54 protein-coding genes and 1 rRNA gene (1 of these 55 only partly in view) are annotated in these 56,427 nt (G+C 69.6%); 22 read left to right on the top strand and 33 right to left on the bottom strand.

All coding sequences use genetic code 11. From position 1 onward, the window contains the following. On the bottom strand, positions 1–1,017 hold the 5' portion of the coding sequence (locus BFN33_RS26495) for a sugar ABC transporter substrate-binding protein (RefSeq protein WP_069762678.1). It extends 300 nt beyond the left edge of the window; only the first 1,017 of its 1,317 coding nucleotides appear in the window; it begins with the start codon at positions 1,015–1,017; its stop codon lies off the left edge, out of view. 160 nt (positions 1,018–1,177) lie between these two features. Here BFN33_RS26495 and BFN33_RS26490 point away from each other — a divergent pair, with 160 nt between their 5' ends. Beyond that, positions 1,178–2,437: an ROK family transcriptional regulator gene (locus BFN33_RS26490; RefSeq protein ID WP_069762901.1), complete on the top strand. Its 1,260-nt coding sequence runs from the start codon at positions 1,178–1,180 to the stop codon at positions 2,435–2,437. Positions 2,438–2,636: 199 nt separating this feature from the next. On the opposite strand, the gene BFN33_RS26485 is transcribed toward BFN33_RS26490, so the two are convergent. Then, entirely contained in the window at positions 2,637–2,930 is a 294-nt protein-coding gene (locus BFN33_RS26485) for a putative quinol monooxygenase (protein ID WP_069762677.1), read from the bottom strand. Positions 2,931–3,224: 294 nt separating this feature from the next. Here BFN33_RS26485 and BFN33_RS26480 point away from each other — a divergent pair, with 294 nt between their 5' ends. The 4 genes from BFN33_RS26480 (at position 3,225) to BFN33_RS26465 (ending at position 7,415) form a co-directional block, all read left to right on the top strand. Then, the gene (locus BFN33_RS26480; RefSeq protein WP_069762676.1) at positions 3,225–4,241 is read left to right on the top strand and encodes a sugar ABC transporter substrate-binding protein; all 1,017 of its coding nucleotides are present in this window, start codon (positions 3,225–3,227) and stop codon (positions 4,239–4,241) included. Positions 4,242–4,460: 219 nt separating this feature from the next. After that, entirely contained in the window at positions 4,461–5,474 is a 1,014-nt protein-coding gene (locus BFN33_RS26475) for an ABC transporter permease (protein WP_059205048.1), read from the top strand. Further along, entirely contained in the window at positions 5,471–6,307 is an 837-nt protein-coding gene (locus tag BFN33_RS26470; protein WP_020120685.1) for an ATP-binding cassette domain-containing protein, read from the top strand. Before BFN33_RS26475 ends, BFN33_RS26470 begins: the two co-directional genes overlap by 4 nt. Before the next feature lie 76 nt (positions 6,308–6,383). Continuing rightward, a complete protein-coding gene (locus tag BFN33_RS26465; protein WP_069762675.1) occupies positions 6,384–7,415 on the top strand; it encodes a LacI family DNA-binding transcriptional regulator in 1,032 nt (343 codons plus the stop codon). A 4-nt stretch (positions 7,416–7,419) separates the two neighbouring features. Here the strand turns inward: BFN33_RS26465 and BFN33_RS26460 are convergent, their stop codons facing one another. Then, a complete protein-coding gene (locus BFN33_RS26460; RefSeq protein WP_069762674.1) occupies positions 7,420–8,466 on the bottom strand; it encodes a CU044_5270 family protein in 1,047 nt (348 codons plus the stop codon). Continuing rightward, positions 8,463–9,101 carry an RNA polymerase sigma factor gene (locus BFN33_RS26455; protein ID WP_069762673.1) on the bottom strand — a complete coding sequence of 213 codons (639 nt, stop codon included), beginning with the start codon at positions 9,099–9,101 and terminating at the stop codon, positions 8,463–8,465. Before BFN33_RS26455 ends, BFN33_RS26460 begins: the two co-directional genes overlap by 4 nt. Positions 9,102–9,238: 137 nt before the next feature. Here BFN33_RS26455 and BFN33_RS26450 point away from each other — a divergent pair, with 137 nt between their 5' ends. The 3 genes from BFN33_RS26450 to BFN33_RS26440 all read left to right on the top strand — a co-directional run bounded on the left by BFN33_RS26450 (position 9,239) and on the right by BFN33_RS26440 (position 12,869). Then, on the top strand, positions 9,239–10,579 hold the full coding sequence (locus BFN33_RS26450; protein ID WP_069762672.1) for an MFS transporter: 1,341 nt from the start codon (positions 9,239–9,241) through the stop codon (positions 10,577–10,579). After that, entirely contained in the window at positions 10,576–11,946 is a 1,371-nt protein-coding gene (locus tag BFN33_RS26445; protein WP_069762671.1) for a S9 family peptidase, read from the top strand. Before BFN33_RS26450 ends, BFN33_RS26445 begins: the two co-directional genes overlap by 4 nt. A gap of 62 nt (positions 11,947–12,008) precedes the next feature. Next, complete coding sequence (locus BFN33_RS26440) at positions 12,009–12,869, top strand: PaaX family transcriptional regulator C-terminal domain-containing protein (RefSeq protein ID WP_069762900.1); 861 nt, start codon at positions 12,009–12,011, stop codon at positions 12,867–12,869. A 448-nt stretch (positions 12,870–13,317) separates the two neighbouring features. Here BFN33_RS26440 and BFN33_RS26435 read toward each other — a convergent pair whose 3' ends face one another. The 4 genes from BFN33_RS26435 to BFN33_RS26420 all read right to left on the bottom strand — a co-directional run bounded on the left by BFN33_RS26435 (position 13,318) and on the right by BFN33_RS26420 (position 17,235). Continuing rightward, positions 13,318–14,742, bottom strand: a complete 1,425-nt coding sequence (locus BFN33_RS26435; RefSeq protein ID WP_069762670.1) for a HAMP domain-containing sensor histidine kinase — start codon at positions 14,740–14,742, stop codon at positions 13,318–13,320. Next, entirely contained in the window at positions 14,743–15,456 is a 714-nt protein-coding gene (locus tag BFN33_RS26430) for a response regulator transcription factor (RefSeq protein ID WP_069762669.1), read from the bottom strand. It abuts the gene before it with no gap. Between the two features lie 85 nt (positions 15,457–15,541). After that, positions 15,542–16,147 (bottom strand): FMN reductase, encoded by a 606-nt coding sequence (locus BFN33_RS26425; RefSeq protein ID WP_069762668.1) that lies wholly within the window; start codon positions 16,145–16,147, stop codon positions 15,542–15,544. Then, on the bottom strand, positions 16,144–17,235 hold the full coding sequence (locus tag BFN33_RS26420) for an LLM class flavin-dependent oxidoreductase (RefSeq protein WP_069762667.1): 1,092 nt from the start codon (positions 17,233–17,235) through the stop codon (positions 16,144–16,146). The genes BFN33_RS26425 and BFN33_RS26420 overlap by 4 nt, the downstream gene beginning before the upstream one ends. A 241-nt stretch (positions 17,236–17,476) precedes the next feature. Here BFN33_RS26420 and BFN33_RS26415 point away from each other — a divergent pair, with 241 nt between their 5' ends. The 3 genes from BFN33_RS26415 (at position 17,477) to BFN33_RS54575 (ending at position 18,821) form a co-directional block, all read left to right on the top strand. Then, on the top strand, positions 17,477–17,812 hold the full coding sequence (locus BFN33_RS26415) for a YnfA family protein (RefSeq protein WP_069762666.1): 336 nt from the start codon (positions 17,477–17,479) through the stop codon (positions 17,810–17,812). Positions 17,813–17,913: 101 nt separating this feature from the next. Further along, complete coding sequence (locus BFN33_RS26410; RefSeq protein ID WP_069762665.1) at positions 17,914–18,690, top strand: SDR family NAD(P)-dependent oxidoreductase; 777 nt, start codon at positions 17,914–17,916, stop codon at positions 18,688–18,690. Continuing rightward, complete coding sequence (locus BFN33_RS54575) at positions 18,687–18,821, top strand: hypothetical protein (protein ID WP_256122878.1); 135 nt, start codon at positions 18,687–18,689, stop codon at positions 18,819–18,821. The genes BFN33_RS26410 and BFN33_RS54575 overlap by 4 nt, the downstream gene beginning before the upstream one ends. 215 nt (positions 18,822–19,036) lie before the next feature. Here the strand turns inward: BFN33_RS54575 and BFN33_RS26405 are convergent, their stop codons facing one another. Next, positions 19,037–20,230 carry an RtcB family protein gene (locus tag BFN33_RS26405; RefSeq protein ID WP_069762664.1) on the bottom strand — a complete coding sequence of 398 codons (1,194 nt, stop codon included), beginning with the start codon at positions 20,228–20,230 and terminating at the stop codon, positions 19,037–19,039. Between the two features lie 204 nt (positions 20,231–20,434). Here BFN33_RS26405 and BFN33_RS26400 point away from each other — a divergent pair, with 204 nt between their 5' ends. The 3 genes from BFN33_RS26400 (at position 20,435) to BFN33_RS26390 (ending at position 23,710) form a co-directional block, all read left to right on the top strand. After that, positions 20,435–21,250, top strand: coding sequence for a hypothetical protein (locus tag BFN33_RS26400; RefSeq protein ID WP_069762663.1), 816 nt, complete (start codon positions 20,435–20,437; stop codon positions 21,248–21,250). A 133-nt stretch (positions 21,251–21,383) separates the two neighbouring features. Then, positions 21,384–22,328 (top strand): DUF3558 domain-containing protein, encoded by a 945-nt coding sequence (locus tag BFN33_RS26395; RefSeq protein ID WP_370743321.1) that lies wholly within the window; start codon positions 21,384–21,386, stop codon positions 22,326–22,328. 104 nt (positions 22,329–22,432) lie between these two features. Continuing rightward, positions 22,433–23,710 carry a DUF2637 domain-containing protein gene (locus BFN33_RS26390; RefSeq protein ID WP_256122877.1) on the top strand — a complete coding sequence of 426 codons (1,278 nt, stop codon included), beginning with the start codon at positions 22,433–22,435 and terminating at the stop codon, positions 23,708–23,710. A gap of 58 nt (positions 23,711–23,768) precedes the next feature. On the opposite strand, the gene lysS is transcribed toward BFN33_RS26390, so the two are convergent. Next, on the bottom strand, positions 23,769–25,514 hold the full coding sequence (lysS, locus tag BFN33_RS26385) for a lysine--tRNA ligase (RefSeq protein ID WP_069762660.1): 1,746 nt from the start codon (positions 25,512–25,514) through the stop codon (positions 23,769–23,771). Positions 25,515–25,662: 148 nt separating this feature from the next. Here lysS and argS point away from each other — a divergent pair, with 148 nt between their 5' ends. Continuing rightward, positions 25,663–27,420, top strand: a complete 1,758-nt coding sequence (gene argS, locus BFN33_RS26380) for an arginine--tRNA ligase (protein WP_069762659.1) — start codon at positions 25,663–25,665, stop codon at positions 27,418–27,420. A 1-nt stretch (position 27,421) separates the two neighbouring features. On the opposite strand, the gene BFN33_RS26375 is transcribed toward argS, so the two are convergent. From BFN33_RS26375 to BFN33_RS26365, 3 genes are read right to left on the bottom strand one after another with little or no spacing between them, the layout of a single operon-like run. Continuing rightward, positions 27,422–28,705: a serine/threonine-protein kinase gene (locus BFN33_RS26375; protein WP_079141026.1), complete on the bottom strand. Its 1,284-nt coding sequence runs from the start codon at positions 28,703–28,705 to the stop codon at positions 27,422–27,424. Between the two features lie 56 nt (positions 28,706–28,761). Then, positions 28,762–30,696 (bottom strand): P-loop ATPase, Sll1717 family, encoded by a 1,935-nt coding sequence (locus BFN33_RS26370; RefSeq protein WP_069762658.1) that lies wholly within the window; start codon positions 30,694–30,696, stop codon positions 28,762–28,764. 56 nt (positions 30,697–30,752) lie between these two features. Further along, the gene (locus BFN33_RS26365) at positions 30,753–31,154 is read right to left on the bottom strand and encodes an ATP-binding protein (protein ID WP_069762657.1); all 402 of its coding nucleotides are present in this window, start codon (positions 31,152–31,154) and stop codon (positions 30,753–30,755) included. A gap of 113 nt (positions 31,155–31,267) precedes the next feature. On the opposite strand from BFN33_RS26365, the gene BFN33_RS26360 reads away from it, so the two are divergent. Genes BFN33_RS26360 through BFN33_RS26350 form a run of 3 tightly spaced genes read left to right on the top strand, consistent with a single transcriptional unit; the run spans position 31,268 to position 33,134 of the window. Further along, positions 31,268–32,095, top strand: coding sequence for a helix-turn-helix transcriptional regulator (locus tag BFN33_RS26360; protein ID WP_069762656.1), 828 nt, complete (start codon positions 31,268–31,270; stop codon positions 32,093–32,095). Then, entirely contained in the window at positions 32,092–32,265 is a 174-nt protein-coding gene (locus BFN33_RS26355; protein WP_069762655.1) for a DUF397 domain-containing protein, read from the top strand. Before BFN33_RS26360 ends, BFN33_RS26355 begins: the two co-directional genes overlap by 4 nt. A 44-nt stretch (positions 32,266–32,309) precedes the next feature. Further along, a complete protein-coding gene (locus BFN33_RS26350; protein ID WP_069762654.1) occupies positions 32,310–33,134 on the top strand; it encodes a DUF4253 domain-containing protein in 825 nt (274 codons plus the stop codon). Positions 33,135–33,154: 20 nt separating this feature from the next. Here the strand turns inward: BFN33_RS26350 and BFN33_RS26345 are convergent, their stop codons facing one another. The 3 genes from BFN33_RS26345 to BFN33_RS26335 all read right to left on the bottom strand — a co-directional run bounded on the left by BFN33_RS26345 (position 33,155) and on the right by BFN33_RS26335 (position 36,323). Continuing rightward, complete coding sequence (locus BFN33_RS26345; RefSeq protein WP_069762653.1) at positions 33,155–33,994, bottom strand: arylamine N-acetyltransferase; 840 nt, start codon at positions 33,992–33,994, stop codon at positions 33,155–33,157. Positions 33,995–34,064: 70 nt separating this feature from the next. Beyond that, the gene (locus tag BFN33_RS26340) at positions 34,065–35,294 is read right to left on the bottom strand and encodes a PLP-dependent aminotransferase family protein (RefSeq protein ID WP_069762652.1); all 1,230 of its coding nucleotides are present in this window, start codon (positions 35,292–35,294) and stop codon (positions 34,065–34,067) included. A 126-nt stretch (positions 35,295–35,420) separates the two neighbouring features. After that, positions 35,421–36,323, bottom strand: a complete 903-nt coding sequence (locus tag BFN33_RS26335) for an SAM-dependent methyltransferase (protein WP_069762651.1) — start codon at positions 36,321–36,323, stop codon at positions 35,421–35,423. 224 nt (positions 36,324–36,547) lie between these two features. On the opposite strand from BFN33_RS26335, the gene BFN33_RS53255 reads away from it, so the two are divergent. Continuing rightward, complete coding sequence (locus tag BFN33_RS53255; protein WP_176742472.1) at positions 36,548–36,721, top strand: hypothetical protein; 174 nt, start codon at positions 36,548–36,550, stop codon at positions 36,719–36,721. A 29-nt stretch (positions 36,722–36,750) separates the two neighbouring features. Here the strand turns inward: BFN33_RS53255 and BFN33_RS26330 are convergent, their stop codons facing one another. The 7 genes from BFN33_RS26330 to BFN33_RS26300 form a co-directional block, all read right to left on the bottom strand. Then, complete coding sequence (locus BFN33_RS26330; protein WP_069762650.1) at positions 36,751–37,110, bottom strand: DUF805 domain-containing protein; 360 nt, start codon at positions 37,108–37,110, stop codon at positions 36,751–36,753. Between the two features lie 293 nt (positions 37,111–37,403). Further along, entirely contained in the window at positions 37,404–38,396 is a 993-nt protein-coding gene (hemB, locus tag BFN33_RS26325) for a porphobilinogen synthase (protein ID WP_069762649.1), read from the bottom strand. Positions 38,397–39,005: 609 nt separating this feature from the next. After that, a complete protein-coding gene (locus BFN33_RS26320) occupies positions 39,006–40,712 on the bottom strand; it encodes a bifunctional uroporphyrinogen-III C-methyltransferase/uroporphyrinogen-III synthase (protein WP_069762648.1) in 1,707 nt (568 codons plus the stop codon). Then, complete coding sequence (hemC, locus tag BFN33_RS26315; RefSeq protein WP_079141025.1) at positions 40,709–41,668, bottom strand: hydroxymethylbilane synthase; 960 nt, start codon at positions 41,666–41,668, stop codon at positions 40,709–40,711. The genes BFN33_RS26320 and hemC overlap by 4 nt, the downstream gene beginning before the upstream one ends. Further along, positions 41,665–43,374, bottom strand: coding sequence for a glutamyl-tRNA reductase (locus BFN33_RS26310; protein ID WP_069762646.1), 1,710 nt, complete (start codon positions 43,372–43,374; stop codon positions 41,665–41,667). The genes hemC and BFN33_RS26310 overlap by 4 nt, the downstream gene beginning before the upstream one ends. Then, the gene (locus BFN33_RS26305; protein ID WP_069762645.1) at positions 43,371–44,138 is read right to left on the bottom strand and encodes a redox-sensing transcriptional repressor Rex; all 768 of its coding nucleotides are present in this window, start codon (positions 44,136–44,138) and stop codon (positions 43,371–43,373) included. The genes BFN33_RS26310 and BFN33_RS26305 overlap by 4 nt, the downstream gene beginning before the upstream one ends. Positions 44,139–44,373: 235 nt before the next feature. After that, positions 44,374–44,652: a glutaredoxin family protein gene (locus tag BFN33_RS26300; RefSeq protein ID WP_069762644.1), complete on the bottom strand. Its 279-nt coding sequence runs from the start codon at positions 44,650–44,652 to the stop codon at positions 44,374–44,376. A 103-nt stretch (positions 44,653–44,755) separates the two neighbouring features. Between BFN33_RS26300 and BFN33_RS26295 the strand changes: the two genes are divergently transcribed. The 3 genes from BFN33_RS26295 to BFN33_RS26285 all read left to right on the top strand — a co-directional run bounded on the left by BFN33_RS26295 (position 44,756) and on the right by BFN33_RS26285 (position 48,216). Then, positions 44,756–45,682 carry an HAD family phosphatase gene (locus tag BFN33_RS26295; RefSeq protein WP_069762643.1) on the top strand — a complete coding sequence of 309 codons (927 nt, stop codon included), beginning with the start codon at positions 44,756–44,758 and terminating at the stop codon, positions 45,680–45,682. Between the two features lie 315 nt (positions 45,683–45,997). Continuing rightward, positions 45,998–46,771: an ECF subfamily RNA polymerase sigma factor, BldN family gene (locus BFN33_RS26290; protein WP_057608126.1), complete on the top strand. Its 774-nt coding sequence runs from the start codon at positions 45,998–46,000 to the stop codon at positions 46,769–46,771. A 233-nt stretch (positions 46,772–47,004) separates the two neighbouring features. Then, on the top strand, positions 47,005–48,216 hold the full coding sequence (locus tag BFN33_RS26285) for a DUF5667 domain-containing protein (RefSeq protein WP_069762642.1): 1,212 nt from the start codon (positions 47,005–47,007) through the stop codon (positions 48,214–48,216). Between the two features lie 235 nt (positions 48,217–48,451). Here the strand turns inward: BFN33_RS26285 and BFN33_RS26280 are convergent, their stop codons facing one another. The 10 genes from BFN33_RS26280 to rrf all read right to left on the bottom strand — a co-directional run bounded on the left by BFN33_RS26280 (position 48,452) and on the right by rrf (position 56,297). Beyond that, entirely contained in the window at positions 48,452–49,504 is a 1,053-nt protein-coding gene (locus tag BFN33_RS26280; protein ID WP_069762641.1) for a lysophospholipid acyltransferase family protein, read from the bottom strand. 14 nt (positions 49,505–49,518) lie between these two features. Then, positions 49,519–50,580 carry an NAD-dependent epimerase/dehydratase family protein gene (locus BFN33_RS26275; protein ID WP_069762640.1) on the bottom strand — a complete coding sequence of 354 codons (1,062 nt, stop codon included), beginning with the start codon at positions 50,578–50,580 and terminating at the stop codon, positions 49,519–49,521. A 206-nt stretch (positions 50,581–50,786) separates the two neighbouring features. After that, positions 50,787–50,885 (bottom strand): 30S ribosomal protein bS22, encoded by a 99-nt coding sequence (locus BFN33_RS50205; protein ID WP_003948845.1) that lies wholly within the window; start codon positions 50,883–50,885, stop codon positions 50,787–50,789. 176 nt (positions 50,886–51,061) lie between these two features. Beyond that, the gene (locus BFN33_RS26270; RefSeq protein WP_016437488.1) at positions 51,062–51,271 is read right to left on the bottom strand and encodes a helix-turn-helix domain-containing protein; all 210 of its coding nucleotides are present in this window, start codon (positions 51,269–51,271) and stop codon (positions 51,062–51,064) included. Between the two features lie 129 nt (positions 51,272–51,400). Further along, a complete protein-coding gene (locus BFN33_RS26265) occupies positions 51,401–52,216 on the bottom strand; it encodes a phosphatase (protein WP_069762639.1) in 816 nt (271 codons plus the stop codon). Between the two features lie 103 nt (positions 52,217–52,319). Further along, positions 52,320–53,492 (bottom strand): acetoin utilization protein AcuC, encoded by a 1,173-nt coding sequence (locus BFN33_RS26260; protein ID WP_069762638.1) that lies wholly within the window; start codon positions 53,490–53,492, stop codon positions 52,320–52,322. Beyond that, positions 53,443–54,654 (bottom strand): MFS transporter, encoded by a 1,212-nt coding sequence (locus BFN33_RS26255; RefSeq protein WP_069762637.1) that lies wholly within the window; start codon positions 54,652–54,654, stop codon positions 53,443–53,445. The genes BFN33_RS26260 and BFN33_RS26255 overlap by 50 nt, the downstream gene beginning before the upstream one ends. Positions 54,655–54,720: 66 nt before the next feature. Next, positions 54,721–55,404 (bottom strand): VC0807 family protein, encoded by a 684-nt coding sequence (locus BFN33_RS26250; protein WP_069762636.1) that lies wholly within the window; start codon positions 55,402–55,404, stop codon positions 54,721–54,723. A gap of 69 nt (positions 55,405–55,473) precedes the next feature. Next, positions 55,474–56,118, bottom strand: a complete 645-nt coding sequence (locus tag BFN33_RS26245; RefSeq protein ID WP_069762635.1) for an HAD family phosphatase — start codon at positions 56,116–56,118, stop codon at positions 55,474–55,476. Between the two features lie 62 nt (positions 56,119–56,180). Further along, positions 56,181–56,297 (bottom strand): 5S ribosomal RNA (gene rrf / locus BFN33_RS26240). Between the last annotated feature and the right edge of the window lie 130 nt (positions 56,298–56,427).

The following is a 56,427-nucleotide window of genomic DNA, read 5'->3' as shown; positions in this document are numbered from 1 at the left end:
CACGAACTTCTTGGCGCCGTCGATGTTGTCGGTGTTCTTGAAGACGGCCAGGTTGATGCCCATGACGGCCGAGTTGACCTGGGTTCCGCCGCCCGGGGTGCCGGACTGCACGGGCACCGGCGCGATGCCGTACTTGTCCTCGCTCATACCTTGCGACTTGAGGTTGGAGGACGCGGACTGCCACAGCAGCATGGCCTGGTTGCCCTTGGCGAAGTCGCTCACCGACTGGTTCTGGGCGTACTCGGCGTCGCCGGTCGGTATGACCTTGTCCTTGGCCATGAGGTCGACGTACTGCTTGACCGCCGCCACGACGTTGTCGTTGGTGAAGTCGGGCTTGCCGTCGGGGGTGAAGAAGTCGCCGCCGTGCTGCTTGGCGAAGACGAAGACGTGGTGGATGTTCTCCGACAGGTTCGCGCCCTCCGCGCCGAGCGCGGACTTGCCCTTGGCCTGGATCTTCTTGCCGTCGGCGATCAGTTCGGCCCAGGTGGCCGGGGGCTCGGTGATGCCGGCGTCGGCGAAGATCTCCTTGTTGTAGTAGAGGGCGTAGGCCATCGAGTAGAGCGGGACCGCGGCCGGGTCCTGGCCCTGGGCGCCCGTGGAGCCGAGCGCGGAGTCGACGAAGCGGTCCTTGCCGCCGATCGCGGCGAAGTTCTTGGCGTTCCAGGGCAGCAGCGCGCCGGTGGCCTGGAGGGAGGCGCTCCAGGTGTTGCCGATGTTGAGGACGTCGGGGCCCTGGCCGGAAGTGGTCGCGGTGAGGATCCGGTTGAGCAGGTCGGACCAGGGGACGACCTCGACCTTGACCTTGATCCCGGTCTGCTTCTCGAACTTGTCGAGTTCGGGCTGGAGGACCTTCTTGTCGACCTCGATGCTGGCGCCCTGGTTGGAGGCCCAGTAGGTCAGGGTCTTCGGCGAGTCGTTGGACCCGCCGCTCGTCGACGAGCCGCCGCCGCAGGCGGTCACGAGAGTCATGAGGGAAACGGTGACCGCACCGGCGGCCGCGGCTCGGGTTCTGCGCATGGCTCTGGTGTCCCTTCCAGGGGAGGCCTCCGGGTGCGTTCGCTTCTCGAACACCACCCCGGAGTTAATTTATGGCGTGATTTAAGACGCGAAGGAAAGTCGCGTCAAGGGTCGGCGCGGCGGTATCTTGCAGGTCTGGGCGGCGTCGGAAGGGATCCACATGGCAGGGCACAACGGGCGGACGGTGCGTGACCTGCGACGGGGCAACCGGGCCGCCGTACTGAGACGGCTGTATTTCGACGGGCCGATGAGCCGCTTCGAGTTGGGCCCGGCCACCGGCCTGAGCGGCGGCTCCATCAGCAACGTGGTCGCGGAACTGGTCGAGGACCACCTCGTCGAGGAGGCCGGCACCGTCGAGTCCGACGGCGGCCGCCCCCGCACCCTGCTGCGCGTGGCCCCCTCCGGCGGCCACATGATCGGCGTCGACGTCGGCGAGACCCGCGTCCGCGTCGAGCTCTTCGACCTCACCCTCACCGAACTCGCCCGCACCGAACGGCCGCTGGAGCATCACCGCTACGACGTCGAGGTCGTCGTCGGCCACATCCGGGACGGCATCGCCGAGGTGCTCGCCGACACGGACATCACCCCCGAACAGCTTCTGGGCGTCGGCATCGGAGTCCCCGGCATCGTGGCCCGCACCCCCGGGCAGGGCGCGGTGGTGCACGGCCAGACGATCGGCTGGGACGCCGTCCCGCTCGAGTCCCTGCTGCGTTCGACCTGTGAACTCCCCGACACCGTCCCGTACTTCATCGACAACGGGGCCCGCACGCTCGGCCAGGCCGAGCTGTGGTTCGGCGCCGGCCGGGGCTGCCACAACGCGGTGGTCGTCCTCTTCGGCTCGGGCATCGGCGCCTGTCTGGTCACCGACGAGGTGCAATACGGCCGCCCCCTGGAGTGGGGACATGTGACCGTGCAGGTCAGGGGGCGCCGCTGCCGCTGCGGTGCCCTGGGCTGCCTGGAGGCCTACGCGGGCGCGGGAGCACTCGTCGACCGCTGGCGCGAGGCGGGCGGCCGGCCGCCCCTGGGCGCCGACGAGGAGACCGCGCTGGCCGCGCTGCTCGCCGCCGCCCATCCGGCCCAGGGCGCCGAGGCCGACCCGGTGGCCCTCGCCGTCCTGGAGGAGACCGCCGAGTACGTCGGCGCGGGACTGTCCGACCTGGTCAACCTCTTCCAGCCCGAACGCATCCTGATCGGCGGCTGGGCGGGCCTCCAGCTCGGCACCCGCTTCCTGCCCGCCGTACGCCGGTACGCCGACGCGTACGCCCTGCGCCACCCGGCCGACCGCGTCTCCATCGACCTGGGCAAGCTCGGCCCGGACGCGGTCACGGTCGGCGCGGCGAGCCTGCCCCTCGCCGAGCTCTTCGCCCGGGGCGGCCGGCCTGCCACGCACGGGCGTGACCGCGAGAGCGCGACCGGCTGACCAACCTGACCAACCTGACCAATCTGACCAATCTGACCAACTGACCAGGACTGGATCGCGAGGACGCCACCGAACCGACCCGGTCCGACAACACCGACAACACCGGCGTCACCGGCGTCACCGGCGTCACCGGCGTCACCGGCGTCACCGGCGGATCAACGCCCCGTCCCCGGCGCTGCGGCCCCCCGTCAGGCCACCGTCAGGCCACCGGGTCGAGGAACGTCAGCACGGAGGCGGGCTCCTCGATCAGCGGAGTGAGCGCGGCGTTGAAGGGGCCGCCGTACGGGGCGTTCAGGTGCGCCTGGAAGGCGTCCTCGTCCCGGTACACCTCGAAGATCCAGAAGGCGCGTGGGTGCGCTGCCTTGGTGTAGACGTCGAAGGCGAGATTGCCCTCCTCCGCACGCACCTTGCCGGCGTACTCCACGATCATGCGGGCCACCTCGTCCCGCGCACCCTCACGGGCGGTGAACTCGGCGAGCAGGGTCTTCTTCACGGGTGCGTGTCCTTGTTCGTCGCGGTGACGCCGACCGGATGTCATCGCTGACTTGTGTCATCGATGACATCCGCCTGAATGATGTGCGCAGTGCGGCCGGCCCGTCAACGGTTCGGGCACGAAGCGGGCGGCCAACTCATCGTTGCGGACTTGTGACGAGCGCGGGGCATTGACGTTGCCGGGAGTCGGGGTCATCATCCTCGGCAGTGTCAACGATGACATAAGTCAACGATGACACCTAGGGACGGCATGCTCCGATGCCGCCGCTCGTCCGCAATCCCGCTGGAGTCGTTCATGTCTCGCACCCCTCGAGTGCCTTCCTCCCTGCTCAGAGTCGCCGCGTGCACCTCGGTCGCGGCCCTCGCCCTGACGGCCTGCGGTTCCGGCTCCGGATCGGGCTCCACGAGCTCCGGATCGGGCACGGTGAAGGTCGGGCTCATCACCAAGACCGACACCAACCCGTTCTTCGTGAAGATGAAGGAGGGCGCGGAGAAGGCCGCCAAGAAAGACGGCGTCCAGCTCATGACCGCGGCGGGCAAGTTCGACGGAGACAACGCCGGTCAGGTCACCGCCATCGAGAACATGGTCGCCGCCGGCGTGAAGGGCATCCTGATCACCCCGAGCGACTCCAAGGCGATCGTGCCCGCGATAGCGAAGGCCAAGGCCAAGGGCGTGCTGGTCATCGCCCTGGACACGCCGACCGAGCCGGAGAGCGCGGTCGACGCCCTCTTCGCCACCGACAACCTCAAGGCCGGCGAGCTGATCGGCGAGTACGCCAAGGCCGCGATGAAGGGCAAGACGGCGAAGATCGCCGCCCTCGACCTCGCGCCCGGCGTCTCCGTCGGCGTCCAGCGGCACAACGGGTTCCTCAAGGGCTTCGGCGCCACCGAGAAGGACGTGGCGTGCGCCCAGGACACGGGCGGCGACCAGGCCAAGGGCCAGACGGCGATGGAGAACTGCCTCCAGAAGGAACCCGGCATCAACCTCGTCTACACGATCAACGAGCCGGCCGCCCTGGGCGCGTACACCGCGCTGAAGGCCAAGGGCCGGGAGAAGGACGTACTGATCGTCTCCGTCGACGGCGGCTGCACCGGCACCCAGGCCGTCAAGGACGGCAAGATCGCGGCCACTTCGCAGCAGTACCCGCTGAAGATGGCCGCCGAGGGCGTCAACGCCGTCGTGACGTACGCCAAGGGCGGCAAGAAGGTGTCCGGTTACACCGACACCGGCGTCACCCTGATCACCGACAAGGCCCAGACGGGCGTCACGTCCAAGGACACCGCCTTCGGTCTGGAGAACTGCTGGGGCTGAGTCCGGCTCCAGCGGACGTACGACTTCGCCTCTCCCCCCAGGCCCTGTCGTCACATTCCCGCCTGCCGCGTGCCAGACGTCGTGCGGCCCGCCCTCCGGGCGGACGACGGGAATGTGACGACAGGGCCCAAGCGGGGCGGCCGCCCCCGTACCTCCCCGACCGGGGGACGGCCGCCCCCTTGTCCCACCAGGACTTCTGTCTTCCGACAAGGACTTCGCATGACCGCCACGTCCACGCCTCCGAGCACCTCCTCGCCGTACGCCGAGCTCAAAGCGCCGACCACGGCTCGCAGGCTGCTCACGGCACCGACCACCGGCCCGCTCGTCGCCCTCCTTCTCGCCTGTGTCTTCTTCGCCGTCTCCTCCGACCAGTTCCTCACCGGCGGGAACTTCTCGCTGATCGTGCAGCAGGTCATGGTCGTCGGCACCCTCGCCATCGGCCAGACCCTGATCATCCTCACCGCGGGCATCGACCTGTCGTGCGGCGCGGTGATGGCGTTCGGCAGCATCGTGATCGCCAAGATGGCCGCCGAGGGCTCACTGCCCCCACTGGTCGCCATCGCGCTGGGCCTGGTCGTCTGCGGCGGCTTCGGTCTGGTGAACGGGCTGCTGGTGCAGAAGATCCCGCTGCCGCCGTTCATCGTCACGCTCGGCATGCTCAACGTGGCGTTCGCGCTGACCCACATCTACTCCGAGGAGCAGACGGTCACCAACCTGCCCGGCCCGCTGACGGCTCTGGGGCAGACCTTCCCGATGGGCCACACCGACATCACCTACGGCTCCCTCGTCACCATCGCCCTGTTCCTCCTGCTGGCGTACGCGCTGAGCAGCACCGGCTGGGGCCGGCACGTCTACGCCCTGGGCAACAGCCCGGAAGCCGCGCGGCTGAACGGCATCCGCACCTCCCGGCTGACCATCGGCGTCTACACCGTCGCCGGTCTCCTCTACGGCGTCGCCGCCCTGCTCCTCATCTCCCGTACCGGAGTCGGCGACCCGCAGGCCGGACAGACCGACAACCTCGACAGCATCACCGCCGTGGTCCTCGGCGGCACCAGCCTCTTCGGAGGCCGCGGTTCGGTCCTCGGCACCTTCATCGGCGTCCTGATCGTCGGGGTCTTCCGCAACGGGCTCCAGCTGATGGGCGTCGCCTCGATCTACCAGACCCTGATCACCGGAGTCCTGGTCATCCTCGCGGTGACCGTCGACCAGATCTCCCGGAAGAAGGCCCGATGACCGCCCTCGACTCCCCCACCCCGATCCTTCAGGCCCGCGGTCTCGTCAAGCGCTACGGCCAGGTCACCGCCATCGACGGCGCCGACTTCGACCTGCTGCCCGGCGAGGTGCTCGCCGTGATCGGCGACAACGGCGCCGGAAAGACCAGCCTCATCAAGGCGCTCACCGGTGCGGTGACGCCCGACGCGGGCGAGATCCGTCTCAACGGCGAACCCATCCAGTTCTCCGGACCGCAAAGTGCCCGCGCCCACGGCATCGAGACCGTCTATCAGGACCTGGCCGTGGCCGCCTCGATGGACATCGCCTCGAACGTGTTCCTGGGCCGCGAGCTGCGCCGGCCCGGTGTCCTCGGCAGCGTCTTCCGCATGCTCGACAAGAAGCGGATGCGCCAGGAGGCCGCCGAGCACATGGCCGACCTGAAGATCGGACTGCGCTCGCTGACCCAGTCGGTCGAGACCCTCTCCGGGGGCCAGCGGCAGGCCGTGGCGGTCGCCCGTTCCGTCGCCTGGGCCCGCAGTGTCGTCGTCATGGACGAACCCACCGCCGCGCTCGGCGTCAAGGAGTCCGGACAGGTCCTGGACCTCATCCGGCGGGTCCGGGACAAGGGCATGCCGGTCGTCCTGATCAGCCACAACATGCCGCACGTCTTCGAGATCGCCGACCGGATCCATGTGCACCGGCTGGGCCGGCGGGCCGCCCTGATCAAGCCCTCCGACTACTCCATGGCGGAGGTCGTCGCCATCATGACCGGCGCGCTCACCGTGGACGAGGCCGGCGGTACTGTCGTAGCGGATTCCGAGGCCGCGAAGGCCGCGGGCGTCCAGGCCACCTGACCACAGCACTCGACACTCGACGGCATCCGGCCGAGGCCGCGGCCGGAACCGACGAGCACAGGAGACGGTTTCCTCCATGGCAGCGAACCGCCGCCCGACCCTGGCCGATGTCGCCCGCGAAGTGGGCGTCAGCGCCAAGACAGTCTCCCGCGTTCTCAACGAGGACGGACCCGCGTCGGCCGAGACCAGGGAACAGGTGCTCGCCGCCGTGGCCAAACTCGGCTTCCAGCCGAACCTCATGGCGCGCAACATCCGCGTCGGCGGGCCCGACACCACCATCGGTCTGGTCGTCCCCGACCTCGGCAACCCGTTCTTCGGAGCGGTGGCCCGCAGTATCGAGGACACGGTCCGCGACCGGGGACTGACCCTGCTCATGGGCTCCTCGGCGGACGACCCGGACCGGGAACGCGCCCTGACGGACAAGTTCCTGGCCCGCCGCGTCAGCATCCTGCTGGTCGTGCCGTCCGTCGGCGCCGACCACTCCCACCTCAAGACCCACCGCGCCACGGGGCTGCCCGTCGTGTTCATCGACCGTCCCGGAGCGGGCCTGGCCGCCGACAGCGTCGTCAGCTCCAACCGCACCGGCGCCCACGACGGTGTCGCCCACCTGATCGCCCACGGCCACCGCCGCATCGGCTTCGTCGGCGACCTGCCGGTCAAGCTCTACACCCGCCGTGAGCGCCTCACCGGGTACCGCGACGCCCTTGAGCGGGCCGGCCTTCCGTACGACCGTTCCCTGGTCACCAACGCCCATGACCAGCAAGGCGCTTCGGCCGCGACCTCCCGGCTCCTCGGCCTGGCCGGTCCCCCCACGGCCCTGTTCGCGGGCAACAACATCGTCGCCCTGGGGATAGTGGCCGAACTCGCCCGCAGCCGACGCAAGGACGTCGCCGTCGTCTCCTTCGACGACGTCCCGCTCGCCGAGGCGCTCGAACCGGCCCTGACCGTCGTGGCCCAGGCCCCCGAGGAGATCGGCAGAACGGCGGCGACCACGGCGCTGTCCCGCCTCGACGGCGACCGCAGCCGGGCCCGGACCATCACCGTGCCGACGCGGCTGATCGTGCGCGGCTCGGGTGAGCGGCCCGCCCCGGAGTTGCAGCGGGCCTGACCCGTCAGCCCGCCCGCCCCGGCACCTCCTTCATCTCGTTCACGACCGCCCGCTGCGTGATGGCGATGGTGAACGTCACGGTGCCCTTCTTGAACTCCTCGCTCGGCTCGACCTGCACACTGCGCTCACCGAGGAACGCGTACGTCTTCTTGTCGAAGATCCACTCCGTGCGCTGCCCGCTCTGCTCGTCGAGCCGCGCGATGGCGACTCCGTGGCGCCCCACCGCGTCGACCGCGTCGTCCACCGCGACGACGCCGGGGATCTCACCGGCGGCCTTGTAGAGCGCGGCGGTGAGGTTCGCGGGCGGGTAGCTCTCGGTCAGCAGGTCGCCGATGGCGACGAAGGCTGCCTGGTCGCGGGGGACTTCGGGGTCCCGGTTGGCGTCCGACTCCTGGTAGATCTTCCGCAGCAGGGCCTTGGGGTCGGTGGGCAGCTGGGCGAGCCGGTGGTAGGCCGAGCGGAGCGGGTTCGGTCCGGCCAGGGTGATGCCGTCCTCGCTCGTGTTGCCCGGCTCGATCAGCCAGCCGTTCCTGCCGTCGGGGGACTGCCAGACCTGGCGGGAGTGCAGCTTCTCGCTGACCACCGTGGTCTTGTCGTCGACCGTCTTCGGGTAGGTGCTGGCGACCTTGGACGCGATGTAGAGGAACTGGTCGTCGCGCACGGTGGTTTCGGAGGTGTCGGCGGCGGCCAGGGAGATGTGGTCGAGCAGCCGGTCGGCGCCCCGGGCGTCGGCGGCGCCGATCCGGGTCGTCAGGGCGGGCCCGGTGGCCAGGGAGGTCTTCGCGTCACCGCCGCCGCTCAGGGCGAGGCCGCCCACGACCGCGCCGGCCAGGGCGCAGGCCAGCGCGGGCAGCAGGACCGCCCGGCGCAGGAACGGGTTGCGGCGTACGGGGGCGACAGCGGTGGTACGGAGGTCTTCGCGGATCTGGACCATCATCTGCTCCTTGTGGAACTGGTGGCGGCCCGCCGGCAGATCCCGCTCCACGGAGGGCAGAAGACCCTGGGTCTCCGTCCACTCGGCCGGGTGCGGCTGGGAGGGGCTGGCGTTCATCGGTTTCCTTCCTGTGCGGACCGGATCACGTAGTCGCGATCACCTGTTATCTGCCGGTTCGATGGGATGAGTTCCCGTCTTTTTCGCGCCAGTTCGACCTCGGCGAGCTTGCGCAGCCTGCCGCGCGCCCGGGACAGCCGGGAGCGGACGGTGCCGACGGGGATGCCGAGGGCGCGGGCGGCGTCGGCGTACTCCAGCCCCTCCCACAGACACAGCACCAGGACCTCGCGTTCGGGGCGCTTCAGGGAGCCGAGCGCGGTCAGTGTGGCGGCGATGCGGCGCCGGTCGTCCACCCGCCCGGCGGTCTCCTCGGCATGGTCGGCGACCTCGTCCGCCCCCGCCGCGGCCGCCGCGCCGGCCGCGGCCCGGTAGCGGCGGTTGCTGCGGTAGTGGGACCGGGCGACGTTCGTGGCGATGCCGAGCAACCAGGGCCGCAGCGAGCCCCCTTCGGCCTCGATCGACGTCCGGCGCCGCCAGGCCTCCATGAACGTCGCCGCCATGACGTCCTCGGCGACGGACCAGTCGGCGGTCAGCCGGAAGGCGTGGTTGTACACCGAGCGGGCGCACTGGTCGTAGAGCTCCGCGAAGGTGTCCGGATCCCCGGCCCGTATCCGGGTTCGCATATCTGTGGTCACGCACTCAACTGCCCATACGGATCACCGAGTTCCAGTGATCCACGTCACACTCCATCTAATGTTGTGCACTTTATTGACGACAGTCACGAGACAGCCTAATTTCACGGTGTCCTTCCCCCGCTCCAAGGGAGCCCGCGATGCCCCCGTCCCCCACCGCATCAGAACGCACCCGCCAACTCCGCCGAGTCGCCCTCTCCGGACTCCTCGGCACCGCCGTCGAGTTCTACGACTTCCTCGTCTACGGCACCGTCGCCGCCCTGGTCTTCGGCGAACTGTTCTTCCCCGGCGCCGACCCCGCCGTGGGCACGATCGCCGCGTTCGGCACCTTCGCCGCCGGATATGTGGCCCGCCCGATCGGCGGCATCGTCTTCGGGCACTTCGGCGACCGCCTCGGCCGCAAGAACATGCTGCTGCTCACCATGGGCCTGATGGGCGGCGCGAGCTTCCTCATCGGCCTGCTGCCCACCTACGACACCATCGGCGTCTGGGCGCCGGTCCTGCTGATCACCCTGCGCGTGGTCCAGGGCATCGCCATCGGCGGCGAGTGGGGCGGCGCGACCCTGATGGTCGTGGAGCACGCGGGCGAGAGCCGCCGTGGCCTGTGGTCGAGCTTCACCCAGATGGGAGCCCCGCTCGGCTCCCTGATCTCCGCCGCCGTGGTCGCCCTGGTCTCCACCCTCCCCAAGGACCAGTTCGCCGCCTGGGGCTGGCGCGTGCCGTTCCTGCTGAGCGTGCTGCTGCTCGGCGTCGGCCTGTTCGTCCGCCTCCAGGTGGTCGAGAGCCCGCTGTTCGCCGACGTGAAGAAGGAGCGCGCCGAGTCGAGGCTCCCCATCCTCGACGTCCTGCGCCGCCCGCGTCCGGTGCTGCTGGCCTGCTGTGTCGGCATCGGCGCCTTCACCGCGCAGTCCCTGCTGACCAGTTACCTGATCTCGTACGCCACCGGCGTCGGCTATGCCCGCCCGCAGGTGCTCACCGCGCTCACCGTCTCCGCCGCGGTCGCCCTGGTCGTGCTGCCCTGCGCCTCCGCGCTCTCCGACCGGATCGGCCGCCGCCCGGTCGTCCTCACCGGCGCGCTCCTGTCCGCCGCCACCGCCTTCCCCGTCCTCGCGCTGGTCGACTCCAAGTCCTCGGGGGCCCTGATCCTGGCCGTGGTCATCGGCCACGGCATCTCCCAGTCGCTGATGTACGGCCCGCTGGGCGCCCTGTTCAGCGAGATGTTCGGCACCAAGGTCCGCTACACCGGCGCCTCGCTCGGCTACCAGGGCGCCACCCTGGTCGGTGCCGGCTTCTCCCCGATGATCGCCGGAAGCCTGGTCGCGAGCAGCGGCAACGGCACCCCGGTCGCGCTCCTGCTGTGCGGCGGCTCCCTCATCACCGCGCTGACCGTGTGGTTCGTCCGTGAGACGAGCCGCACGTCCCTGACCGACCCCGCTTCCGAACTCCCCACCCCCGCCCGCACGGAGGAGATCACCGCATGAGGCACGGCACCCGCATCGCCTGCGCGACGGCGCTTCTGCTCACCTTGACCGCCGCACCCGCGGCCACGGCGGCCGACGCCGACCCCACCCACGTGGACGGCCAACTCCCCTCCGGCGCCACGTACATGATGGACGTCCCCACCAACTGGAACGGCACTGTCCTCCTGTTCAGCCACGGCTACAACGCGGGCCCCGCCAACCCCGCCCAGGACGCTCCGGACGCCGCCACCAAGCCCCTTCTCCTCCAGCAGGGTTACGCCCTCATCGGCTCCTCGTACGCGTCCACCGGCTGGGCGGTCACCGACGCGGTCCCCGACCAACTGGCCACCCTCGACGTCTTCACCACCCGCTTCGGCCAGGCCTCCCGCACCCTCGCCTGGGGACGGTCGTACGGCGGACTCGTCACCACGGCGATCGCCGAACGCCACCCGGACCGCATCGACGGCTCGCTCTCCCTGTGCGGCCTGGTCCAAGGGGGAGTGGCCAACTGGAACAACACCCTCGACCCGGCGTTCGCCCTCAAGACCCTCCTGGGCTCCGACGTCCCCCTGGTGAACCTCCCGAGCCAGCAGGCGGCCACCGACGCGGCCAACACCCTCACCGCCAAGGTCGACTCCGCCCAGTCCACGGCCGAGGGCCGGGCCCGTATCGCCCTCGCCGCGGCCCTCCACAACATCCCGGTCTGGAACGCCCCCACCCAGACCCGCCCCACCACCAACGACTGGGACACCCAGCAGGCCAACCAGTACGACGCCGTCAAGGGCCTGCTGAAGATCGCCGCCTTCAACCGCCGCCAGGAGGCGGAGGTGCGCGCGGGCGGCAACATGTCCTGGAACACCGGCGTCGACTACACGCGGCTGCTCGCCCAGTCCTCCGTCAGCAAGGAGGTCACCGCCCTGTACAAGAAGGCGGGCCTCTCCCTTGGCAAGGACCTCGCCGCCCTCAACCACGCCCCGCGCATCAGCGCGGACCCGTCCGCCGTCGCCTGGATGAGCTCCACCAGCAGCTTCACCGGCAAGCTGGCCAAGCCCCAGCTCTCCGTCCACACGATCGGCGACCCCCTGGTCCCCGTCCAGACGGAAAGCGCCCTGCGCCGCGCGGTGACGGCCGCCGGCTCCGCCCCCCTCCTCCGCCAGGCATACGTCGACAACGCCGGCCACTGCACCTTCAGCCCCGCCGAACAACTGGCCGCCCTCCACACCCTGGAGGACCGCCTGACCACCGGCGGCTGGCAGGGCACCGACCCGGCGTCCCTCAACGCCCGCGCCACCGCGGCCGACCCCACCACCCCCACCCGCTACGTCTCGTACCGCCCCACCCCCTACCTCCGCCCGTACGACCTCGCGCACCCCGCCGACGGCCGGTGACCTCCTACGACCTTCCGCGACCGCCCGCCGTACCGTCGGCGGGCGGTCGTACCCTTGCCCCCGTGGACGACGACATCCTGGACACCGCGGAGGGACCGCAGCCGCGCCCGCAGTCGCTCATGCTCACCTTCTTCGGCAACCACGTCCTGGAGGAGGGGGACCTGGGCGTCTACTCGGGCAGCATCATCGACGTCCTGGGCCGCGTGGGCGTAGGTGAACAGGCCGTACGTTCCACCCTCACCCGCATGGTCAACCGGGGCCTGCTCCAACGTCAGCGCGAGGGCCGCAAGATGTTCTTCGGTCTGACCCCGCAGGCCACCCGTGTCCTGGTCGACGGCCGCACCCGCATCTGGAAGCAGGGCGCCGTCAACGACGACTGGGACGGCTCCTGGACCCTGCTCGGCTTCTCCCTGCCCGACTCCTGGAAACGCCAGCGCCACGACCTGCGCTCACGCCTCACCTGGTCCGGATTCGGCGCCCTGTACAGCGGCCTGTGGATCGCCCCCGGCCACGTGGACGTCTCCGCGGTGGTCACCGAGCTCGGCCTCACTGCCCACGTCAAGATCTTCCACGCCCAGGCCTCGGAAGTGACCGACATCGAGCGCATGATCCGCGAGACCTGGGACCTGGAGTCCATCGCCGCCCGCTATGTCACCTTCGACAAGCGCTGGAGCGCCCACCTGGTCAACGGCGCCGACGACGACCCGATCGGCACCCGCCTGCGCCTGGTCAGCGAGTGGCTCCGAACCATCCGCACAGACCCGAGACTCCCGGCCCGCCACCTCCCCCCGGCCTGGCCCGCCCGCCCCGCCCAGGAAACCTTCCACCGAGTCGCCCAACAGACCCACCCAGCACTGGAGGCGGCACGAGCAACTCTGGAAACGACACCACTGCGCGGCGCTGGGCTTGAGCAGGGCGCCTAAGGGGGTGCCGGGTCGGGTTGTCAGGCGGGTGCAGGCCGGTGGGGGCTGGTCGCGCAGTTCCCCGCGCCCCTGGGGAGTTGCAGTCACCCCCGCCACGACGGACCGATCCCCACCTCGCGCGCCACGACGGGCCGCTCACCGCTCCCCGTGCCACGACGGGCCGTTGGCCGCTTCTCGCGCCACTATGGGCCGGTAGCCGCGTACGGCGCGCAGGGGACGGGGTGGGGGGTGTCCGCCCGCAGCGGCCGGCGTCCGTTACCGAGCACCTCTCAAAGCAACAGCAACCGCCGGACCGAGGACGGACACCCCCCACCCCGGCCCCGACCCACCACACACCGCACGCGCTACACAAGCCCCCACCGGACCGAAACAGGCCGCCGCAGGCACCCAGGGGCGCGGGGAACTGCGCAAAACGCCCGCCCCCACCGACCCCGCAGACAAACACCGCTCAACCGCCGAACGCATCCCCACCCACAGTGAACCCGATCACCGTCCCACCCCCCTCCCGAGGAAACGCAAACGGCGCCCCCCCATGCGACAGCGCAACCTCCCGCACGATCGACAACCCCAACCCCGACCCCGGCAACGACCGCGCGTCCGCCGCCCGATAGAACCGGTCGAACACCCGCACAAGATCGGCGTCGGCGATCCCCGGCCCCCGGTCCAGCACCTCCACCCGCACCGGCCCGGCCACCGTGAACCCGGACACCGAGATCTCGATCGGAGCGGTCCCGTCCCGGTCGAACTTCGCCGCGTTCTCGACCAGGTTCGACACAGCCCGCTGCAGCATCCCCGGCCGCCCGTCCGTCACCGTCGACCCACTCGCGTGCACCACGACCTCCCGCCCGGTCCGCCGCCGGGCCAGCCCCGCCACATCCTCCGCGACATCGGCGAGGTCCACCCGCTGCGGCGGCTCGTTGTCCGCCTGCCCCGCCGCGAGGTCGACCAGCTCGTTGACCAGATCGGTCAACTCCCGTGCCTCCTGCGAGAGATCGGCGACCAGCTCGTCGCGCGTGGCGGGCGGCAGCTCATCGATCCGCCGCAGCAGCGAGATGTTCGTACGCAACGACGTGAGCGGCGTCCGAAGCTCGTGCCCCGCGTCCTGCACCAGCCGCCGCTGATCCTCCTCCGACTGCGCGAGCCGCCCCAGCATCCGGTCGAAGGCCCGCCCCAACCGCCCCACCTCGTCGTAACCGGTGACCGGCACCTCGATCCCCAGCCGCCGGGTCCGGGCCACATCCTCCGCGGCGGATGTGAGGATCACCAGCCGCCGGGTGATCCGCCGGGCCAGCCACCACCCGAACAGCCCGGCGCCCACCACGACCGCCACCATGAGCAGAAACGTCCGCTGCTGAAGCGCCCGCAACAGATCCTCGGTGTCACTGAACTCCTGGGCGACCTGCACGGCGCCCCGCCCGCCACCCAGCGAGACGGTGGCGACCCGGTACACGTCGCTGCCGACCGAGACCTCCTTGTGCAGGACCATCCGCCCGGCACCACCGGCGGCCGCGACCCGCCGGTCCCCGGAGATCACGGGCAGCCCGGGCCGCCCGGGGTCGGCGACCGCCCCGGTGGGCCCCAGCACCTGCACATCCGTACGGGCAGGACGCACCAGGTCGTGCCCGGGCGCCGAGGACGAGAAGTCGTCCGGTGTCATCCGGTGCTGGCTGACCTCGTCCCGCAGGTCCTGCACGACCTGGTCGAACACGGACTCCTGGTCCACCCGCACCAGCCGCGCGGCGGCGCTGTACGACAGCACACCGACCAGCACGGTCACCGCGGCCGTCACCGCGGCGAAGGACACCGCGAACGTGGTCCGCAGGGACAGCAGCCTGGGCCGCGGCCGGGCCCACAACCGAGCCAGCCGCCCCACTCAGTCCTCCCGGAGCACGTAACCCACGCCGCGCACCGTGTGGATCAGCTGCGGGGCACCGGGCTCGTCGAGCTTGCGGCGCAGATAGCCGACGTAGACGGCGAGGTTCTTGGAGCCGGGCCCGAAGTCGTAGCCCCAGATGCGATCGTAGATCGTCGAATGATCAAGCACGATGCCCGCGTTCCGCACGAGGAGTTCGAGCAGCTCGAACTCGGTACGGGTCAGCTCCAGCTCGCGCGGCCCCCGCCAGGCCCGCCGTGCCTGGATGTCCATGCGCAGTCCGGCCGCCTCGATCCGCCCCTCGGGCGGTTCGGGCGCCACGGCCCGGGGAGCGACGTCGACCGGAGCCATCCCGTCCGGGCTGGTCCGCCGCAGCAGGGCCCGCAGCCGGGCGAAGACCTCCTCGACGTCGAACGGCTTGACCACATAGTCGTCGGCGCCCGCGTCCAGGCCGGCGATCCGGTCCTGGGTCTCCACGAGCGCCGTCAGCATGAGGATCGGCGTCCGGTCGCCCTCGGCGCGCAGCACCCGGCAGACCTGGAGGCCGTCGATACCGGGCATCATCACGTCGAGGACGAGCACGTCCGGCGGCGTCCTGTGGGCCTGCGCCAGCGCCTCGACGCCGTCGGCGACCGCGGTGACCTGGTATCCCTCCAGGGTCAGGGCGCGCTCCAGGGCGTGACGGATGGCGCGGTCGTCTTCGGCGAGCAGCACATTTTGGGGCACACCCTCAGTGTGCCGTCCCACCGAGTCGTACGACGTGATGAGCTGCTCACCCCGTGCCCTTCTTACTGCCCTCTCACCCCGTGGGACGCAACGCGGCGAGCTGCTCCTCGAACGGCACCACGGCCGAGAACGAGTCGACGGTGGCGGCACGCGGCGCGCGCCCGACCGACAGTCCCGCCATCAGCGAGGCCAGTTCCCCGGCCGCCCGCTCGATGCGCCCGTCCAGCCCCTCGGCGCCCCAGTCCTCCGACGCGGCGTAGACCCCGGTCGGCACGACGACGGCCTTCAGGTAGGCGAAGAGCGGCCGCAGCGCATGCTCCAGCACCAGCGAATGCCGGGCCGAGCCACCGGTCGCCGCGATCAGCACCGGCTTACCGGCGAGCGCCTCCGGGTCGAGCACGTCGAAGAACGACTTGAACAGTCCGCTGTACGACGCTGAGAACACCGGAGTCACCACGACCAGCCCGTCGGCCCCGGCCACCGCCTCCTGCGCGGCGGCCAGCGCCCGTCCCGGAAAACCGTTCGTGAAGTTCTGCGCGATCTCCACGGCGAGTTCCCGCAGCTCCACGACCTGCACGTCGACCTCGGCCGCACGGCCCACGGCCGCGGCCAGCCGGTCTCCCAGCAGACGGGTGGACGACGGGACGCTCAGCCCCGCGGACACGACGACGAGCTTCATGCGACGACCTCCTTGTTCTGCCCGGCGGCCAGCAGGGACGCGTGGGTGGGAGCCTCCGGGACGTCCGCGGGCCGCCCCGCCGCGAACTCCTTGCGCAGCACCGGCACGACCTCCTCGCCGAGCAGGTCGAGCTGCTCCAGGACGGTCTTCAGGGGCAGTCCCGCGTGGTCGAGGAGGAACAGCTGGCGCTGGTAGTCCCCGGCGTACTCGCGGAACTTCAGCGTCTTCTCGATGACCTGCTCCGGGGACCCCACGGTCAGCGGGGTCTGCTCGGTGAAGTCCTCAAGCGAGGGCCCGTGCCCGTACACCGGCGCGACGTCGAAGTAGGGACGGAACTCCTTGACGGCGTCCTGGGAATTGCGCCGCATGAACACCTGACCACCGAGCCCGACGATCGCCTGCTCGGGGGTCCCGTGCCCGTAGTGGGCGTACCGGCTGCGGTACAGCTCGACCATCCTCTTGGTGTGGTCGGCGGGCCAGAAGATGTTGTTGTGGAAGAACCCGTCACCGTAGTAGGCGGCCTGCTCGGCGATCTCGGGAGACCGGATGGACCCGTGCCAGACGAACGGTGCCACCCCGTCCAGCGGCCGGGGCGTGGAGGTGAACCCCTGCAACGGCGTCCGGAACTTGCCCTCCCAGTTCACGACGTCCTCGCGCCACAGCCGGCGCAGCAGGGCGTAGTTCTCGATGGCGAGGTTGATGCCCTCGCGGATGTCCTTGCCGAACCAGGGGTAGACCGGCCCGGTGTTCCCGCGGCCCATCATGAGGTCGACCCGGCCGTCGGCCAGGTGCTGGAGCATCGCGAAGTCCTCGGCGATCTTCACCGGGTCGTTCGTGGTGATCAGCGTGGTCGAGGTGGAGAGGATCAGCCTCTCGGTCCGCGCGGCGATGTACCCGAGCATGGTGGTCGGCGACGACGGCACGAACGGCGGGTTGTGGTGCTCACCGGTCGCGAAGACATCGAGCCCGACCTCCTCGGCCTTCAGGGCGATCGCGACCATGGCCTTGATCCGCTCGCGCTCGCTCGGCGTACGGCCGGTCGTCGGGTCCGGCGTGACATCGCCGACGCTGAAGATCCCGAACTGCATGATCGCTCACCCTCCAGGTTGTTTACCGTTCAACTATAACTGCGTACCCGGAGAACGACACCCCACGCGGACCTATTCCCGAAGCGAACCTCACGGCCAAGTGCCACCCGACGCCCCCACCTCGGAGTCCCGCCAACCTGGTCCCTCCGACCCGCCGGCACCGCAACCAGCCGGCCCGCCATCTCGGCGCGACTGGCACTGACCTGACCCGTCAGAAGGAGTGCATGCGAGGCTGATCCCCATGCTCGTAGCCCGCTCCGCCGCCCTCTTCGTCATCGCCGCCCTATTCGAGATCGGCGGAGCCTGGCTGGTCTGGCAGGGCGTACGGGAGCACCGGGGCTGGATGTGGACCACGGGCGGCATCCTCGCCCTCGGCGCCTACGGTTTCGTCGCCACCTTCCAGCCCGACGCCCACTTCGGCCGCATCCTCGCCGCGTACGGCGGCATCTTCGTGGCCGGCTCGATCCTGTGGGGCATGGCGGCCGACGGCTACCGCCCGGACCGCTGGGACATCACGGGCGCCCTGATCTGCCTCGTGGGCATGGCGGTCATCATGTACGCCCCGCGGGGCGACTGACGTCCCGCCGACCGGCCCGCGATACGGACCGCCCGGAGCCTCCGACCACCACCGCCCTATCCTGGCGGGAGCCCGTACCCCCGCCCGCCCGAGGAGCAGCCATGGCATCCGCCGCCCCGTCCCCCGCGTCCCGGATCGCGATCGTCACCGGGGCGAGCAGCGGAATCGGCGCGGCGACCGCACGGCAGCTCGCCGCGGCCGGCTACCGCGTGGTCCTGACCGCCCGCCGCAAGGACCGTATCGAGGCGCTGGCGGAGGAGATCAACGCGGCGGGCCACCAGGCGACGGCCTACCCGCTGGACGTGACGGACCGGGCCGCGGTCGACGAGTTCGCCTCCGCCTTCAAGACGGTCGGCGTGCTCGTGAACAACGCCGGCGGAGCCCTCGGCGCCGACCCGGTCGCCACCGGCGATCCCGCCGACTGGCGCTCGATGTACGAGACGAACGTCATCGGCACCCTGAACCTCACCCAGGCCCTGCTCCCCAAGCTCGACGCGAGCGGCGACGGCACGGTGGTCGTCGTCTCCTCCACGGCGGGCCACGGCACCTACGAGGGCGGCGGCGGCTATGTGGCCGCCAAGCACGGCGCCCACGTCCTGGCGGAGACCCTCCGCCTGGAGATCGTCGGCCGTCCCATCCGCGTGATCGAGGTCGCGCCCGGCATGGTCAAGACCGACGAGTTCGCCCTGACCCGCTTCGGCGGCGACCAGGAGAAGGCGGAGAAGGTCTACCAGGGCGTCGCGGAACCACTGACCGCCGACGACGTGGCCGACACCATCACCTGGGCGGTCACCCGCCCCAGCCACGTCAACGTCGACCTCCTGGTCCTGCGCCCCCGCGCCCAGGCATCCAACACAAAGGTGCACAGAGACCTGTGACCCGGCCCGAGAAGGACAAGAAGGACCCGCACGACGAACGCCAGATGTGGTGGTGGCTCGCCTACTTCCTCTTCGGCATCCACATCGTCGCCTTCGTCATGATCTACGCGGTGATGCACGCCCCGAAGTAAGCGCGGTCACCGACAGGGATGAACCTCCCCGATCAACACGACGGCCCTCGTCCGGGCCGCAACCTGTCTCAACAAGCCCGGCAGCGGGGCGGTTGACCTTCGAGATCAACGCACGGGATGCCGATCTCCTGATCGCACCCGGTCTTTACGGCTGCACGTCGAAGACGATCGCCCCGTGCTGTGGGGCGAGGCGCGCACCTCGCCCCACAGACGCGCTAGCCCTTCACGCACACGACCTGCTTCAGCTTCGCCACGACCTCCACCAAGTCCCGCTGCTGGTCGATGACCTGGTCGATCGACTTGTAGGCACCCGGGATCTCGTCCACGACGCCGGAGTCCTTACGGCACTCCACGCCCCGCGTCTGCTCCTCCAGGTCCCTCGTCGAGAACCGCCGCTTGGCCGCGTTGCGGCTCATGCGCCGACCGGCGCCGTGAGAGGCCGAGTTGAAGGCCTTCTCGTTGCCGAGGCCCTTCACGATGTACGAACCCGTGCCCATGGAACCCGGGATGATGCCGTACTCACCGGAACCGGCCCGGATCGCGCCCTTGCGGGTCACGAGCAGCTCCACGCCGTCGTAACGCTCCTCGGCCACGTAGTTGTGGTGTGCGCTGATCTCCGGCTCGAAGACCGGCTTCGCCTTCTTGAACTCCTTGCGGACAACGTCCTTGAGGAGCGCCATCATGATCGTGCGGTTGTACTTGGCGTACTCCTGTGCCCAGAAGAGGTCGTTTCGGTACGCCTCCATCTGCGGCGTCTGCGCGATGAAGACGGCAAGGTCGCGGTCGACCAGCCCCTGGTTGTGCGGAAGCTTCTGGGCCACGCCGATGTGATGCTCAGCCAGCTCCTTGCCGATGTTCCGGGAACCGGAGTGCAGCATCAACCAAACAGAACCGGTCGTATCCGTGCACACTTCGACAAAATGATTCCCGGATCCGAGCGTTCCCATCTGCTTTCCGGCGCGTTCGTGACGGAACTTGACCGCTTCGGCAACCCCATCGAACCGCCCCCAGAAGTCGTCCCAACCCGCGGTAGCCAACCCATGGAACCGCCCGGGCTCAACGGGACTGTCATGCATCCCCCGCCCCACCGGAATGGCCTGCTCGATCTTCGACCGCAGCCGCGACAGGTCCCCCGGCAGATCGTTCGCCGTCAGCGACGTCTTCACCGCCGACATCCCGCACCCGATGTCCACGCCCACCGCCGCCGGGCACACCGCACCCTGCATCGCGATGACCGAACCGACCGTCGCACCCTTGCCGTAGTGCACGTCCGGCATCACGGCCAGCCCCTTGATCCACGGCAGCGTCGCGACGTTGCGCAGCTGCTGCAGGGCCACGTCCTCGACCGTCGCCGGGTCGGTCCACATACGGATCGGGACCTTGGCGCCCGGCATCTCCACGTACGACATATCGTCCTCATTCCCCCGGAAAGCAAACAGAAGTCTTGAAGCGCAAAACCGGCGCCAAGGTCGACGAATGGGATGACGGACCGGCGTTCACGGCAGTGCGTGCGATACACATTGTCTCCGGGGCGCACCCCCGTGCGGCAAGCGAATAACCTGCGGGGACACTGAGTTCCCCACGAGTCGGAGACATTCCGAGAGGAGCCCACCGTGCAGCGGAAGGCCTACGTACCCGGCGTCGCCGCCCTCCTCGCGGCGCTGTTGGCCGGCTGCACCGGCAGTTCCGGTGGCGACGGCACGACGGACGACACCAACCCCGACGTCGCCGGCACCGCCTCCCCCGCCGCGCAGCCCGGCAAGTACCGCACGCTGCCCGAGGCGTGTGGGGTCGTCGGCCAGAGCACCCTCGACGCGCTCCTGCCCGGTATCCAGCAGATCGCCGACGAGGATCAGCGCACCAAGGCCTACGAGGGCAAGGCCACGCTCACCTACGACACGGACCGTAAGGTGGGCTGCCGTTGGAAGGTGGAGGCCACGGACGCCACGGAGTACCTGTCGGTCGACTTCGAGCGTGTGGTGTCGTACGACAACGCGGTCAGCGACGACAGTCAGGCGGAGCAGCTGTTCGCGCAGACCGTGGAGAAGGCCGATCTGCCGGTGGCGGCGACGTCCAGCGCCGTGTCGGACGTGGAGGAGAGCGGCGCCGTCGATCCGACGGCCTCCGCCCCGGCAACTCCGAGTGGTTCGGCGAGTCCGAGCGGCTCGGCCTCGGCCACTCCGTCCGATCTCCAGCCGCGCGTTCTGGACGATCTGGGTGACGAGGCGTTCCTGGACGACGTGTTGGGCAACTCGGGTTCGACGGCTCAGCAGCGCAAGGTGACTGTGGCGTTCCGCACGTCCAACGTGATCGTGACCATCGAGTACGAGGAGCAGCCGACGACGATCGGCGTCACCCCGGACAGCAAGGAAATGCAGGACAACGCCCGGAAACTGGCCTCGCAGCTGGCCGGGTCGCTGTCCGGCTGAGGTCTCTTCACACGCCCCTCACCCGCGCGCACGAAGCATTCGAAGCTGGACTACACGGCATCCTCACCGCGTACCGTGGCCCCTCGGACCAGATCCGACGGCAGGAACCACAAGCGTCATGAGTGAAGGAACCATGCAGCGACGAGCAGAGCGTGACCAGGTTGCCCTGGGGGTCCCTCCCACGCCTTTCGGGCAGTGGGGGAGAGCGAAGCGTCTTCACCGCGTCCTTGTCTGCGCGGCCGCAGTCCCCGTGATGCTGATCGCCTCTGGCTGCTCCTCCGACTCCGGCTCCGGCGACTCCGGCTCCGGCAGCGGTGGTGACAAGGCCGCGGGCGCCGGTGCGACGGTGTCGGCGTCCGAGAGTGCGGCACCCACGGTGCAGGCGGCGGCGTACAAGTCGCTTCCCGAGGCGTGTGGGGTGTTGTCGGGGAAGACGTTGAAGTCGCTTGTCCCGGAGGCCGCGAAGTCGGGCAAGAAGGGCACGGCGGAGGCGGGTACGCGCGGTAGTTGCTCCTGGAGCAGCCTGGACAACAACGGTGTGAAGGGCTCGCAGTTCCGCTGGCTCAACGTCTCGCTCCTCCGCTTCGAGTCGGACGCCTCGCGGGGTACGGGCGAGGCGCAGGCGCAGAAGTACTACGAGGAGCAGATCCAGGACGCCCAGTCGGTGGCCGGTGCGAAGAACACCAAGTCGCAGACGGTTTCCGGTACGGGTGACGCGGCGACGCTGGTGCGTTATGACCTGAAGAAGAAGGAAGGCGCCTTCAAGCAGCAGACGGTCGTCACGCGCGTGGAGAACGTCGTGGTCACCGTCGACTACAACGGTGCGGGTCTCGCCGGTGACAAGGCGCCGAGTGCGGAGACGCTCGGGAAGCTCGCGGGGCAGGCCGCCAAGGAGACGGTGGGCGCGGTGTCGGCGGCGAACGGCGAGGGCGCTGCGGCTCCGGCGCCGTCGGAGTCCGCCTCGGGTTCGAAGGCCCCGTCGAAGGCCCCGTCGAAGTCCGCTTCGCCGTCTGCGACCCCGTCGAAGTCGGCCTCCAAGTCGGCGTCTCCGTCCAAGTCGGCCGCGAAGACGAGCTGAAGAAGGACTGACGGTACGTACCGGTCACCCGTGCGCAGCACACATGTGCCACTCTGTTGCGCGCAACAACACGCACAGGGAGGGGAGTACGGGTGTCCGCGCCCATGCAGCTGACTCGAATGCACCGCGTTCTCATAGGCGTGGTCGTGTTCGGTGCCGTGATCATCGCCGGCATCGGCTTCGCGGGGTCGTACGCGGCCGTCCGTGAGCTCGCCATCCAGAAGGGCTTCGGGAACTTCAGTTATGTCCTCCCGATCGGCATCGACGCGGGTATCTGTGTCCTGCTGGCCCTGGACCTGCTTCTGACGTGGATCCGGATCCCGTTCCCGCTGCTGCGTCAGACGGCGTGGCTGCTGACCATCGCGACGATCGCCTTCAACGGCGCGGCGGCCTGGCCGGATCCGCTGGGTGTGGGTATGCACGCGGTGATCCCGGTCCTGTTCGTGGTGTCGGTGGAGGCGGCCCGGCACGCGATCGGCCGGATCGCGGACATCACGGCGGACAAGCACATGGAGGGGGTCCGCCTCACTCGCTGGCTCCTCTCCCCCCTCCCCACGTTTCTCCTCTGGCGCCGTATGAAGCTGTGGGAGCTGCGTTCCTACGAGCAGGTCATCAAGCTCGAACAGGACCGGCTGGTCTACCAGGCCCGGCTCCACTCCCGCTTCGGCCGGGCCTGGCGCAGGAAGGCGCCGGTGGAGTCCCTGATGCCGTTGCGTCTGGCCCGTTACGGCGTGCCCCTGGCGGAGACGGCTCCGGCGGGCCTCGCGGCGGCGGGAATCGAACCGGCCCTGCTTCCGCCGGCGCCCCAGGCGGTCGCGGGCAGTGCCGCCGGGGCGGCTTCCGACCCGCAGCGGGCGGCGGCTCCGGGCGAGCAGCGCCTGCAGCTGAACGGCAACCCGCGGCCGCCGCAGGCCGAGACCGCGCCCGACCCCGAGTTGAGCCCCTGGTTCGAAGCCCCCCAGCAGATCGAGTACCAGGGCGGCTACAACCCGAACTACGACCCGGCGGAGCAGTACGAGCGCTGGTACGAGGAGCAGCTCGAGGCCGAGCAGTACGAGCTCCAGCAGATCCAGTACGAGGAGCCCCCCAGGGAACCCTCGATGGAGCCCTCGATGGAGGAGACCGGCAGCTTTCCGATCCCGGTGACCACTGGCCGCACCCGTGAACTGGGTGAGGGCGGCGGTCCTCCGGAGCCGACCGAAGAGGACTTCTACCAGGTCTTCAAGAAGTCGATCGACGGCAGCTACCCCTCCCCGGGCCAGCTCAGGGGGGACGTGGAGGCGACGTACGGTGTCGTGCTCCCGCAGCGCGAGGCCGAGCGCATGGTCAACCGCTTCACCAACCGCCACACGGCGGAACTGCAGGAAGACCACATCGCCTGAGACACGCACACGCGAAAGGGGCCCTCGTCCGAGAACGAGGGCCCCTTCGTCGTACCGCCTACTCCCCGAGCAGCGCCCGGACCCGCTCCTGCCCCACGGCCAGCAGCAGTGTGGGCAGCCGGGGCCCGGTGTCCCGGGAGACGAGCAGCTGGTAGAGCAGGGCGAAGAAGGCCCGCTGAGAGGTCTTGATCTCGGTCGGCAGTTCCTTGGGCGTGGCGTCGGCGGGGAACCCGGCCTGCACCTTGGGCACGCCGTACACGAGGTGCGTGAGCCCGTCGAGCGACCAGTGCGAGGCCAGCCCGTCCAGCAGCAGCCGTAGCGACTGCTGGGCGGCCTCGTCGAGGGACTTCAGCAGCTCGGCGTCGGGTTCGCCGCGCACGATGGTCCGCTGCTCGGCGGGGACCTGGGTGTTGATCCAGGCCTCGGCCTTGTCGTAGCGGGGCCTGGCCTCGTCCAGCGTCGAGAGCGGGTTCGCGGGGTCCAGCTCGCTGAGGATCCGCAGTGCCTGGTCCTCGTGGCCCGCGGTGATGTCGGCGACGGAGGCGAGCGTCCGGTACGGCAGCACGCGCGCCGTCCGGGGCAGCTCACCGCCGGCGGTGCCCACCGCACGCGAGTGCGCGGCGACGTCACCAGGCAGGGCTGCCCCTTCGCTGACCTTGGCGTCCAGCTTGTCCCACTCGTCGTAGAGCCGCTGGATCTCCTGGTCGAAGGCGATCTTGAAGGACTGGTTGGGCCTGCGGCGGGCGTAGAGCCATCGCAGGAGCTGCGGCTCCATGATCTTCAGCGCGTCGCCCGGCGTGGGCACCCCGCCCTTGGACGACGACATCTTCGCCATCCCGGAGATCCCGACGAACGCGTACATCGGCCCGATCGGCTGCTTCCCGCCGAAGATCCCGACGATCTGCCCGCCGACCTGGAACGAGGAGCCGGGCGACGAGTGGTCGACGCCGGAGGGCTCGAAGACGACGCCCTCGTACGCCCACCGCATCGGCCAGTCGACCTTCCAGACCAGCTTGCCGCGGTTGAACTCGTTCAGCCGGACGGTCTCGGAGAACCCGCAGGCGTTGCAGGTGTACGACAGCTCGGTCGTGGCGTCGTCGTAGGAGGTGACGGTGGTGAGGTCCTTCTCGCAGTTGCCGCAGTAGGGCTTGTACGGGAAGTACCCGGCGGATCCGGAGGACCCGTCGTCCTCGGCGGCCGCGCCGGACCCCTCGGCGGCCTCGACCTCGGCCTCGTCGAGAGGCTTCTGCTGCTTCTTCGCGGCGGCCGGGGCCTTCTTGGTCCGGTACTGGTCGAGGATCGCGTCGATGTCGCCGCGGTGCGCCATGGCGTGCAGGATCTGCTCGCGGTAGACGCCCGAGGTGTACTGCGCGGTCTGGCTGATCCCGTCGAACTCGACGCCGAGCTCGGCGAGCGCGTCGACCATGGCGGCCTTGAAGTGCTCGGCCCAGTTCGGGTGGACGGACCCCTTCGGCGCGGGCACGGAGGTCAGCGGCTTGCCGATGTGCTCGCCCCACGACTCGTCGACGCCCGGGACGCCCGCCGGCACCTTGCGGTACCGGTCGTAGTCGTCCCAGGAGATGAGGTGCCGCACCTGGTGTCCCCGGCGGCGGATCTCGTCGGCGACGAGGTGGGGGGTCATGACCTCGCGGAGGTTCCCCAGGTGGATGGGGCCGGACGGGGAGAGCCCAGAGGCGACGACCACGGGTTTGCCGGGGGCCCGACGCTCCGACTCCTCGATGACCTCATCCGCGAAACGGGAGACCCAGTCGGTGGTCTCGGTGCTCTGAGCCACGATCGGCACGTCCTCTTTTACTGAAGTACTGGAGTACTGAAGGCTTGATGGACACCCCATTCTCCCAGACCGTCCCGCGCCGGAGAAAACCGCTTTACCCCCCATGGGATACTGACGGTGTCTATCTGATCCCCCGAGGAGAACGGCACCCACTCCCATGGCCCCGGTCACGTCCCTCAGCGACTCCGTCAACCAGCAGCTCAGCTCCGCGATCTCCGCCACCCTGCCGGAGGCCTCCGCGGACCCACTGCTGCGACGTAGCGACCGGGCCGACTTCCAGGCGAACGGCATCCTGGCGCTCGCCAAGAAGGCGAAGGCGAACCCGAGGGAGCTGGCGACGCAGGTCGTGGCGAAGGTCGAGTCGGGCGACGTGATCAAGGACATCGAGGTCTCAGGGCCCGGCTTCCTGAACGTCACCATCACCGACCGGGCGATCACGGAGACCCTGGCCGCCCGTTACGCGGACACCGCGCGTCTCGGCGTGCCCCTCGCGGAGCACCCGGGCACCACGGTGATCGACTACGCCCAGCCGAACGTGGCCAAGGAGATGCACGTCGGCCACCTCCGCTCCGCGGTGATCGGCGATGCCCTGCGCGGCATGCTCGATTTCACCGGCGAGCGGACCATCGGCCGGCACCACATCGGCGACTGGGGCACCCAGTTCGGCATGCTCATCCAGTACCTGCTGGAGCATCCGGGTGAGCTGGCCCCGGCCTCCGAGGTCGACGGCGAGCAGGCCATGTCGAACCTGAACCGGGTGTACAAGGCGTCGCGCGTGCTCTTCGACGCGGACGAGGAGTTCAAGGAGCGGGCCCGGAAGAGGGTCGTCGCCCTGCAGTCCGGCGACAAGGAGACGCTCGAGCTCTGGCAGCAGTTCGTGGACGAGTCGAAGGTCTACTTCTACTCGGTCTTCGAGAAGCTGGACATGGAGATCCGCGACGACGAGATCGTCGGCGAGTCGGCGTACAACGACGGCATGCCCGAGACCGCCCGCCTCCTGGAGGAGATGGGCGTCGCGGAGCGTTCCGAGGGCGCGCTCGTCGTCTTCTTCGACGAGATCCGCGGCAAGGACGACCAGCCGGTCCCGCTGATCGTGCAGAAGGCCGACGGCGGCTTCGGCTACGCGGCGAGCGACCTGACGGCGATCAGGAACCGCGTCGTCGACCTCCGGGCGACCACGCTCCTCTACGTCGTTGACGTACGCCAGTCCCTGCACTTCAAGATGGTCTTCGAGGCGGCCCGCCGCGCGGGCTGGCTGACCGACGGGGTCACCGCGCACAACATGGGCTACGGCACGGTCCTGGGCGCGGACGGCAAGCCGTTCAAGACCCGTGAGGGCGAGACGGTGAAGCTGGAGGACCTGCTGGACGAGGCGGTGCAGCGGGCAGCGGAGGTCGTGCGCGAAAAGGCCAAGGACCTCACCGAGGACGAGATCCAGGAGCGGGCGGCACAGGTGGGGATCGGCGCGGTGAAGTACGCCGACCTGTCCACCTCTCCCAACCGGGACTACAAGTTCGACCTGGACCAGATGGTCTCGCTGAACGGCGACACGTCCGTGTACCTCCAGTACGCGTACGCCCGTATCCAGTCGATCCTGCGCAAGGCGGGAGAGGTACGGCCGGCCGCCCACCCGGAGCTCGAACTGGCGGACGCGGAGCGGGCGCTGGGCCTGCACCTGGACGCGTTCGGCGGCACGGTCTTCGAGGCGGCCGCGGAGTACGCCCCGCACAAGCTGGCGGCATACCTGTACCAGCTGGCCTCGCTGTACACGTCCTTCTACGACAAGTGCCCGGTGATCAAGCCGGCACCGCCGAAGGACGTCGCGGAGAACCGTCTGCTCCTGTGCGACCTCACGGCCCGCACCCTGCACCAGGGCATGGCGCTGCTGGGGATCAGGACGCCTGAGCGCCTCTGACCTAGGCGATGTGGTCCTCCTGTAGTTCAGCGGTGTGGCGGTTGGTGAAGCGGTTGATCATGCGCTCGGCCTCGCGCTGCGGGAGCGTGACGCCGTAGGTCGCCTCCACGTCTCCCCTGAGCTGGTCGGCGGAGGGGTAGCTGCCGTCGATCGACTTCTTGAAGACCTGGTAGAAGTCCTCCTCGGACATCGGCGCGGTGATCCTGTCGATCTCCGCGTCGATGTCCTCGGTGCGCCGAACGAGGGCCTTCAGCTCACGCCTGGCCGTCTCGACCATGAGCTTGGCCCGGCGGGTCGCCACGGCCTTGCATTCCTCTGCCTCCTCGACGATCCGCGCCGCCTCCGCCCGTGCCGCTGCCAGGAACCTTCCGGCGACGTCGAAGGTGGACCCGAGATCGGCTAGGTCCAGGACGTCCCTCCCGGGCGTCATCAGAACGTCTTCGACCAGGATGGTGAGCAGTCTGTCGCGGACAGCCGCGGCGTCGTCCGGCCGGTCTTCGGGGCGCTTGGCGAGGAGATGGAGGATGAGGTCGTTCAGGGCGGTCGGAATGCCGCCGCGCAGCTCGACAGGAGCGATCGGTGTGTCCTCGATCTGCATACGGAGTACGGCCCACGGCGTGGAGCTGGTGAACGGCGGCCTGCCCGTCACCGCGTGGTGGAGAAGACAGCCCAGCGAGTACAGATCGCTGCGGTGGTCGATCTCCCGGGCGCCCTGGGCCTGTTCGGGAGACATGTACATCGGTGAGCCGAGCGGTGTCCCGGTGACTGTGAGGTCGCGGGCCCCGAGGGTCTCGCCCATGAACTTCGCGACCCCGAAGTCGAGGACCTTCACCGTCCCCTCGTCGGTGAGGAGCACGTTCGCAGGTTTGATGTCCCGGTGGACGACCCCTTGGCGGTGCGCGGCGTCCAGTGCCTGGGCGATCTGCGCGGCCCATGCGACGGCGAGAGCCCAAGGCAGAACGCCGTCCTTGAGCCGCTTGCCGAGAGGCACGCCCCGCACGAGCTCCATGACGAGATACAGGGTGTCGCGTCCGCCGTCGACCTCGACCTCTCCCCAGTCATGAACGGTCACGATGTTCTGGTGGCACAGGCGCCCCGCCAGCTGCACCTCGCGCTGGAACCGGGCCTGCGTCTCGGCCTCGCCCATCCCGTGCTGTGGATGTACGACCTTCACGGCGACGTCGCGCCGCATTCGCACGTCCTCGGCGGCCCAGACCTGCCCCATGCCACCGGAGCCCAGCAGCCCGGTGATCCGAAACCGCCCGGCCACCACCTTGTTCAGCACAGATCCATTCCCCCGTCGGCGCCCCGTCCCGCAACTCCCCTACGAGTATGGCGCCTTCAGTACCCCGAAGAGTCCCCCGAGCTCCCGTACGACCCACCCGCCGACCGCCGCAACCGCCGTACCTCCTCCTCCACCCGGCGCGCCACGTCACCGACGCCCGTGCTCTCCTCCAGCCCGCTGGCGCGGAGTTGGGCGGCGAGGTTCGTGAAGTAGTGGGCGGTGGTGAGGAGATGGTCGTCCACGTCGAGACCGACGGACGCGGCGGCCCCCGGAGGGATGCGGTTGACCTCGGCCAGTACCCGGTTGATCTGGAGCGTGATCTCGTCGCGGACGTCCCGCGTCAGCGCCACCGCCCGTCCCACCTGCGCGAGGATCGAGTGGCAGGAGCGTGCGAGCTGCATCAGCAGCCGGTCATCGCGGTTGAGGGAGGACGAACCCGAAGCGCCGGGGCTGTAGTTGCCCGAGGAGATACGCGCGTCCGCGAACTGGGGCTCATAGCGCCGCAGGTCGAAGGCGGTCGTCGCGCCCAGCGCCGCCCGGAAACAGGGGTGGACCTGGAACTCCGTCTCGTGCGGCTGGACCGGCAGCCCGTCGTCACCGGCGTACACCACGTCGTTGCCGCGCCGCACCCCGAGGAACCCGACCCCGTGGAGCACATCGATGATCCCGGGCAGCGTCAACGCGTTGGCGTACGCCGGGAAGTCGTGGTGCAGCGTCTCGGCGGCCGCTTCGAAGCGGCGGGTGAGCGCGGCGCGCGTGACGACGTACCCGGTGTTCTGGAACAGCGGGAAGAGGTTCCTGAGAAAGGGGTGCGCGACCAGATACTCCGAGGTCAGATCCTTGAGCTTCCACTCCGAGAACTGCCGGCCCGCCTGCGCCACGTCCGCCTCGGTGATCCGGTCCCGCTCGTGGTCCAGCCAGGCCTTCTCCTGGCACAGGTTGAGGAACTGGATGGCGTCCCGGGGCCGGGGCAGACAGCGCCCGAAGAGGTGGCCGGTGATCTCCTCCCCGCCCACCGTCTCGGGGAACAGCTCCTTCCACAGCCGCTCCTCGGTCAGCTCCTCCCCGACGGAGGCCCGCGCCCTGGCCCACGCGAGGTCCTTCAGGGCCTGTTCCGTCCAGGTGATCCTGAGCTCGTCCCCGTGGAACTTGTCGCCCTCCGCGAAGGACAGCGAGTCGTAGATGTCGGCGCGCAGGAACAGCAGGAAGCGCACGGAACGGCCGTACAAACTCGCCGCGTGCTTGGCCGCCAGCAGCAGCCCGATCACCATGGAGTTGCTGTCCGGCTCGGCCGACCACACCTGTTCCAGCTGGTCGACCATGAGCAGCAGCGGTGGGTGTACGACCCCGTCGCACCCCAGGTCGGTGAATGCCCGCGCCACGCCCTGCTCGACAATCTCCAACTGCCGGGCCGCACGGGCCCCTTCGGACGGCGACTGGGCGAGATCCACGCTCGCCTTGATCCCGAAGGCCTCGAGGGACAGCGAGGTCTGCAGCCCCCGGGCCCCCTGCGCCAGCCGCTCCACCAGCCGGCCGCCGCCACCCGGCGCCTCACCGTTCTGCTTCAGAAACCGCCCGAGCGCCTTGACCGAGTCGATCTTGTGGCCGCCGTCATGCGCGCCCTTGGCATGGTCGACGAGATACCGAGCGGCGTGCACGGCGAACACATACCGCCAGATCAGCGCCTTCGCCGAGTCCCCCGGCAGCCCCTGAAGCTCGAACCGCCGGATCTCCTCCCCCGCGGCCTCGTCAGGGGTGACGAGCACCTTCCCGCCCCGGTGCCCGCCGTCGCCGTCGGACATCAGCTGCATGCAGATGGCGCTCTTCCCAGACCCCTTGCGTCCGATGATCAGCATCTTGCGCCCGCTGAGCGCTCCCCGGTACGCCGCGTTCGACAGAAAGCCGCCGCGCAGCAACAGCCCCTCGGTCACGTCCCGTTCGGCATCTTCACGCCCGAAGTGCAACTGTGCGAGCACCGGCTGGTCGGCCATCCCGTCCCCCTACGTCGGACTGATTCCCAAGGTATCGGGACCCACCGGCAACAGGGCTAGGGCCACGCGAACTCGCACCACACCGCCTTCCCCAACTCCCGTTCCCGCACACCCCACTTGTCACTGAGCGCGGCCACCAGCAACAGCCCCCGCCCGCCCTCGTCCCCGTCGTCGACGACGTGCGGCACCCCGCCCCCGCTGTCGTGCACCTCCACGACCAGAGCGCTCACGTCGTACCGCAGGAACAGTCTCAACTGGCGTCCGGGCGGTACGCCGTGCAGTAGCGCGTTGGTCACCAGTTCGCTCACGCAGAGCAGTACGTCGTCCGCCCGCGCGGTCCCCGCGAGGCCCCAGCCGGCCAGGGCCTCGGTCGTGAACCGGCGTGCGGCCTGGGCGGATCGGCGTTCGCGGCGGAAGAACCTCTCGCGCAGGAGCGGTGGTCGGGTCGTCTCGTTCACGGGACGAGAGTTGCGGAGAGTGACTACCGTGGATCACTCGGTGAGCCCGTACAGATTTTTTGTACGGGCTCGCACCGGGTGACGTACGCGTCCCGAGGGGGAGGGAGACCGTCATGAGCGCCAGGAAGACGCCGCGGCCGAAGAACCTCACGTCCATGAAGATGCTCGGCAAACAACTCGGCACCGCCCGCCGCGCCGCGGGCCACACCCAGACCGCCCTCGCGGACCTCGTCCTCGTCGACGAGGAGACCATCGCGTCGATCGAGCAGGGCAGACGGACCCTGAAACCGGACCTGGCCGCGTTGCTGGACGAAGTCCTGGAGACGAAAGGGATGTTGGCGGCGGGGGTGGCCAACCTGCCGGACATCGACCAGTTCCCGATGTGGGCCGAGCTGTACGTCGAGCACGAGCGCGAGGCCATCGCCCTGTCCTGGTACGACGCCCTGGTGGTACCGGGCCTGCTCCAGACCGAGCCGTACGCGCGCGCCTTGCTGAGCGGGCGCGTTCCGGCGTACGACTCGGACGAGTTGGAGACGAAGGTCGCGGCGCGCGTCGGCCGACGGGAGATCCTGCGCCGCAAGGTCCCGCCGACACTGAGCTTCGTGGTCTGGGAGCCCGCGCTCCTCATGCCCACAGGCGGCCGCGAGACGCACCTGGACCAGTTGCGCTTCCTGCGCGAGTGCGCCGAACTCCCTTGCCTGTCCTTGCAGATCCTGCCCCTGAGCCGCACCTCGCACGCGGGGKACGCAGGCCCCTTCAYACTTCTGGAGACCCCCGACCACCAACACCTCGCCTACACCGAGTCCCAGCGCGGCAGCCAGTGGGTATCCGACGCAAACGAGGTGTCCATCCTCGCGCGCAAATATGCGATGCTGCGAACTCAGGCCCTCACCATCGAGGACTCCAGACGCCTGTTGGACCGTCTGCTAGGAGAGCAATGAGCACGGCACTTCTGTGGTTCAAGTCGACCTACAGCAGCAGCGAGGGCGGCCAGTGTCTCGAAGTGGCCCTCTGCCCCCAGGCCATCCACATCCGCGACTCCAAGAACCCCGAGCCCACCCTCCGGGTAACGCCCGCCACTTGGACGGCCTTCACCACCGGTCTCAAGTAGCGGCCCGTCGGCCATTGTCAGTGGCGGCCCCTACAGTCACTGACATGGCGACTCTTCCCAACCCGCTGCCCACCCTGGCGGCAGACCCGAGCGGCCGTTCGCTCGGACTCGGGCTCCCCCTCGGGAGACTGATCGACGAGACGGACGACGGTCCGTGGCACGAACCGTTGCTGTGGCATGCCGAGTACACCGCGTCCTCCGGCGCCTGGACCGCGCTGGGCACTCGGGCCGCGCGAGCGGGTCTGCTGCCGGTGCTGATAGATGTCGGCGGCAGCGAGGGCGGTCCGGACGAGTGGGAGTTGATGCCCGGGGAGATGTCGTACCCCGGGGACCACGACCCGGAGGAACTGCTGGCGGAGTACTGGGCGTACGCGATCGAGGAGCCCGACGACCTCGACGAGACGATCGCCCCGTACGACGAGGCGTGGCCCGGCACCGTCCCGGCCCCCGCGTCCCTGAGCATCGACCCCGACCGCCGCGCCGCCGAGACGGCCGACGCGCTCCTCGACGAGGGCTCGTGGTTCAAGGACCCGCGCCTCGCCCTGGTCCCGGCCCGCCGCAGCGCCGACATCCCGGCAGCCATCGGCTGGGCGGGACCGATGAACTACGAGAACGACGTGGCCCGCCTCTGTGCGGTCCTCCGCTCCTGGGAGGACCGCTTCGGCATACGCGTGCTCGCGCTCACCTTCGACCAACTGGTGCTGTCCGTCGCGGCCCCGCCCACGACGAAGGGCGAGGCGGAGGCCGTCGCCGCCGAGCACTTCGCGTTCTGCCCGGACAACATCACCCAGGGGCACCACGAGACCCTGCGCGAGTACGCCGAACACGCGGTGCTGGGACAGCGGGTCTGGTCCTTCTGGTGGGACTGAGCTGGTGGGACTGACCGGAGTCAGCCGGGGAGCAGCCGTGCTCCCTCCGGCGCGCTGATCCCGAACTCCTCCTCCAGGAGCCGCCGAGCCTCCGCCTCGTCGGTCAGCTCCCGCTTCTTCACGGTCCCGTCGGCACGGGTCTCCGTGAGGAGGCTGCCGTGGAGGAGGAGATGGCGCTCGGCGGTGACGCTCTGGACGTAGATCTGCTGGGTGAAGGGTGAGCGCGGGTTGGTTCCGATGTGCCAGTTGATGACGTCGAAGTCGGGCTTCTCGAACGGCTCCAGGGTGAAGGCGTACTGATCCGCCCACCTGTCCTCCTGGTGGGCCTGGAGCACCCACAGCTCCAGCGGCCCCCGGTGCGGCACCCGCACCAGACGGTGAAGCCGTCCGGCGTCGAGGAACTCGGTGTCCGTGCGGAGCGGCACCGGTTCCAGCAGCGCGCCGATCGCCCCGAACCCGACGTCGGCGAGATAGGGCTGCGGGTCGCCGGGGATCTCCACGAGCAGCGCCATGTGGGTACGCGGCCGGCTATCGACGGTGTCCGCACCGAGGACGACCCGGGCCGCCAGCCGGGTCACCCGGAAACCGAGCTCCTCCAGGGCCAGCAGCAACAGCGTGTTCTGCTCGTAGCAGTACCCACCGCGCCGGCTCCGCACGAGCTTCGCCATCAGGTCACCGGGTTCGAGGGAGGGCGCGCTGCGGCTCAGGGCGTCGAGGTTCTCGAAAGGGATGCCCCGCGTGTGCGCCAGGTGTACCCCCGCGAGCGTCGTGAGGTCGGCCCGCCGCTCGCCCTCCCACCCGATCCGCGCCAGATACTCACCAAGATCGAAACCCGGGTCGCGCACAGTGTCATCGGCCATGCCTCCACCGTAAGCAACCGCCCGGCCCCCGTCCGCCGACCACAGCAGCACCGGCACTCCGACCTTCGCCCTAGGTCTGCGCCTGGGCCTGGACCTGCACCTGGGCCGCCCGGAAGGCCTCCCCCAGCCTCCCCAGCCCCTCCCCGATCTCCTGCGGCGTCTGCGTCACGAAGCACAGCCGCAGGGTCGAGCGGTCGGGCTCACCGGCATAGAAGGGCGCCCCGGGGACGTAGGCGACATTCCGTGCCACGACCTGCGGAAGCAGCGCGGTCGTGTCGTACGACGACGGGAGCCGCGCCCAGAGGAACATGCCGCCCTCGGGCCGGGTCCACGTCGATCCCTGGGGCAGGGCGTCGGCCAGCCCCGCCAGCATGGCGTCCCGCCGCTCCCCGTAGACCCCGGCGACGCGCCGCACCTGCGCGTCGAGGTCCCGGTCGGCCAGGTACCGGGCCGCGGCGAGCTGGTTGACGGTCGGGGTGTGCAGATCGGCGGCCTGCTTGGCGACCGCGCAGGCCCGCCGGAGCTCGCCGGGCGCCCGCAGCCAGCCGAGCCGCAGCCCGGGGGCCATGACCTTGGAGAAGGACCCGAGCAGCACGACCCGGTCGCGGACCTCCTCGTGGGAGGCGATCCACGGCACCCGCTCGCCCTCGAAGCGGAGTTCGCCGTACGGGTCGTCCTCGACGATCCACAGCCCGCACCGCGCGGCCACGGACGCGACGGCGGCCCGGCGCTCCGCGGACATGGTCCGTCCGGTCGGGTTCTGGAAGGTGGGCACGGTGTAGAGCAGCTTGGGCCGCTCCCGCACGACGAGTTCCTCCAGCGCCGCGGGATCGGGCCCCTCGTCGTCGCCCGGCACGGCCACCACGCGGGCGCCCGCGACCCCAAAGGCCTGCAGGGCGGCCAGATAACAGGGGCTCTCGACGAGCACCGTGTCCCCGGGCTCGATCAGGGCGGTGGCGAGCAGCGACAGGGCCTGCTGCGATCCGGTGGTGACGAGGACGTCGTCGGCGTCAGTGGCGAGCCCGCGGGCGGACATCCGCTCCGCGAGAGCCGTCCGCAGCACGGGCTCACCCTCGGTGGTCGAGTACTGGAGCGCGCGCTCGGGCACCTCCTCCAGGACCGCGCGGAAGGCGGCCGCGATCCCCTCGGCGTCGAACAGTTCGGGCGCCGGCAGCCCGCCCGCGAAGTTGATGACGTCGGGGCGGGCGGTGACGGCGAGGATGTCCCGTACGGGTGACCCACCGACCGACCGGGCCCGGGCGGCGAGCGGCGGCACGGAAGCGAACGTGGGCACCGTCATGGCACGGCTCCTTCGACTGCTGACTGCGGACTGCGACGACTGGGTCCAGCGCAGCCTAGGCAAATGAATGCCGCCTACAAGCACCTTTCCGCGATACGGACGTCGCGCACCCGCTCACGCCTGCGCTCACGCCTTGGTGCCGGTCGCTCCGTAGACGTTGATGTCGTCGTCCGTGACGTCGTTGATGTCCCGGTAGCGGATCTTCTCGATGTCGTCGAGGGATTCGAAGTCCTCGGCGTCGATGGCCGGCGGCGCGGGCGCGGGCCCGGGGTGCCACAGATGCGCGGGCACGACACCGGGCTCGTCCAGGGAGACACCCGGCACCTCGGTGAAGAACCGCTCCACCTCGCCCTTGGACCGGAACACGAAGGTGAACCCGCGTTCGGTGTAGGTCCGCTGGACCGCGCGGGTGGGCTCGGGATGCATCTCGTCGGTCAGATGACTGAGCACGATCCGGCTGCCCGCGGGCAGGGCCTCCGCGAGCTCCCGCACGATCGGATAGGCCTCGTCGTCCTCGACGAAGTGCAGGATCGCGACCAGGCACAGCGCGATCGGCTGGTCGAAGTCCAGGGTCTTGGCGGCCTGTTCGAGGATCTGCGCGGGGCTCTTGAAGTCGGCGTCGATGTAGTCCGTGCGCCCCTCGGGGCCGCTGGTGAGCAGCGCACGGGCGTGCGCCAGGACCACCGGATCGTTGTCGACGTAGACGACCCGCGCATCGGGGCGGATCCGCTGGGCGATCGTGTGGACGTTCTCCGCGGTCGGCAGCCCGGTGCCGATGTCGAGGAACTGCCGGATCCCGTCCCGCTCGGCCAGCCTGTCGACGGCCCGGCGCATGAAGTCACGGTTGTGGCGAACGTCGAGGTAGCCGCGGGGGTTGGCGGCGAGCGCGGCGGCGGCCGCCTCACGGTCGGCGGGGTAGTTGTCCTTGCCGCCGAGGAAGACGTCGTAGACGCGGGCCGGATGCGCCTTGGTGGTGTCGATCCTCTTGGCCAGTTCGGCCGGGTCCTGGCTCAGCGCGTCACCGGACATGGGCGTCTCCCCTGTGAATGTGTCGGACAACCACCGCGTTGGTCAAAAACCTAACTCCCAGGCCGACTTGATGGTGCCCGGTGTCCGAGTTGCCCCGTCCCGCATCCCACGAAGGGGATTCGGGAAGCCACATCTCCGCAGGTCAGCACAGCCTTCGACAGAAGTCCGTCCCGAATCCCCCACCAGGGCTGGCGATCGCGCCCGCTCCCCCGCAGCCTGATCCCATGCCCACCCGACCCCACACCCCCCACATGCTCACCGCGACCGCCCTCGTGCTCCTCGCCCTTGCCACGCTGACGGGATGCAAGGACGGCCAGGGAGTACGCGACGAGGGACCGGCCACGAACAAGGCGGCCGCGGTGAGCCCTTGGGAAAGCCAGAAGGCCGCCCGGCACTGACCGGGCGGCCTCGAAGCAGAACTACGTCATCACACATGCGCGGGGGCGAGGGCCTTCGGGTTCGGGCCGTACTTGTTGTCGCCCGGCTCACCGTCGAGGCAGGTGAAGACGAGGAGGGTGATGCCACCGACGAGCGGAACCAGACCGAACAGGACCCACCAGCCGCTGCGGCCGGTGTCGTGCAGGCGGCGCACGAGGACGGCGAGGCTGGGGAGCAGGATGGCGACGTAGAAGACGATCGGGATCCACGTCTGCTTGGCCACGACGCCGATGACGGCCAGCACGATGTAGATGATCGTGACGAACAGGGTGTACATCCAGTATTCCTTGCGGCGCGCGCGGCCGCTGAACACGGCGTACTTCTTCAGCACATCGAGGAAGTAGTTCATGGTGGTGTCCCCCAGGGATCGACGTTCGGAACTGTTCCGAATGGATCAGGCCAGGCGCAGAAGATATGGAGGATGTCGGGAACTCGTCAATTCGACGGATGTAAGCGGTGCATCAGGTCGTGCACCTGACGGACCCTGACAAATCCACCACGCCAGGGGACGGATACCGGACAGATCACCAGAAGATCACCGTCCGAACTGGGGGCTGTTGTCCGGACGTTGGCCGGAACGAGCTCCGCCCGTATCCGGACCGAGCTCGAACCGTTGCCGCGACACGCCGTCCGGCGGCTTCGTCAGCGAAGCTTCTGAGCCACCTCGGTCGCCCAGTAGGTGAGGATGTTCTGCGCCCCGGCCCGCTTGATCCCGGTCAGCGTCTCCAGGATCGCCCGGTCCCGGTCGATCCAGCCCTTCTCGGCGGCGGCCTCGATCATCGAGTACTCACCGGAGATCTGATACGCGGCGACGGGCACGTCGACCGCGTCCGCGACCCGCGCGAGGATGTCGAGGTAGGGCCCGGCCGGCTTGACCATCACCATGTCGGCACCCTCCTCAAGATCGAGGGCGAGCTCGCGCAGCGACTCCCGCGCGTTGGCGGGGTCCTGCTGATACGTCTTGCGGTCACCCTGCAGCGACGACGCGACGGCCTCCCGGAACGGCCCATAAAAAGCAGACGCGTACTTCGCGGTGTACGCCAGGATGGCCACGTCCTCCCGCCCGATCTGGTCGAGCGCGTCCCGGATGACCCCGACCTGCCCGTCCATCATCCCGCTGGGTCCCACGACATGGGCGCCCGCGTTGGCCTGGACCTGGGCCATCTCGGCGTACCGCTCGAGGGTGGCGTCGTTGTCGACACGCCCCTGCTCGTCGAGCACCCCGCAGTGCCCGTGGTCGATGGTCTCGTCGAGACACAGATCGGACATCACGAGCAGGTCGTCCCCGACCTCGGCCCGCACGTCCCGGATGGCGACCTGCAGAATCCCGTCGGGATCGGTGCCCGGCGTCCCAAGAGCGTCCTTCTTGGACTCCTCCGGCACCCCGAAGAGCATGATCCCGGACACCCCGGCCGCCACGGCCTCCGCGGCCGCCTTCTTCAGACTGTCCCGCGTGTGCTGCACGACCCCGGGCATCGCCGAGATCGGCACCGGCTCACTGGCCCCTTCCAGCACGAACGCCGGGAGGATGAAGTCAGCGGGGTGCAGCCGGGTCTCAGCAACCATGCGGCGCATGACGGGGTTGGTCCGCAGCCGCCGGGGCCGCGTGCCGGGAAAGGATCCGTACATCGTCATACCCCTAAGCTACGCCCGCCTCGTACCCCCCTTTGCCGACGCCTCGTCGGAAGCGACGCGCCCATTGGGGGTGCCGGTTCGGGTCCGTGCGCGGCTGCGGGCCGGTGGGGGCTGGTCGCGCAGTTCCCCGCGCCCCTGGGGCGTTGCGGTCACCCGCGCCACGACGGACCGTTCGCCGTACCGCGCGCCACGATGGACCGTTGGCCGCACCGCGCGCCACGACGGGCCGTTGGCCGCGTACGGCGCGAAGGGGCCGGGGTGGGGGGTGTCCGCCCGCAGCGGCCGGCGTCCGTTACCGAGCACCACTCAAGGAACCGAGCCGCCGGACCGAGGACGGACACCCCCCGCCCCGGCCCCSACCCACCCACCGAACCCCACGCGCTACACCCGCCCCCACCGAAGCCGAAACAGGCCGCCGCAGGCATCCAGGGGCGCGGGGAACTGCGCAAAAAACGCCCGCCCCCACCGAACCCGCACCCGCACAGCCCGCCTCAGGCACCCAGGGGCGCGGGGAACTGCGCAAAACGCCCGCCCCCACCCAGCCGCATGGCCACACGGTGGCTCCGTCAGCCTGAACCAGGCCACCGCAGCCACCACGCCCCACAACACTCAGGTCGTCGACCGCCGCCGCCGAGCCCCCGGCCGCCGCTCACTCGGCCGTGTCACCGGATCCCCGGCCTCGGCCGCCGCCGCCCGCCGCTTCAGCCCGAAGTCGGCGAGGGCCTCGGCCAGCTTGTGCACGGACGGCTCGGGAGCCATCACATCCACCCGCAGCCCGTGCTCCTCGGCGGTCTTGGCCGTAGCGGGCCCGATGCACGCGATCACGGTCACGTTGTGCGGCTTCCCGGCGATACCCACCAGGTTCCGCACGGTCGACGACGACGTGAAGAGAACGGCGTCGAACCCGCCCCCCTTGATCGCCTCCCGCGTCTCCGCCGGCGGCGGCGAGGCCCGCACGGTCCGATAGGCGGTGACGTCGTCGACCTCCCACCCGAGCTCGATAAGGCCCGCCACCAGCGTCTCGGTGGCGATGTCGGCACGCGGCAGGAACACCCGGTCGATCGGATCGAAAACAGGGTCGTACGGCGGCCAGTCCTCGAGAAGACCCGCAGCCGACTGCTCCCCGCTCGGCACCAGATCCGGCTTCACACCGAACGCGATCAGCGCCTTCGCCGTCTGCTCGCCCACCGCGGCGACCTTGATCCCCGCGAAGGCACGCGCGTCGAGCCCGTACTCCTCGAACTTCTCGCGTACGGCCTTGACGGCGTTGACCGAGGTGAAGGCGATCCACTCGTAGCGCCCGGTCACCAGACCCTTGACCGCCCGCTCCATCTGCTGGGGCGTTCTCGGCGGCTCCACGGCGATCGTCGGCACCTCGTGCGGCACGGCCCCGTAGGACCGCAGTTGGTCGGAGAGCGAGGCCGACTGCTCCTTCGTACGCGGTACGAGAACCTTCCAGCCGAACAGCGGCTTGTTCTCGAACCACGACAGCTGGTCGCGCTGCGCGGCGGCCGAACGCTCACCGACCACGACTATCACCGGCCGCCCGCCCTCGGGCGAGGGCAGCACCTTGGCCTGCTTGAGCGTCTGGGCGATGGTGCCCAGGGTGGCCGTCCAGGTCCGCTGACGGGTGGTCGTACCGGCGACCGTCACCGTCATCGGGGTGTCGGGCTTGCGCCCTGCCGCGACCAGCTCGCCCGCGGCGGCACCGACGGAGTCCAGGGTCGTCGACACGACCACGGTCCCGTCCGACGCCCCCACCTCCGTCCAGCACCGGTCGGAGGCCGTCCGCGCGTCCACGAACCGCACGTCCGCGCCCTGGGCGTCGCGCAGCGGAACACCGGCGTACGCGGGTACGCCGACGGCTGCGGCGACACCGGGCACGACCTCGAAGGGCACGCCCGCGCGGGCGCAGGCCAGCATCTCCTCGGCGGCGTACGCGTCGAGCCCGGGGTCCCCGGACACCGCACGTACGACCCGCCTGCCGCCCCGCGCGGCCTCCATGACAAGATGTGCGGCATCCCGTACAGCGGGGACAGCTGCGGTTGTTGACGAGCCGTCAACGATCGTTAGTTGGGGCGCGCCCGTGCCCGGAACCGGAGTCGAAGGGGACTCCGTGTCCGTGTTCACGACGGCGACGCCCGAGCGAGCGTGGACGCGTACGACGTCGAGCACTTCGTGCCCGGCGACGAGAACGTCCGCGTTCGTGAGCGCCTCGACGGCGCGCAGAGTCAGCAGTCCCGGATCTCCGGGTCCGGCACCGAGGAAGGTGACGTGCCCGTGTTCAGGACCGGCGGGAAGAGTGGTGGGGCTCACTGTGCTCGCTCCCCCATCAGACCGGCCGCGCCCTGGGCAAGCATCTCGGCCGCGAGTTCACGGCCGAGCGCCATTGCTTGGTCGTATGTCTCGGGCACGGGACCGGTGGTGGACAACTGCACCGTGCGAGAGCCGTCGGTCGTGCCGACGACGGCCCGCAGGCGCATTTCCTTGACAATCTGCCCGTCGGCCAGCAGGTCGGCCAGCGCGCCCACAGGGGCGGAGCAGCCGGCCTCCAGGGCGGCGAGCAGTGACCGTTCGGCGATCACGGCGACCCGCGTGAACGGGTCGTCGAGCTCGCCGAGCGCTGCGATCAGGTCCGCGTTGTCCGCGGTGCACTCGATCGCGAGTGCTCCCTGGCCGGGAGCGGGCAAAACTGTGTCGACCGAGAGGAAATCGGTCACTTCGTCGATACGGCCGATGCGGCTGAGTCCTGCCGCGGCCAGCACGACCGCATCCAGCTCACCATCGCGCACGAACCGCACCCGGGTGTCGATGTTCCCCCGGATCGCAACCGTCTCGATATCAAGTCCGTGTGCGCGGGCGTACGCGTTCAGCTGCGCCATGCGCCGGGACGAACCGGTACCGATGCGGGCACCGCGGGGCAGGTCGGTGAACTTCAGGGCGTCCCGGGCGACGATGACGTCCCGCGGGTCCTCGCGCTCGGGTATCGCGGCCAGCGCCAGCTCGTCCGGCTGCCCGGTCGGCAGGTCCTTGAGCGAGTGCACCGCGAAGTCGACCTCACCCTTGAGCAGGGCCTCGCGCAGCGCGGTCACGAAGACACCGGTGCCGCCGATCTGCGCGAGCGCCTCCTTGGACACATCGCCGTATGTGGTGATCTCCACGAGCTCGACGGGCCGCCCGGTCACCTGGCTCACGGCGTCCGCCACCTGCCGCGACTGGGCCATGGCGAGTTTGCTCCGCCTGGTCCCGAGCCGTAGCGCCTTGGTACTCATGACGAGCCTCGGTCTTTCTCATCGGTGGTGCTTTCCTCGGCGCGGGAGACGGCGGCCACCGTCTCGGGGTCGAGGTCGAACAGAGTCCGCAACGCGTCCGCGTACCCGGCTCCGCCGGGCTCAGCCGCGAGTTGCTTGACCCGTACGGTCGGCGCGTGCAGCAGCTTGTCGACCACGCGCCGCACGGTCTGCGTGATCTCACCGCGCTGCTTGTCGTCCAGCCCCGGCAGCCGCCCGTCGAGCCGGGCGATCTCACCGGCGACGACCTCGGCGGCCATGGACCGCAGGGCCACGACGGTGGGCGTGATGTGCGCGGCCCTGAGCGCGGCCCCGAAGGCGGCGACCTCGTCGGCCACGATACGACGGACCTGGTCGACGTCGGCCGCCATGGGAGCGTCCGCCGAAGCCTCGGCGAGCGACTCGATGTCCACGAGCCGCACCCCGCCCAGCCGGTGCACGGCGGCGTCGATGTCCCGGGGCATGGCGAGGTCGAGCAGGAAGAGCGAGGGGGTGGGCCGCGGAATCTCGGCGACGGGCTCGGGCCTGCGCCGCTCGGGAACGCGCCCGATGACGGCGGCGGTGGCCGCGAGCGCCGCGATGGTGTCGGCTTCCGCGACGGGATCGAGCACGGTGGCGACCGACCCGGAGCTCTGCGGCCGCGGCGCGTTGTCCACCCAGGCCGCGTGCTGCTCCAGCTCGGAGGCGGCCATCCCGGCGACAGCGGCCTCGCCGAGCACGGAGAAACCGGGGGTGGCGGGCATGGGGGCCAGGTCGAGCGGACAGTTCTCGTCGGTCGCGGAGCCTGCGGGCCGTGCCGCCGGGGCGGCTCCCGGCCCACGGGAGGGCGGCACCTCGTCGGCGCCGGGCTGCGCGACCGACCCCCGCGCCGCGGCAACGGCCTCGGCATTGAGCACAAGGCCGGTGGCGCCCGTACAGGACACCACGACATCTGCACGTGTCAGCTCGTCCGACACCGAATCCATCGGTACCGCGCGGGCGGACACGTCCCCACCTTCGTTCAGGATCTCCGCAAGCCGCTCGGCCCGGTCAGCCGTCCGGTTGGCGACGACGATCTCCGCGATCCCGACCCGCGCCAGTGTCGCCGCGGCCAGGGAGGACATCGACCCGGCCCCGATGACCAGCGCCTTCTTCCCCCGAGCCCAGTCCGACACCTCCGCACCGAGAGCGAGCTGCTCCAGCCCGAACGTGACCAGCGACTGCCCGGCCCGATCGATCCCCGTCTCGGAGTGGGCCCGCTTCCCGACCCGCAGCGCCTGCTGGAACAGGTCGTTGAGCAGCCGTCCGGCCGTGTGCAGTTCCTGCGCCCGCGCCAGCGAGTCCTTGATCTGCCCGAGGATCTGCCCCTCCCCCACGACCATGGAGTCCAGCCCGCAGGCCACGGAGAAGAGGTGATGAACGGCCCGGTCCTCGTAGTGCACGTAGAGATACGGAGTGAGCTCGTCGAGCCCCACCCCACTGTGCTGCGCGAGCAGCGTGGACAGCTCGGCCACCCCGGCGTGGAACTTGTCCACGTCGGCGTACAGCTCGATCCGGTTGCAGGTCGCGAGGACGGCGGCCTCGGCGGCCGGTTCGGCGGCGACCGTGTCCTGCAGCAGCTTGATCTGGGCGTCCGCGGACAGCGTGGCCCGCTCCAGCACGCTGACCGGCGCGCTGCGGTGGCTCAGCCCGACGACGAGGAGACTCATGCCGGCATCACGGCGGGTACGTCCCCGTCGGGCCCTTTGTCGGCGGAGTCCCTGCGGGCGGCGACGACCGGACCGGCGCCGTCGGCCGCGGCGGCGGCCTCCTCACCGGCCTTGCGCTGCTCGTGGAAGGCGAGGATCTGCAGCTCGATGGAGAGGTCGACCTTGCGCACGTCGACGCCGTCCGGCACGGACAGCACGGTCGGCGCGAAGTTCAGGATGGAGGTGACCCCGGCGGCCACGAGCCGGTCGCAGACCGGCTGGGCGGCACCGGCGGGGGTCGCGATGACACCGATCGACACGCCGTTGTCCTCGATGATTTTTTCCAGGTCGTCCGAGTGCTGCACCGGAATGCCCGCGACGGGCTTGCCGGCCATCGCCGGATCGGCGTCGATCAGCGCCGCGACACGGAATCCACGGGACGCGAACCCGCCGTAGTTGGCGAGAGCGGCGCCGAGATTTCCGATACCGACGATCACAACCGGCCAGTCCTGGGTCAGGCCGAGTTCGCGGGAGATCTGGTAGACGAGATACTCGACGTCGTAGCCGACACCGCGTGTTCCGTAGGAACCCAGGTAGGAGAAGTCCTTGCGCAGCTTCGCGGAATTGACCCCCGCGGCGGCCGCGAGTTCCTCGGAGGAAACTGTGGGTACCGAGCGCTCCGACAGTGCGGTCAGCGCTCGTAGGTACAGCGGAAGCCGGGCGACGGTGGCCTCGGGAATCCCTCGGCTACGGGTCGCCGGTCGGTGAGTTCGGCCAGTTGCCACGGTGCTCCTGCGGGTAGAGCGGGGCTGTAGGCGGTCATGCGTCCCCAGACCGCCCCGTCGAATGCAGGCTATGTCTTTGTGAACGCGTGCACAAAGATGGTGTCCGATTTGCCCGGCCAACGTGACCGGGGTCACGCGCGTCTCTCTCGGAGGCAAAACCGCACACTTCCCTCATCAATCCCGCCCCCAAGACCAAGTCGCCATCGATCCTAAGCGACCGGCCGGACCAGTTGGACTAGTCGGTCAGGGCCTTGCGGAGGCGATCTTCGTTCACGCGCCAGAAGGTGTGCTGTTCACCGTCGACGAGTACCACCGGGATCTGCTCCCAGTACTGATCGTGGAGTTGAGGATCCTGGTCGATGTCCTTGTACTCCCAGGGAACCCCGAGATCTCCACACACTTTCTCGATCACGGCCTGAGCGTCGTCACACAGATGGCACCCCGGCTTGCGGATGAGGGTGACGAGCCGTTCCTCGGGAAGCCTGGCCGCCGCGCGGCGGAAGATGGGACTCATGTCAGCCATTCTCGCTCCTGCTTAACGGCGCGGTCGCGGAGAGTTCACACCCTTCAAACCTCTCGACTCCGGAACCACCGAACAGAATGGCTATGCTCACGCCATGGCCGCTCTAGGATGGCTCACTCCCCGTAGGCGCTCCGCCACGGCGCGGAGCGTGTTGGCAGGCGAGGCCTCGGCCGAGGCTGCGCGCAAGTCCTCCCAGGAGGTCGAGGAGACCCCTGGCACGGAACCGGAGTCCCAGTTCCCGGTCCTGGGCGACGACAAGGCCGCCGCCTTCTTCGACCTGGACAACACGGTGATGCAGGGCGCCGCCCTCTTCCACTTCGGCCGTGGCCTGTACAAACGGAAGTTCTTCGAGACCCGCGACCTCGCGAAGTTCGCCTGGCAGCAGGCGTGGTTCCGCCTCGCCGGCGTCGAGGACCCGGAGCACATGCAGGAGGCCCGCGACTCGGCACTGTCGATCGTGAAGGGCCACCGCGTCGCCGAGCTCCAGTCGATCGGCGAGGAGATCTACGACGAGTACATGGCCGAGCGCATCTGGCCGGGCACGCGCGCGCTGGCGCAGGCGCACCTGGACGCGGGCCAGAAGGTGTGGCTGGTCACAGCGGCCCCGGTGGAGATCGCCCAGGTGATCGCCCGCCGCCTCGGCCTCACCGGCGCCCTGGGCACCGTGGCGGAGTCGGTGGACGGCGTCTATACGGGCAAGCTCGTCGGCGAACCCCTCCACGGCCCCGCCAAGGCGGAGGCGGTCCGGGCCCTGGCAGCGGCGGAGGGCCTCGACCTGTCGCGCTGCGCGGCGTACAGCGACAGCCACAACGACATCCCGATGCTCTCGCTGGTCGGCCACCCCTACGCGATCAACCCGGACACCAAGCTCCGCAAACACGCCCGTCAACTGGACTGGCGCCTGCGGGACTACCGCACCGGCCGCAAGGCGGCGAAGGTCGGCATCCCGGCGGCGGCCGGCGTGGGAGCGGTGGCAGGCGGTACGGCGGCGGCGATCGCCCTGCACAAACGCCGTCGGTAGCCGGGCGAACACGCCAATCCCCGGGTTTTACGGGCGTAACCCCGTGTGCAGGCACATTGGCTGCACACGGCCACAACACGCCCCGTTCCCTGGCAGAACGCGACCGCTTTCGATCAACAATCGGTCACTCTCCGGCACTTGAACCGCTCTCAATCGGTTACAGAAGCGACGTAATCGATGAATAGAGCAACTGGGTGTAGCAGGGCCTGCACTAAGCGTTATTCTCCTCAGACGCAATCCGGTACCCCTTCCGTCGCTACGACGGGTGAACGGTCCGGTACTGCACGTGATGGAAGCTCTGCCTCTGGGAGTCCCGTGTACCCACACGTCGGGGTTGACGCCTCGGGCCTGGCTACGCTGCGCGCAACGGTCCTGGACCTGTTGCGCGGCTTCGTCCCCACCGCGTACGCCGTCCCCGCCCTCGCCGCAGCCGCGGCACCGATCGGCCCGTGCTACGCACTGGCCGACGGTTCCGCGGCCGTCGGCAGACGAGGGCGTTCGACCGGCGCCGCCCCCGCCCGCCGTCCGGCTGCGGACAGCGACAGCGCCCGCATGATGGACCTGGTCGAACGCGCCCAGGCCGGCGAGGCCGACGCCTTCGGCCGCCTGTACGACCAGTACAGCGACACGGTGTACCGGTACATCTATTACCGGGTAGGAGGTAAGGCCACCGCCGAGGACCTGACGAGCGAGACATTCCTGCGCGCGCTCAGAAGAATCGGCACGTTCACCTGGCAGGGCCGCGACTTCGGCGCCTGGCTCGTCACCATCGCACGCAACCTCGTCGCCGACCACTTCAAGTCGAGCCGGTTCCGTCTCGAGGTCACCACCGGCGAGATGCTCGACGCCAACGAGGTCGAGCGCTCGCCCGAGGACTCCGTCCTGGAGTCGCTCTCCAACGCCGCGCTGCTGGACGCCGTCCGCCGGCTCAACCCTCAGCAGCAGGAGTGCGTGACCCTCCGTTTCCTCCAGGGTCTCTCCGTCGCCGAGACCGCCCGGGTGATGGGCAAGAACGAAGGCGCCATCAAGACCCTCCAGTACCGGGCCGTACGCACCCTGGCCCGTCTCCTCCCGGACGACGTCCGCTGAGAGCGCACAGTCGGTGACCGCCAACTCGCTCTCGGTGAAAGTCCGTTGCCTTCCCGATCCGATCATCCGCCGTCCGTAACCCAAGTGCCACGCCGCTCGTTGTGCGGGATGCAGGCTCCCTGTGGTCACTCCCTGGCCGACTTCGATCACTCGCTCGAGTGCTTGTGGTCAGGGTGTGCAACCCTCAGGACCCCCTGGGGAGTCGACCGTCATGACGAGAGGAGGTGCCGCCAGTGATCGCGAACGTATCGGCGCACCGGCGGGCGAACGCCTTCGCCCAGGCCCTGGAGGAGCAGTCCGACCGGGACCCGGCGGCCGAGCAGTCCGAAGGACGCCAGCCGGCCGCTGGGGAACACACCGGACAGGACCGCCTGTTGACCCTCGCGGAGTGTCTTGGCGAGCTGCCCAGGCCTGAGCTGGACCCGGAGGTCAAGGTCGTCCAGCGAGCCCAGCTGGTGGCCGCGATGGAGGCCATGCTGCTGGAGGGCGACGGGGTGGAGACCGCGGTCCCCGAGCAGCGCTCCCATCGGGCGGGAGCCGCCCACCGGGCGAGTCCGCTCGGGAAACTGCGACCGCGTTCCCGGCTCACCAAGGGCCTGGCCGCGGGTGGCCTGAGCGTCGGAGTCGCCGCCGGAGCCTTCGGCGGAGTGGCCGCGGCCAGTTCGGACGCTTTGCCTGGGGACTCGCTGTACGGCCTCAAACGCGGCATCGAGGACTTCAAGCTGTCCTACCTGTCCGAGGGCGACGACGAGCGCGGTGTGGCGTACCTCGACCAGGCCTCCACGCGGCTGAGCGAGGCCCGCCGCCTGATGGAGCGCGGCCGGGGCGGTCACCTCGACCACGAGTCCCTGAGCGAGATCCGCCGCGCCCTGTCCGGCATGCAGCACGACGCCGCCGAAGGCCACCGACTGCTGCACGAGGCGTACGACCGCGACCCGAACTCCCTGGGCCCCATCCAGGCCCTCTCCAGCTTCTCGCGCTCGCACCGCGAGGCCTGGGGCGCGCTCCGCGAGCGGCTGCCCGTGCAGCTCGGCGATGTCAGCAACCAGGTGTCGTCGGTCTTCGACGCCATAGACGAAGAGGTCGCCCCGCTGCAGTCCCTCCTGCCCGAAGCCCCCGCCCGAAGCGACGGCCCGGGACAGCGACAGCGCTCCGGGACGGCGTCCTCGGACCCCTCGACCGGTTCCGGCCGGTCCACGGCCCCGGGCACCGGCGGCGGCTCCGAGCACAGCGGGGGCAGCAGCCCCAGCAAGTCGGCCACGTCAGGCGGCGAGGACGACGGCCTGCTCGGCGGCAACACCGGCGGTCTCCTGGACCCCCCGAAGGCCACCGGCACCGCCACCCCGACCTCCCCCGCCCCGTCCTCCGACCCGGACGTCACCCTCCCGCCCCTCCTCCCGGGCCTCCTGCCCGGCCTGGGAATCGACAGCGAGAACACGAACTAGCTCTTCCGGTACGTCGACGGGGGCGCCCTTCCTGGGAAGGGCGCCCCCGTCGACGTACAACATAAAAACTCAGAAGAACACCGACCGCCGCTGCCCCAGCAGCTTTGCCCCTCCTGTCTGCTGCCCTCGCACTGCTGCGCAGGCTTCGGACAGCTGCGCCGGACTCCGTCCGGCGGCTCTACCCGGTCACGGCGCTCTCATGGCCGTCGGCCGACGGCCATGTCCGCCGGCCGGCTCAGAAGAACACCGACCGCCGCTGCACCAGCAGCTTGTACAACGTGTGCTGGATCTGTTCCCTGACCTGGTCGGTCAGGTTGAACATCAGCATCGGATCCTCCGCGGCCTCCGGCGGATAGCCGTCCGTCAGGATCGGCTCACCGAACTGGATCGTCCACTTCGTCGGCAGCGGAACCGCGCCCAGCGGGCCCAGCCAGGGGAAGGTCGGGGTGAGCGGGAAGTAGGGGAAGCCCAGCAGGCGGGCCAGCGTCTTCGCGTTGCCGATCATGGGGTAGATCTCCTCCGCGCCCACGATCGAGCACGGGATGATCGGGGTGCGCTGGCGCAGGGCCGTGGAGACGAACCCGCCCCGGCCGAAGCGCTGGAGCTTGTAGCGCTCGCTGAACGGCTTGCCGATGCCCTTGAAGCCCTCCGGCATCACACCGACCAGTTCACCGCGCCCCAGCAGCCGCTCGGCGTCCTCCGCACAGGCGAGCGTGTGACCGGCCTTGCGGGCGAGTTCGTTGACCACCGGCAGCATGAACACCAGGTCCGCCGCCAGCAGCCGCAGGTGCCGGTTCGCGGGGTGCTGGTCGTGGACGGCGACCTGCAGCATCAGGCCGTCCAGCGGCAGCGTCCCGGAGTGGTTGGCGACGATCAGCGCGCCGCCCTCCGCCGGGATGTTCTCGACGCCCTTCACCTCGACCCGGAAGTACTTCTCGTACACCGGCCGCAGCAGCGACATCAGGACCTGGTCGGTGAGTTCCTCGTCATAGCCGAAGTCGTCGACCTCGTAGTCCCCGGTGAGCCGGCGGCGCAGGAAGCTGAGGCCTCCGGCGATCCGCCGCTCCAGGCCGCCCTCGTCGTTCGCCTGCTGCGGCGGCTCTTCCTCACGCGTCACAGGAACATCATCCTGCGCGGAGGCCCTGCTGGGCAGGGGCTGGACCTCACGGACCAGCGCGGGCTCGGAGCCCTTGCGCCGGTTCCCCGCGCCACGGCGCCGCGCCGGCCGCTGTACGGCGCCTGCGCGGGACCGGTCGTCGTCGAACGGAATGACCTTGGCGTCCGCCATCGTTGATGCGCTCCTCAGTTGGCGCTCTGCGTCGGGGGGTGACCGCCACCCGCGAGGGGCAGCGCGGCGATCCGGTCGACGGCCCCCGCGAGGGCCTCCGGCGGCAGCAGCCCGGGTCCCTGGCTGCGCGCGAACTCCGCGAAGGTCTCCGCCGTCGTGTACTTCGGCCGGAATCCGAGCGTCTCACGCATCTGGACCGTCGACACGACCCGGCCATGGGTGAGCAGCCGGATCTGCTCGGGCGAGAAGTCCGTCATGCCGAGGGTCCGCACCAGCGAACCGGCCCAGGTGACGGCCGGCAGCAGCAGAGGCACGGTAGGCCGTCCGAGCCGCCGGGAACACTGCGACAGCAACAGGACCCCGTCGCCCGCGATGTTGAAGGTGCCGCTGTTGAGCGTGCCCCGCTCCGGTTCGTGCGAGGCGATCCTGAGCACCTCGATCACATCGTCCTCGTGCACGAACTGCAGCCGGGGGTCGTACCCGAACACGGTCGGCAGCACGGGCAGCGTGAAGTACGAGGCGAGCGGGGTGTCCGCCGTCGGCCCCAGGATGTTGGCGAACCTCAGCACGCACACGGCCACGTCCGGCCGCCGCCGCGCGAAGCCCCGCACATACCCCTCGACCTCCACCGTGTCCTTGGCGAAGCCGCCGGACGGCAGGGACTTGGGCGGCGTCGTCTCCGTGAACACGGCGGGATCCCGCGGCGCCGAGCCGTACACGTTCGTACTGGACTTCACCACGAGCCGCTTGACGTTCGGCGACTTCTGACAGGCCCCGAGCAGCTGCATGGTGCCGATGACGTTGGTCTCCTTGACCGTGGTCCGGCTCCCGCTGCCGAGCGCCATCGCCGTCACATCCAGGTGTACGACGGTGTCGGCGGCCGTCTCGGCCAGTACCCGCGCGATGCCGGGCTGCCTGATGTCCGCCTGGACGAAGTCCGCACCGCCCAGATGATGCTCCGGCGTCACCGCGTCCACGGCGATCACCCGGTCCACCTGCGGGTCACGCTGGATGCGTCGTACGAACCGGCCCCCCAGCTGTCGGGCCACTCCGGTCACGAGCACGACCTTTCCCAAGATCAGCGCCTTCCTTCCAGCCCTCGTACCGCCCTGTCCTGTGCCGCGTTCCCCGTGTGCGCCAACCTAGCGGGTTGTTGTTGCGCTGTGATGACCGCCCACTGCATGAGGTGACGACATCCAGCCCACGGAGTACGTCCTGACACGCGTATGGCCCCCCACCGGCAATAGGTGGGGGGCCACAAAACACGCTTCCGCGCCGTCGCCTACTTCTTGTTGCGACGCTGAACGCGCGTGCGCTTGAGCAGCTTGCGGTGCTTCTTCTTGGCCATCCGCTTGCGCCGCTTCTTGATAACAGAGCCCACGACTACCCTCGCTCACTTCTCATCACTCGGTGCTGGGCGCCATGGGCCCATACGACCTACAAGGGGCTAGCCTACCCGCCCGAGCGCTGAGCTCGTAATCGAGGTGAACCGGGGAGATCAGAAGGGGTCCACGAGTGCCCTGAGGCCCCCTCGGGACCTCCCCGGATCCGCTGTCGTCAGGCCGTCTCCACCCCCACATAACTCTCGCGGAGGTACTCGTGAACCGCGTTCTCGGGGACGCGGAAGGACCGCCCCACCCTGATCGCGGGCAGATGACCGCTGTGCACCAGCCGGTACACGGTCATCTTCGACACTCGCATCACCGAGGCGACTTCCGCCACGGTAAGGAACTGAACCTCGCTCAGAGGCCTCTGTTCAGCAGCCATGACACACCTGAACCTTCCGCACTCGACGGCCACCGGCTTCCCCTTCCGGTGACTCTTCGTCGCTGCGTGCTCACTCCCCAATGTAGGGGCGGGTGATGCAAGTGGGGAAGAGGTGCACCCATCGGCGGCCTACTGTGACAGACACGCTCGATTGAGTACGTAGCGGGTCAGCGGCAGGTAGTAATCGGACCGCACAGCGTCATCAAGTGGAACGACGACGGACACGGCCCCCTCGGCTTCCCCCACAAAGAGCGCGGGGTCATCCGTATCCGCCAGCCCAATCGCCTCAAACCCCAGCTGACCTGCTCCGCAGACCCATCCGTGATCCCCGACCACGAGCTCGGGAAGCGGGCCGCCGCTCTCCGCCGCGGCCGCCAGCGCGGTACGAACCGGCAGTGGTGAGTGCGAGTGTGCGCCGGTCTCACAACCGGAGCTCTTCGCGGCCGGTCCCCGCAGGAGCGCGACTCCTCGTACGTAGTCAAGGTTGTACGTGCGTAGACCGAACCGGGTCGTTATGTCGACACAGCGACCATGCGCAGGGGTGAGGACGGTACATCCCGCCGCCGAGAGGGCGTCCGCGATGGCGGCGTAGAAGCCGAGCAGTCGGTGCGGGTGGCCGGTGCCGAGGAGCACGGCCCCGCTGCGCTGGGCAACTGCCTCGAGCCGCTCCGCGAAGGCGTCGAGCGCGACGAGGGTTCGCTCAGGATCGATCACATCATGGCCACTTGCGTGCCGCGGATCGCCCGAAACACCGCACTTGTCGGCCATGAGACCGATCAGATCCCGCTCTTTCCACGACCACTCGGGATCGATTCCGATCAGGACCCTCGGATCCCGAGCCGCGAACAACCGATAACTCCGCAGACTCTCCTCCCGCGAGGTGGCCACGGGACCGGCCAGACGAGCGGCCAGCAGATGGGCGCGGAGGGCACCGGTGCTCAACACGTGAGTGATGGTGACGGAAGGGCGCGAAGGAAAGGATGCGAACAGGGAAACACCGCACAGTTGGCGTAACGGACCCGACACGCCTGCGGGCCGTCGTGACCTGCTACGCCAACAGCCCGCGCAACGGGAACACCGCCCGCCGAGTGGCCAGCACCGCCTGATCCAGCCGGTCCGCGGGGTCGTACCCCGCATCCCACTCCGCATAGGCCACCGGCCACCGGCCGTCCGTCATCCGCGCCGGCGCCAACTGCCGGGTCCGGGCGAACACCTCCTGCCGCCACCCCTCGGGAATCATCGCCTCGGGCTCGACCGGCCGCCCGGCAGCGATCCCCACCAGATGCGTCCAGGACCTGGGTACGACATCCACAATGGCGTACCCCCCGCCCCCGAGCGCGATCCACTTCCCGCCGGCGTACTCGTGCGCCAGCTCATGACACGCCACCTGCACAGCCCGCTGCGCGTCCAACGACACCGCGAGATGAGCCAGCGGATCCTCGAAGTGCGTATCGGCCCCGTGCTGCGTCACCAGCACATCCGGCCGGAAGTCGGCAATCAGCTCCGGCACCACCGCGTGGAACGCCCGCAACCACCCCGCGTCCCCCGTCCCAGCCGGCAACGCCACGTTCACGGCGCTGCCCTCGGCCGAGTCCGCCCCCGTCTCCTCCGGCCACCCGGTCTGCGGAAACAGCGTCCGGGGATGCTCGTGCAGCGAGATCGTCAGAACCCGGGGATCCTCCCAGAACGCCGCCTGCACCCCGTCCCCGTGATGCACGTCGACATCCACATAGGCGACCCGCTCGGCCCCCAGCTCCAGCAACCGCGCGATGGCGAGCGAGGCGTCGTTGTAGATACAGAACCCGGAGGCACCGCCGGGCATCGCATGATGCAGCCCACCCGCGAAGTTCACCGCGTGCAGCGCCTGCCCCCGCCACACGGCCTCCGCCGCCCCCACCGACTGCCCGGCGATCAGCGCGGACACCTCGTGCATCCGCTCGAAGGCCGGGTCGTCCATCGTCCCCAGCCCGTACGACTGGTCGGCCGCCCCCGGGTCCACGGAAGCCGCCTTCACGGCCTCGACGTAGTCCTCCCGGTGCACGAGCCGCAACGTCGACTCGCCCGCCGCCTTCGCGGACACGACCTCCACGTCCCGGTCCAGCCCGAAGGCATCCACCAGTCGCCGGGTCAGGTCGAGCCGGACCGGATCCATCGGATGGTCCGGACCGAAGTCATAGCCCGTTACTGCCTCGTCCCACATCAGCTGTGCGCGGCCGCTCATGCCCGCCACCGTATCGGTCCGGTTGAGCCGCGAACGACTTGGCGTACACCAGCGTCACCAGCACCAACACCATCGGCACCAGCATGGCCCCGCGATAGCTCCACGTGTCCCCCAAGGCCCCCACCAACGGCGAACCGACCAGAAACCCCACGTAATTGAAGACGTTGAGCCGGGCCACCGCCGCATCCGACGCCCCCGGGAACAACCGCCCGGCCGCCGCGAAGGTCTGCGGCACCAGCACACACAACCCCAGCCCCAGCAGAGTGAACCCGAGCATCCCGACCCATGGTCCGGGCGCCACGGCCACCACCGCGAAGCCCCCGGCCGCCACCAGCGACCCCAGCCGTACGACCGTCGCGGCCCCCAGCCGCCGCACCCCGAAGTCCCCTATGGTCCGCCCGATCAGCGTGGTCACCATGTACACGTTGTACGGCACGGTGGCCAGCTGCTCCGAGCTCCCGAGCACGTCCTGCAGATACTTCGCGCTCCAGTTGGAGACGGTGGAGTCCCCGATGTACGCGAAGGTCATCACCAGACACAGCGGCAGCAGCAGCTTGAAGACCACCGTCTGTCCGCCCTGCGGCTTCTCCTCCACGAGGGTCGCGTCCCCGTCGACGTACCACCGACTCCCCACCAGGCACAGCGGCAACAGCACCAGGACGACCGGCAGATAGGACACGAACAGCGCGAGATGCCAGTGTGCCCCCACCCAGGCGAGCGAGGCCCCGGCGATCCCGCCGAGACTGAACACCGCGTGGAAGCTCAGCATGATGCTGCGCCCGTACGCCCGCTGCAGGCTCACCCCGAGCATGTTCATGGACGCGTCGAGCATGCCCACGGCAAGCCCGAAGGCGCCGAGCGAGACCCCCAGTTCGACCGTCGAGTCCCCGGCCCCCACCCCGAGCAGCGCCAGGAGCACGACCGGCTGGGCGAACCGCAGCAGCCGGCTGGGCCGTATTCGCTTCACCAGGTGCTCGGTGGAGACGCTCCCGACCCCGGCGAGGATCGGCACGGCGGCCAGGAAAGCGGGCAGCAGCGCGTCGGAGACGCCGTACCGATCCTGGATGGCGGGGATCCGCGTCACCAGCAGAGCAAAGGCGACACCTTGCGCGAAGAAGCTGAACGCCAGCGAGGCCCTACCGCGCCGCAGCACATCTGTCATGGCGGCGAGCGTAGGGCCCCGGCGTACTCGTGGGTAGATCCAGCCAAAGATGAATTTCACTCAGCTTTATCGGGCGAGGGCGACCTCAGGCCTCGACGCGCATTCCGTCCTCGTCTCGGCGATCAGCATCCGGGCCATCGGTCCGGCGCCCACCGCCCCGCTGACCAGGAAAGCCACGGCCATCGCCACGATCATGACGACGGTCCCGAGCCAGACCATCGTGTCCACGGACAGCGTGTATGCCCCTACGACCCGCAGCACACACTCCGCGAGCAGAACGACCCCCCACACCACCGAGAACCGCCGCTCGGCCCGCCGGAAGTCCGCCGACCCGTCCTGGAGCCGCGCCCAGGCGGCCTCCCTCTCCGCGATCCCCTTCACCAGCCAGGGCTTCATCCCCGCGGTCATCATCGGCCTCCCGAGGGCGACGGAGACGAGGATGCCGATCCCGATCACACTGCTGACCCCGCTGTCCTTGGCGAGCATCAGCCGCGGGTCGCCGGCCACGAAGCTGAGCAGCAGCCCCACGACGTTGACCGCGAGGATGAGGGCGGCGAGACCGTTGACCGTCCGCTCCCTCACCACGCTCCAGCCGGTCCGTACGGCCGGGACGACACTGCTGAGGCCCAGCGCCATCAACGTGCTCATGCCGAGCCCGTCCTTGAGCAGGTAGTACGCCCCGATCGGCACAGCCACGTCCACGATCAGAGGAGCCAGGTTCGCGCGCTTCGAGTTCGTCTTCGTCGTCATGCCCTCAGCTTCTCGTCCGGCGAGGGGGTCCCAGTAGAAACGATCGTCCGGACCTCGGCATGACAAATGTCAGACGAGCAGGTCAGCCAACTCGCCCATGTCGGAGAAGAGTTGGCTGGCCCCCGCCAGCTTGGCAGCGGGCGTCATGGCGGTGAAGCCGTACACGTCCATCCCGGCCGCGACAGCCGCCTGCACGCCCAGCGGACTGTCCTCGACCACCACACACCGCCCCGTCTCGACCCCCATCCGCTCGGCGGCGTACAGGAACAGATCCGGCGCCGGCTTGCCCCGCCCGACATCCTGCGAACTGAAGATCCGCTCGTCCGCGAACCACCGGTCGAGCCCGGTCGCCCGATGCCCCACCCGGATCCGCTCATGACTCCCGGAGGACGCCACGCAGTACGGCACCCCGTCCGCGGCCAGCTTCTCCAGTACGCCCGCCACGCCGGCCACCGGCTGCAACTCCCGCTCGAACGCGGCGAACACCCGCGCATGGAAGACGTCGTCGAAGTCCTCCGGCAACCGCCGCCCGGTCCGTTCCAGGACCAGGTCGTGGATGCGATGCATGGCGGAGCCCATGTAGTCGCGGATGGAGTCCTCGTAGGAGGTCGGGTGCCCGAGCTCAGTCAGATACGCCGCGAGATGCCGATTGGAAATCGGCTCACTGTCGACGAGAACACCGTCGTTGTCGAAGATGACGAGGTCGTAGCGCATGGTATCGAGCCTAAACGCAGAAAACCCCCGTTCCGAATGGAACGGGGGTTTTCTCAAAATTTGTTCGGCGGTGTCCTACTCTCCCACAGGGTCCCCCCTGCAGTACCATCGGCGCTGTAAGGCTTAGCTTCCGGGTTCGGAATGTAACCGGGCGTTTCCCTCACGCTATGACCACCGAAACACTATGAAGTTACGACCGGAAACACGACACGGTCGTTGCCTCAGAACTAACACAGTGGACGCGAGCAAATATGGACAAGCCCTCGGCCTATTAGTACCGGTCACCTCCACCCATTACTGGGCTTCCAG

It is taken from the genome of Streptomyces sp. LUP47B (assembly GCF_001746295.1).
Lineage (GTDB): Bacteria > Actinomycetota > Actinomycetes > Streptomycetales > Streptomycetaceae > Streptomyces.
This window is presented reverse-complemented; position numbering and strand designations above follow the sequence as displayed.

Bases quoted from the DNA above. Each gene is read 5' to 3' on its own strand.
- BFN33_RS26480 (WP_069762676.1), top strand. From the start codon at position 3,225: ATGTCTCGCACCCCTCGAGTGCCTTCCTCCCTGCTCAGAGTCGCCGCG.
- BFN33_RS26340 (WP_069762652.1), bottom strand. From the start codon at position 35,294: ATGACGGTGCCCACGTTCGCTTCCGTGCCGCCGCTCGCCGCCCGGGCC.
- BFN33_RS26245 (WP_069762635.1), bottom strand. From the start codon at position 56,118: ATGCGCTACGACCTCGTCATCTTCGACAACGACGGTGTTCTCGTCGAC.
- argS (WP_069762659.1), top strand. From the start codon at position 25,663: ATGGCCCCGGTCACGTCCCTCAGCGACTCCGTCAACCAGCAGCTCAGC.
- hemC (WP_079141025.1), bottom strand. From the start codon at position 41,668: ATGAGTACCAAGGCGCTACGGCTCGGGACCAGGCGGAGCAAACTCGCC.
- BFN33_RS26490 (WP_069762901.1), top strand. From the start codon at position 1,178: ATGGCAGGGCACAACGGGCGGACGGTGCGTGACCTGCGACGGGGCAAC.
- BFN33_RS53255 (WP_176742472.1), top strand. From the start codon at position 36,548: ATGCCCACCCGACCCCACACCCCCCACATGCTCACCGCGACCGCCCTC.
- BFN33_RS26415 (WP_069762666.1), top strand. From the start codon at position 17,477: ATGCTCGTAGCCCGCTCCGCCGCCCTCTTCGTCATCGCCGCCCTATTC.
- BFN33_RS26405 (WP_069762664.1), bottom strand. From the start codon at position 20,230: ATGTCGTACGTGGAGATGCCGGGCGCCAAGGTCCCGATCCGTATGTGG.
- BFN33_RS26370 (WP_069762658.1), bottom strand. From the start codon at position 30,696: ATGGCCGACCAGCCGGTGCTCGCACAGTTGCACTTCGGGCGTGAAGAT.
- BFN33_RS26345 (WP_069762653.1), bottom strand. From the start codon at position 33,994: ATGGCCGATGACACTGTGCGCGACCCGGGTTTCGATCTTGGTGAGTAT.
- hemB (WP_069762649.1), bottom strand. From the start codon at position 38,396: ATGACGATGTACGGATCCTTTCCCGGCACGCGGCCCCGGCGGCTGCGG.
- BFN33_RS26355 (WP_069762655.1), top strand. From the start codon at position 32,092: ATGAGCACGGCACTTCTGTGGTTCAAGTCGACCTACAGCAGCAGCGAG.
- BFN33_RS26330 (WP_069762650.1), bottom strand. From the start codon at position 37,110: ATGAACTACTTCCTCGATGTGCTGAAGAAGTACGCCGTGTTCAGCGGC.
- BFN33_RS26425 (WP_069762668.1), bottom strand. From the start codon at position 16,147: ATGAAGCTCGTCGTCGTGTCCGCGGGGCTGAGCGTCCCGTCGTCCACC.
- BFN33_RS26445 (WP_069762671.1), top strand. From the start codon at position 10,576: ATGAGGCACGGCACCCGCATCGCCTGCGCGACGGCGCTTCTGCTCACC.
- BFN33_RS26280 (WP_069762641.1), bottom strand. From the start codon at position 49,504: ATGGCGGACGCCAAGGTCATTCCGTTCGACGACGACCGGTCCCGCGCA.
- BFN33_RS26255 (WP_069762637.1), bottom strand. From the start codon at position 54,654: ATGACAGATGTGCTGCGGCGCGGTAGGGCCTCGCTGGCGTTCAGCTTC.
- BFN33_RS26350 (WP_069762654.1), top strand. From the start codon at position 32,310: ATGGCGACTCTTCCCAACCCGCTGCCCACCCTGGCGGCAGACCCGAGC.
- BFN33_RS26295 (WP_069762643.1), top strand. From the start codon at position 44,756: ATGGCCGCTCTAGGATGGCTCACTCCCCGTAGGCGCTCCGCCACGGCG.
- BFN33_RS26300 (WP_069762644.1), bottom strand. From the start codon at position 44,652: ATGAGTCCCATCTTCCGCCGCGCGGCGGCCAGGCTTCCCGAGGAACGG.
- BFN33_RS26310 (WP_069762646.1), bottom strand. From the start codon at position 43,374: ATGAGTCTCCTCGTCGTCGGGCTGAGCCACCGCAGCGCGCCGGTCAGC.
- BFN33_RS26395 (WP_370743321.1), top strand. From the start codon at position 21,384: ATGCAGCGACGAGCAGAGCGTGACCAGGTTGCCCTGGGGGTCCCTCCC.
- BFN33_RS26460 (WP_069762674.1), bottom strand. From the start codon at position 8,466: ATGAACGCCAGCCCCTCCCAGCCGCACCCGGCCGAGTGGACGGAGACC.
- BFN33_RS26250 (WP_069762636.1), bottom strand. From the start codon at position 55,404: ATGACGACGAAGACGAACTCGAAGCGCGCGAACCTGGCTCCTCTGATC.
- BFN33_RS26335 (WP_069762651.1), bottom strand. From the start codon at position 36,323: ATGTCCGGTGACGCGCTGAGCCAGGACCCGGCCGAACTGGCCAAGAGG.
- BFN33_RS26465 (WP_069762675.1), top strand. From the start codon at position 6,384: ATGGCAGCGAACCGCCGCCCGACCCTGGCCGATGTCGCCCGCGAAGTG.
- BFN33_RS26420 (WP_069762667.1), bottom strand. From the start codon at position 17,235: ATGCAGTTCGGGATCTTCAGCGTCGGCGATGTCACGCCGGACCCGACG.
- BFN33_RS26270 (WP_016437488.1), bottom strand. From the start codon at position 51,271: ATGGCTGCTGAACAGAGGCCTCTGAGCGAGGTTCAGTTCCTTACCGTG.
- BFN33_RS26260 (WP_069762638.1), bottom strand. From the start codon at position 53,492: ATGAGCGGCCGCGCACAGCTGATGTGGGACGAGGCAGTAACGGGCTAT.
- BFN33_RS26475 (WP_059205048.1), top strand. From the start codon at position 4,461: ATGACCGCCACGTCCACGCCTCCGAGCACCTCCTCGCCGTACGCCGAG.
- BFN33_RS26470 (WP_020120685.1), top strand. From the start codon at position 5,471: ATGACCGCCCTCGACTCCCCCACCCCGATCCTTCAGGCCCGCGGTCTC.
- BFN33_RS26390 (WP_256122877.1), top strand. From the start codon at position 22,433: ATGCAGCTGACTCGAATGCACCGCGTTCTCATAGGCGTGGTCGTGTTC.
- BFN33_RS26410 (WP_069762665.1), top strand. From the start codon at position 17,914: ATGGCATCCGCCGCCCCGTCCCCCGCGTCCCGGATCGCGATCGTCACC.
- BFN33_RS26450 (WP_069762672.1), top strand. From the start codon at position 9,239: ATGCCCCCGTCCCCCACCGCATCAGAACGCACCCGCCAACTCCGCCGA.